This window comes from Haliea alexandrii, assembly GCF_003719295.1.
Lineage (GTDB): Bacteria > Pseudomonadota > Gammaproteobacteria > Pseudomonadales > Halieaceae > Haliea > Haliea alexandrii.
In genome coordinates, this window is sequence record NZ_RFLW01000001.1 from 1,553,854 (window position 1) to 1,608,459 (window position 54,606).

General features: G+C 62.4%; 58 protein-coding genes and 1 riboswitch (2 of these 59 cut by a window edge). Of the genes, 33 read left to right on the forward strand and 25 right to left on the reverse strand.

All coding sequences use genetic code 11. The features are described from left to right. On the reverse strand, positions 1–18 hold the start of the coding sequence (locus tag EGJ68_RS06990; RefSeq protein ID WP_123033730.1) for a 2-dehydropantoate 2-reductase. The gene continues 906 nt to the left of window position 1, outside the view; only the first 18 of its 924 coding nucleotides appear in the window; the start codon lies at positions 16–18; its stop codon lies off the left edge, out of view. Between the two features lie 85 nt (positions 19–103). On the opposite strand from EGJ68_RS06990, the gene EGJ68_RS06995 reads away from it, so the two are divergent. Then, positions 104–586 carry a YajQ family cyclic di-GMP-binding protein gene (locus EGJ68_RS06995; RefSeq protein WP_123033731.1) on the forward strand — a complete coding sequence of 161 codons (483 nt, stop codon included), beginning with the start codon at positions 104–106 and terminating at the stop codon, positions 584–586. A 41-nt stretch (positions 587–627) separates the two neighbouring features. Here the strand turns inward: EGJ68_RS06995 and EGJ68_RS07000 are convergent, their stop codons facing one another. The 4 genes from EGJ68_RS07000 to EGJ68_RS07015 are packed head-to-tail and all read right to left on the reverse strand — an operon-like array spanning position 628 to position 4,491. After that, positions 628–1,488 (reverse strand): choline/ethanolamine kinase family protein, encoded by an 861-nt coding sequence (locus tag EGJ68_RS07000; protein ID WP_123033732.1) that lies wholly within the window; start codon positions 1,486–1,488, stop codon positions 628–630. Next, on the reverse strand, positions 1,473–2,108 hold the full coding sequence (pnuC, locus tag EGJ68_RS07005) for a nicotinamide riboside transporter PnuC (protein ID WP_123033733.1): 636 nt from the start codon (positions 2,106–2,108) through the stop codon (positions 1,473–1,475). Before pnuC ends, EGJ68_RS07000 begins: the two co-directional genes overlap by 16 nt. Then, complete coding sequence (locus EGJ68_RS07010) at positions 2,105–2,362, reverse strand: YkoF family thiamine/hydroxymethylpyrimidine-binding protein (RefSeq protein WP_123033734.1); 258 nt, start codon at positions 2,360–2,362, stop codon at positions 2,105–2,107. The genes pnuC and EGJ68_RS07010 overlap by 4 nt, the downstream gene beginning before the upstream one ends. Before the next feature lie 20 nt (positions 2,363–2,382). Then, positions 2,383–4,491 carry a TonB-dependent receptor gene (locus tag EGJ68_RS07015; protein ID WP_123033735.1) on the reverse strand — a complete coding sequence of 703 codons (2,109 nt, stop codon included), beginning with the start codon at positions 4,489–4,491 and terminating at the stop codon, positions 2,383–2,385. Positions 4,492–4,541: 50 nt separating this feature from the next. Continuing rightward, positions 4,542–4,643: riboswitch (TPP riboswitch) on the reverse strand. Positions 4,644–4,786: 143 nt separating this feature from the next. Between EGJ68_RS07015 and EGJ68_RS07020 the strand changes: the two genes are divergently transcribed. The 8 genes from EGJ68_RS07020 (at position 4,787) to sat (ending at position 12,072) form a co-directional block, all read left to right on the forward strand. Next, complete coding sequence (locus EGJ68_RS07020) at positions 4,787–5,929, forward strand: GGDEF domain-containing protein (RefSeq protein WP_123033736.1); 1,143 nt, start codon at positions 4,787–4,789, stop codon at positions 5,927–5,929. A 21-nt stretch (positions 5,930–5,950) separates the two neighbouring features. Continuing rightward, positions 5,951–6,598, forward strand: coding sequence for a carbonate dehydratase (gene can, locus EGJ68_RS07025; protein WP_027950752.1), 648 nt, complete (start codon positions 5,951–5,953; stop codon positions 6,596–6,598). 74 nt (positions 6,599–6,672) lie between these two features. Next, the gene (locus tag EGJ68_RS07030) at positions 6,673–7,605 is read left to right on the forward strand and encodes an NAD-dependent epimerase/dehydratase family protein (RefSeq protein WP_199227945.1); all 933 of its coding nucleotides are present in this window, start codon (positions 6,673–6,675) and stop codon (positions 7,603–7,605) included. A 25-nt stretch (positions 7,606–7,630) separates the two neighbouring features. Continuing rightward, positions 7,631–7,807, forward strand: a complete 177-nt coding sequence (locus tag EGJ68_RS18095; protein WP_158283551.1) for a hypothetical protein — start codon at positions 7,631–7,633, stop codon at positions 7,805–7,807. Positions 7,808–7,904: 97 nt separating this feature from the next. Continuing rightward, positions 7,905–9,029: a DUF1214 domain-containing protein gene (locus EGJ68_RS07035; RefSeq protein ID WP_123033737.1), complete on the forward strand. Its 1,125-nt coding sequence runs from the start codon at positions 7,905–7,907 to the stop codon at positions 9,027–9,029. Next, the gene (locus EGJ68_RS07040; RefSeq protein WP_158283552.1) at positions 9,016–10,191 is read left to right on the forward strand and encodes a sulfotransferase family protein; all 1,176 of its coding nucleotides are present in this window, start codon (positions 9,016–9,018) and stop codon (positions 10,189–10,191) included. Before EGJ68_RS07035 ends, EGJ68_RS07040 begins: the two co-directional genes overlap by 14 nt. Positions 10,192–10,248: 57 nt before the next feature. Further along, a complete protein-coding gene (cysC, locus tag EGJ68_RS07045) occupies positions 10,249–10,866 on the forward strand; it encodes an adenylyl-sulfate kinase (protein WP_123033738.1) in 618 nt (205 codons plus the stop codon). Between the two features lie 24 nt (positions 10,867–10,890). Continuing rightward, positions 10,891–12,072: a sulfate adenylyltransferase gene (gene sat / locus EGJ68_RS07050; RefSeq protein WP_123033739.1), complete on the forward strand. Its 1,182-nt coding sequence runs from the start codon at positions 10,891–10,893 to the stop codon at positions 12,070–12,072. A 53-nt stretch (positions 12,073–12,125) separates the two neighbouring features. Here sat and EGJ68_RS07055 read toward each other — a convergent pair whose 3' ends face one another. Then, positions 12,126–12,566, reverse strand: a complete 441-nt coding sequence (locus EGJ68_RS07055) for a TlpA family protein disulfide reductase (RefSeq protein WP_233248701.1) — start codon at positions 12,564–12,566, stop codon at positions 12,126–12,128. 131 nt (positions 12,567–12,697) lie between these two features. Between EGJ68_RS07055 and arsC the strand changes: the two genes are divergently transcribed. The 4 genes from arsC to sppA are packed head-to-tail and all read left to right on the forward strand — an operon-like array spanning position 12,698 to position 15,895. After that, positions 12,698–13,048, forward strand: coding sequence for an arsenate reductase (glutaredoxin) (arsC, locus tag EGJ68_RS07060; protein WP_123033740.1), 351 nt, complete (start codon positions 12,698–12,700; stop codon positions 13,046–13,048). Beyond that, positions 13,048–13,665: an NAD(P)H:quinone oxidoreductase gene (wrbA, locus tag EGJ68_RS07065; protein ID WP_123033741.1), complete on the forward strand. Its 618-nt coding sequence runs from the start codon at positions 13,048–13,050 to the stop codon at positions 13,663–13,665. The genes arsC and wrbA overlap by 1 nt, the downstream gene beginning before the upstream one ends. After that, positions 13,662–14,054, forward strand: a complete 393-nt coding sequence (locus tag EGJ68_RS07070) for a DUF2069 domain-containing protein (protein ID WP_123033742.1) — start codon at positions 13,662–13,664, stop codon at positions 14,052–14,054. The genes wrbA and EGJ68_RS07070 overlap by 4 nt, the downstream gene beginning before the upstream one ends. Then, positions 14,051–15,895 (forward strand): signal peptide peptidase SppA, encoded by a 1,845-nt coding sequence (gene sppA / locus EGJ68_RS07075; protein WP_123033743.1) that lies wholly within the window; start codon positions 14,051–14,053, stop codon positions 15,893–15,895. The genes EGJ68_RS07070 and sppA overlap by 4 nt, the downstream gene beginning before the upstream one ends. A gap of 6 nt (positions 15,896–15,901) precedes the next feature. Here the strand turns inward: sppA and EGJ68_RS07080 are convergent, their stop codons facing one another. From EGJ68_RS07080 to EGJ68_RS07090, 3 genes are all read right to left on the reverse strand, one after another. Beyond that, positions 15,902–19,033 carry an efflux RND transporter permease subunit gene (locus EGJ68_RS07080; protein WP_123033744.1) on the reverse strand — a complete coding sequence of 1,044 codons (3,132 nt, stop codon included), beginning with the start codon at positions 19,031–19,033 and terminating at the stop codon, positions 15,902–15,904. Next, the gene (locus tag EGJ68_RS07085; RefSeq protein WP_158283553.1) at positions 19,030–20,298 is read right to left on the reverse strand and encodes an efflux RND transporter periplasmic adaptor subunit; all 1,269 of its coding nucleotides are present in this window, start codon (positions 20,296–20,298) and stop codon (positions 19,030–19,032) included. Before EGJ68_RS07085 ends, EGJ68_RS07080 begins: the two co-directional genes overlap by 4 nt. A 136-nt stretch (positions 20,299–20,434) precedes the next feature. Then, the gene (locus tag EGJ68_RS07090; protein WP_123033746.1) at positions 20,435–21,253 is read right to left on the reverse strand and encodes a mechanosensitive ion channel family protein; all 819 of its coding nucleotides are present in this window, start codon (positions 21,251–21,253) and stop codon (positions 20,435–20,437) included. A 179-nt stretch (positions 21,254–21,432) separates the two neighbouring features. Between EGJ68_RS07090 and EGJ68_RS07095 the strand changes: the two genes are divergently transcribed. The 5 genes from EGJ68_RS07095 to EGJ68_RS07115 are packed head-to-tail and all read left to right on the forward strand — an operon-like array spanning position 21,433 to position 25,394. Then, on the forward strand, positions 21,433–21,888 hold the full coding sequence (locus EGJ68_RS07095; RefSeq protein ID WP_123033747.1) for a MaoC family dehydratase: 456 nt from the start codon (positions 21,433–21,435) through the stop codon (positions 21,886–21,888). Positions 21,889–21,896: 8 nt separating this feature from the next. Further along, positions 21,897–22,595, forward strand: a complete 699-nt coding sequence (locus EGJ68_RS07100; RefSeq protein ID WP_123033748.1) for an NUDIX hydrolase — start codon at positions 21,897–21,899, stop codon at positions 22,593–22,595. Further along, positions 22,592–24,115, forward strand: a complete 1,524-nt coding sequence (locus EGJ68_RS07105; protein ID WP_123033749.1) for an FAD-dependent oxidoreductase — start codon at positions 22,592–22,594, stop codon at positions 24,113–24,115. The genes EGJ68_RS07100 and EGJ68_RS07105 overlap by 4 nt, the downstream gene beginning before the upstream one ends. Before the next feature lie 17 nt (positions 24,116–24,132). Continuing rightward, on the forward strand, positions 24,133–24,540 hold the full coding sequence (locus EGJ68_RS07110) for a c-type cytochrome (RefSeq protein ID WP_233248702.1): 408 nt from the start codon (positions 24,133–24,135) through the stop codon (positions 24,538–24,540). 2 nt (positions 24,541–24,542) lie between these two features. Continuing rightward, entirely contained in the window at positions 24,543–25,394 is an 852-nt protein-coding gene (locus EGJ68_RS07115; RefSeq protein WP_233248703.1) for an HpcH/HpaI aldolase/citrate lyase family protein, read from the forward strand. A gap of 19 nt (positions 25,395–25,413) precedes the next feature. Here EGJ68_RS07115 and EGJ68_RS07120 read toward each other — a convergent pair whose 3' ends face one another. Both EGJ68_RS07120 and EGJ68_RS07125 read right to left on the reverse strand, forming a co-directional pair. Beyond that, entirely contained in the window at positions 25,414–26,601 is a 1,188-nt protein-coding gene (locus EGJ68_RS07120; RefSeq protein ID WP_027948631.1) for a lipid-transfer protein, read from the reverse strand. Next, positions 26,601–27,050, reverse strand: a complete 450-nt coding sequence (locus EGJ68_RS07125) for a Zn-ribbon domain-containing OB-fold protein (protein ID WP_123033752.1) — start codon at positions 27,048–27,050, stop codon at positions 26,601–26,603. The genes EGJ68_RS07120 and EGJ68_RS07125 overlap by 1 nt, the downstream gene beginning before the upstream one ends. Before the next feature lie 216 nt (positions 27,051–27,266). Between EGJ68_RS07125 and EGJ68_RS07130 the strand changes: the two genes are divergently transcribed. Further along, the gene (locus EGJ68_RS07130) at positions 27,267–28,031 is read left to right on the forward strand and encodes an SDR family oxidoreductase (protein ID WP_123033753.1); all 765 of its coding nucleotides are present in this window, start codon (positions 27,267–27,269) and stop codon (positions 28,029–28,031) included. On the opposite strand, the gene EGJ68_RS07135 is transcribed toward EGJ68_RS07130, so the two are convergent. From EGJ68_RS07135 to EGJ68_RS07155, 5 genes are all read right to left on the reverse strand, one after another. Next, positions 28,022–28,630 carry a PqiC family protein gene (locus tag EGJ68_RS07135; RefSeq protein WP_123033754.1) on the reverse strand — a complete coding sequence of 203 codons (609 nt, stop codon included), beginning with the start codon at positions 28,628–28,630 and terminating at the stop codon, positions 28,022–28,024. The two genes, EGJ68_RS07130 and EGJ68_RS07135, sit on opposite strands and share 10 nt — an antisense overlap. Continuing rightward, positions 28,627–29,598, reverse strand: a complete 972-nt coding sequence (locus EGJ68_RS07140; RefSeq protein ID WP_123033755.1) for an MlaD family protein — start codon at positions 29,596–29,598, stop codon at positions 28,627–28,629. The genes EGJ68_RS07135 and EGJ68_RS07140 overlap by 4 nt, the downstream gene beginning before the upstream one ends. After that, a complete protein-coding gene (locus EGJ68_RS07145) occupies positions 29,598–30,374 on the reverse strand; it encodes an ABC transporter ATP-binding protein (RefSeq protein WP_199227946.1) in 777 nt (258 codons plus the stop codon). The genes EGJ68_RS07140 and EGJ68_RS07145 overlap by 1 nt, the downstream gene beginning before the upstream one ends. Then, entirely contained in the window at positions 30,374–31,507 is a 1,134-nt protein-coding gene (locus EGJ68_RS07150) for an MlaE family ABC transporter permease (protein ID WP_123033756.1), read from the reverse strand. The genes EGJ68_RS07145 and EGJ68_RS07150 overlap by 1 nt, the downstream gene beginning before the upstream one ends. Positions 31,508–31,586: 79 nt before the next feature. Continuing rightward, positions 31,587–32,111, reverse strand: a complete 525-nt coding sequence (locus tag EGJ68_RS07155; RefSeq protein WP_233248704.1) for a DUF3806 domain-containing protein — start codon at positions 32,109–32,111, stop codon at positions 31,587–31,589. 166 nt (positions 32,112–32,277) lie between these two features. On the opposite strand from EGJ68_RS07155, the gene dapA reads away from it, so the two are divergent. Genes dapA through EGJ68_RS07170 form a run of 3 tightly spaced genes read left to right on the forward strand, consistent with a single transcriptional unit; the run spans position 32,278 to position 35,009 of the window. Then, positions 32,278–33,150 carry a 4-hydroxy-tetrahydrodipicolinate synthase gene (dapA, locus tag EGJ68_RS07160; RefSeq protein WP_123033757.1) on the forward strand — a complete coding sequence of 291 codons (873 nt, stop codon included), beginning with the start codon at positions 32,278–32,280 and terminating at the stop codon, positions 33,148–33,150. 11 nt (positions 33,151–33,161) lie between these two features. Beyond that, on the forward strand, positions 33,162–34,205 hold the full coding sequence (bamC, locus tag EGJ68_RS07165; RefSeq protein ID WP_123034104.1) for an outer membrane protein assembly factor BamC: 1,044 nt from the start codon (positions 33,162–33,164) through the stop codon (positions 34,203–34,205). 9 nt (positions 34,206–34,214) lie between these two features. After that, entirely contained in the window at positions 34,215–35,009 is a 795-nt protein-coding gene (locus tag EGJ68_RS07170) for an MBL fold metallo-hydrolase (RefSeq protein ID WP_123033758.1), read from the forward strand. Here the strand turns inward: EGJ68_RS07170 and EGJ68_RS07175 are convergent. Further along, positions 34,971–35,462, reverse strand: a complete 492-nt coding sequence (locus EGJ68_RS07175) for a leucine-rich repeat domain-containing protein (protein WP_123033759.1) — start codon at positions 35,460–35,462, stop codon at positions 34,971–34,973. The two genes, EGJ68_RS07170 and EGJ68_RS07175, sit on opposite strands and share 39 nt — an antisense overlap. Before the next feature lie 218 nt (positions 35,463–35,680). Here EGJ68_RS07175 and EGJ68_RS07180 point away from each other — a divergent pair, with 218 nt between their 5' ends. The 3 genes from EGJ68_RS07180 to EGJ68_RS07190 are packed head-to-tail and all read left to right on the forward strand — an operon-like array spanning position 35,681 to position 38,661. Further along, a complete protein-coding gene (locus EGJ68_RS07180; protein WP_233248705.1) occupies positions 35,681–36,922 on the forward strand; it encodes a hypothetical protein in 1,242 nt (413 codons plus the stop codon). Positions 36,923–36,928: 6 nt separating this feature from the next. Continuing rightward, on the forward strand, positions 36,929–37,831 hold the full coding sequence (locus EGJ68_RS07185) for a hypothetical protein (RefSeq protein WP_123033761.1): 903 nt from the start codon (positions 36,929–36,931) through the stop codon (positions 37,829–37,831). Between the two features lie 5 nt (positions 37,832–37,836). After that, positions 37,837–38,661 carry a class I SAM-dependent methyltransferase gene (locus tag EGJ68_RS07190; protein ID WP_199227947.1) on the forward strand — a complete coding sequence of 275 codons (825 nt, stop codon included), beginning with the start codon at positions 37,837–37,839 and terminating at the stop codon, positions 38,659–38,661. 7 nt (positions 38,662–38,668) lie between these two features. Here EGJ68_RS07190 and EGJ68_RS07195 read toward each other — a convergent pair whose 3' ends face one another. Then, the gene (locus tag EGJ68_RS07195; protein WP_123033762.1) at positions 38,669–39,445 is read right to left on the reverse strand and encodes an SDR family NAD(P)-dependent oxidoreductase; all 777 of its coding nucleotides are present in this window, start codon (positions 39,443–39,445) and stop codon (positions 38,669–38,671) included. A gap of 101 nt (positions 39,446–39,546) precedes the next feature. Here EGJ68_RS07195 and EGJ68_RS07200 point away from each other — a divergent pair, with 101 nt between their 5' ends. Then, positions 39,547–40,302 carry an SDR family NAD(P)-dependent oxidoreductase gene (locus tag EGJ68_RS07200; RefSeq protein WP_123033763.1) on the forward strand — a complete coding sequence of 252 codons (756 nt, stop codon included), beginning with the start codon at positions 39,547–39,549 and terminating at the stop codon, positions 40,300–40,302. Here EGJ68_RS07200 and dapE read toward each other — a convergent pair. The 7 genes from dapE to map all read right to left on the reverse strand — a co-directional run bounded on the left by dapE (position 40,288) and on the right by map (position 48,265). Beyond that, the gene (gene dapE / locus EGJ68_RS07205; RefSeq protein WP_123033764.1) at positions 40,288–41,418 is read right to left on the reverse strand and encodes a succinyl-diaminopimelate desuccinylase; all 1,131 of its coding nucleotides are present in this window, start codon (positions 41,416–41,418) and stop codon (positions 40,288–40,290) included. The two genes, EGJ68_RS07200 and dapE, sit on opposite strands and share 15 nt — an antisense overlap. A gap of 15 nt (positions 41,419–41,433) precedes the next feature. Further along, positions 41,434–42,453, reverse strand: a complete 1,020-nt coding sequence (dapD, locus tag EGJ68_RS07210; RefSeq protein ID WP_123033765.1) for a 2,3,4,5-tetrahydropyridine-2,6-dicarboxylate N-succinyltransferase — start codon at positions 42,451–42,453, stop codon at positions 41,434–41,436. A gap of 41 nt (positions 42,454–42,494) precedes the next feature. After that, the gene (locus EGJ68_RS07215; protein ID WP_123033766.1) at positions 42,495–42,851 is read right to left on the reverse strand and encodes an ArsC family reductase; all 357 of its coding nucleotides are present in this window, start codon (positions 42,849–42,851) and stop codon (positions 42,495–42,497) included. A gap of 88 nt (positions 42,852–42,939) precedes the next feature. Further along, positions 42,940–43,596, reverse strand: a complete 657-nt coding sequence (gene nth / locus EGJ68_RS07220) for an endonuclease III (RefSeq protein WP_123033767.1) — start codon at positions 43,594–43,596, stop codon at positions 42,940–42,942. A gap of 3 nt (positions 43,597–43,599) precedes the next feature. Beyond that, a complete protein-coding gene (gene dapC, locus EGJ68_RS07225; RefSeq protein WP_123033768.1) occupies positions 43,600–44,790 on the reverse strand; it encodes a succinyldiaminopimelate transaminase in 1,191 nt (396 codons plus the stop codon). 6 nt (positions 44,791–44,796) lie between these two features. After that, entirely contained in the window at positions 44,797–47,505 is a 2,709-nt protein-coding gene (gene glnD, locus EGJ68_RS07230) for a [protein-PII] uridylyltransferase (RefSeq protein ID WP_123033769.1), read from the reverse strand. Beyond that, a complete protein-coding gene (map, locus tag EGJ68_RS07235) occupies positions 47,492–48,265 on the reverse strand; it encodes a type I methionyl aminopeptidase (protein ID WP_123033770.1) in 774 nt (257 codons plus the stop codon). The genes glnD and map overlap by 14 nt, the downstream gene beginning before the upstream one ends. Positions 48,266–48,667: 402 nt before the next feature. Between map and rpsB the strand changes: the two genes are divergently transcribed. The 7 genes from rpsB to ispC all read left to right on the forward strand — a co-directional run. Beyond that, positions 48,668–49,417 (forward strand): 30S ribosomal protein S2, encoded by a 750-nt coding sequence (rpsB, locus tag EGJ68_RS07240; RefSeq protein WP_123033771.1) that lies wholly within the window; start codon positions 48,668–48,670, stop codon positions 49,415–49,417. 113 nt (positions 49,418–49,530) lie between these two features. Then, positions 49,531–50,388, forward strand: a complete 858-nt coding sequence (gene tsf / locus EGJ68_RS07245; protein ID WP_123033772.1) for a translation elongation factor Ts — start codon at positions 49,531–49,533, stop codon at positions 50,386–50,388. 142 nt (positions 50,389–50,530) lie between these two features. Beyond that, positions 50,531–51,256, forward strand: a complete 726-nt coding sequence (gene pyrH / locus EGJ68_RS07250; protein ID WP_123033773.1) for a UMP kinase — start codon at positions 50,531–50,533, stop codon at positions 51,254–51,256. Positions 51,257–51,284: 28 nt separating this feature from the next. Further along, the gene (gene frr / locus EGJ68_RS07255; RefSeq protein WP_027948601.1) at positions 51,285–51,842 is read left to right on the forward strand and encodes a ribosome recycling factor; all 558 of its coding nucleotides are present in this window, start codon (positions 51,285–51,287) and stop codon (positions 51,840–51,842) included. Positions 51,843–51,855: 13 nt separating this feature from the next. After that, positions 51,856–52,626, forward strand: coding sequence for a polyprenyl diphosphate synthase (uppS, locus tag EGJ68_RS07260; RefSeq protein WP_123033774.1), 771 nt, complete (start codon positions 51,856–51,858; stop codon positions 52,624–52,626). Continuing rightward, positions 52,619–53,455, forward strand: coding sequence for a phosphatidate cytidylyltransferase (locus tag EGJ68_RS07265; RefSeq protein ID WP_123033775.1), 837 nt, complete (start codon positions 52,619–52,621; stop codon positions 53,453–53,455). Before uppS ends, EGJ68_RS07265 begins: the two co-directional genes overlap by 8 nt. An 11-nt stretch (positions 53,456–53,466) precedes the next feature. Next, positions 53,467–54,606: the 5' portion of a 1-deoxy-D-xylulose-5-phosphate reductoisomerase gene (gene ispC, locus EGJ68_RS07270; protein ID WP_199227980.1), read on the forward strand. The gene runs 63 nt beyond the window's last position; only the first 1,140 of its 1,203 coding nucleotides appear in the window; the start codon lies at positions 53,467–53,469; its stop codon lies beyond the right edge, outside the window.

Genomic DNA, 54,606 nt, shown 5'->3' on the forward strand with positions numbered 1-54,606 from the left:
CCAGTGGCGCTCGCGCATATTAGCGGTGTGCGGGGATTGCAATGCGGTGCCGGCCGATTACCATGTTGGTCCTGTCTTATCGCCTGAATTGGGGAAATGCACTATGCCATCTTTCGACGTTGTATCGGAAGTCGACCTGCACCAGTTGACCAACGCCGTGGATCAAGCCTCGCGCGTTGTTGCCAACCGCTTCGACTTCAAGGGTATCGATGCCGGTTTCGAACGCGACGGGCACACTGTCGCGCTGCATGCGGAGGTGGAATTCCAGCTGGCGCAGATGGAGGACATGTTGCGCAGTGCGTTGATCAAGTGCGACATCGACCCGCAAGCCATGGATGTGGGTGACGCGGTTGCCAGTGGCAAGGCGGTGCGACAGACCGTGACCTTGCGCAACGGGCTTGACAGCCAGCAGTGCAAATCCATCGTCAAGCAGCTGAAGGAAGCAAAGCTCAAGGTACAGGCACAAGTGCAGGGCGATCAGGTGCGGGTTACAGGCAAGAAACGTGACGACCTGCAGCAGGCCATTGCGCTGCTGCGTGAATGCGACATCGACCTCCCGCTGCAGTTCACCAACTTCCGCGATTGATGCGAGGCTGCTTCTGGCGCTGAATCGTCCGGCGCTGCCGCTCAGTGGGCCTCGGTAGCGTCGATGCACTGCGCAAGACGAGACTGTTTTTCCACCAGTGACGCGGCAGCAGGGTCGGTCGCAGTTTCGATGTGCCAGAGTAATTCCAGATAGCGGTAGCCGCACTCAAACAGATTCAGGCGTTGCCAGTCCGGCGCCGCAGGCGCGGTGTGCAGGTAGCCTGTCAGCAGCGCGTGGCGTGCCGGACCGTCGAGCTCATCGCCCGCGCACACCGCGGCGAGGTCGAACCATACGGGGCCGGTGGCGGCATATTCCCAGTCGATTGCCCACAGCTCACCGCCACTGATAACGCGGTTGGCGCGTAACAGGTCGTTGTGACAAAGCCCTTGCGGGCCCGTGTTTTCGAGCCGGTTGAGCAGCGGTCCTACGCGTGCCGCCAGTGCTTGCAGCTGCTGCCAGGTGCCGGGCTGTACAGAGCGCACGGCGCTGGCAGCAGCCTCGCAGCGCGCGGCCAGTGTCGGCCCTGGTGCGAGTTGCGGCAATGCGTGGATGCGACGCAGCAGGGCGCCCACTGTCGTCAGGTTCTCCGCAACGTTCGTATCAGGGCACAGGTAGTCGCACACGAGCACGCCGGCTTTGGTGTCGAGATGGCGCGGTGCGGGCGCGAGACCGGCACTGTGGGCCAGGGCCAGCGCCTGCCATTCGGTGCGCTGCCATGCGGGGTTTGCGGCCAGTTTTTTGCCCGCGAGCCGCAACGCAAACCGCCGGCTATCGCTGGCTATGAGATAGCTGTGATTGTTCAGGCCACAACCCAGTTGTCGCAGCGGGCGTGGCGCGGTGTGCAGATCCTCGACCCGCCATTCACGCCAGGTCTGCAGAGCCCGGTTCAGCCGCTCGTACATTGCAGTAGGTATTGCTTGCGCCACTGTCGGTAGCCGAAAACGACGATAACCAGATACACAGCGAACAGTGCGGCGGTGAGAAACAGCCCGCGCTCGAGATAGAGGTAAATGGAAACGCTGTCTATCACCAGCCAGTACAGCCAGTTCTCCAGCAGTTTTCTCGCCACCATCCACGTGGTGAGAATGCTGCCCCAGGTGGTAAATGAATCCACATAGGGCAACATCGCATCCGTGTGGCGTTCCAGAAGAAAGCCGCTGGTCGCGCTGGCAACCAGGATTGCGGCAACAGCCAGCAGGTGATGGCGCAGGGGCCATGTGCCGATGGGCAGTGGCTGCAGGGACGCCGCCGCTGGTGCGCTGGCGCCGCCACGCCACTGATACCAGCCGTAGAGTGCCATCGCCAGATAGTACACCTGCAACGCGGACTCCATCAGCAGCCCGACCTGCCAGAACAGCCACAGGAAAATGGCTGTGCTGGCGAAGGCTGCATACCAGCACCACAGGCTCTCGCGGACGGCCAGCAGCAGGTAGGCAATGCCCAGCGCCACAGCGGCTAGCTCCCACCCCGAAAGGTTGGCGGCAGCGGCGGTCAGCTGTGCGAGCCAGGCGTCGGTTGTCATGGCGACTGAATGGGTAGCAATCCGGGGATGAACTTGCAGACCAGGACCTGCTTGCCGAAGTCGCGATAACTCGTCTCCAGCGCCGCCTGCACAATACCGAAAACGTCACTGGCATCGCCGCTGATTTGCGTACTCATCGTGTTGGTCACGACGGCGGTATTGCCCGCCGCGGCCAGTTGCTGAATAAAGCGCTGGATGACGGGAATGTAGTCCTCCTGCAGCGGGTAGAGGCTGAGTTCTGCGGTAACGTCCATGGTGGGAATCCTCTCTGTTATCAGAACTGGTAGCTCGCGCTCACACCAACGCGACGTGGTTCACCGAACTGGTAGTAGGGTTCAACCGCATAGCCATTGCGGGGGTCGTTGCCGAAGGCGCCGAAGCCTCGCGTGGCGTAGTCCCGGTCGGCGAGGTTGCGGGCCCACAGCGCTACGTCCCAGTTGCCGGCGGCCCAGCCCAGGCGCAGGTGCACCAGCTCGTAGGCCGCTGAGCGCACGTCGTGACGGTCAGAGAAGTAGAAACTGTCGCGAGCCTCCACATCGATGCGCGCATAAGTGTGTTCCGTCAGCGCGAGGCGGCCTCCCAGCGCCGCCTGATAGCTCGGCGCATGGGCCTGCTCGCGACCCGCCAGGTTGGTGCCGTCGGCGTTGATATAGCGATCGAAGCTGGCGTCCAGGAGACCGAGGTTGGCGTAGAGCTCCAGCGACGCGTTTACCAACCAGTCGAGTTCGAGCTCCAGCCCATAGTTGTGCCCCCGGGCGGCGTTGTTGGTGTAGTCGAGAAACGCGGTGCTGCCGTCCTCTCGCGGCAAAGGCACGGAGCCTTTTACCTGCTGGTCGTTGCGGTCCATGTAGAACAGGGCCAATCGACTCCGCAAGTTGCCGTCGAGTACCTCGGCCTTATACCCGAGTTCGTAGTTGAGCAGTGTCTCTTCGTCAAAACGGCCGAGGCCGGCCAGCAGGGCCTCCTGTTCGGGGCTGGCTGTTGTGCCTGCGCTGGCGAGAACGACGGCATTTACGCCGTTGCCGCGGTAACCGCGCGAAATGCTGGCATACCACAGCGCGCCGTCAGCGGGCTGGTATTCGAGGGCCAGACGCGCGCCCCACAGGTTCTTTTCAACCTGTTCGTCAACGCCATTGCTATCGATGTAGTCCGTGCGGCGCTGCTCCAGGCGCAGGCCGCTGGACAGTGTCAGGCTGTCGCTGAGTCGGGTATCCAGCTGCCCGAACACGGCCGCTGTGTCGGTGTCGTAACGGCTGTTGAACGGCGCGTCGAGGTAGGTGTACTGGCGATCCAGGTCCTCGCGATCGCCCAGGTAATAGAGGCCGGCGACCCAGTCCGAACGGCCGTTAAACAGGCGTGACTGGTCGTTGGACAGTAACCTCAGTTGGCCGCTGACGCTGTCGCGCTCGCGCAGATAGCGGTCAAAAGAGCTGTACTCCAGTTCCGGCGCGATGCCCACAAAACTCCAGTCCTCGTCGAAGCTGTACTCGGTGTCGGTTGTGGCGACTGTCAGCTGCGCCTCGATATCCAGCGACGAGCGCGCGGCTTTCCAGTTGAGGCTGCCAGCGCTGGTCTCCTGCCGGTCGCGACCGGGCTCATCGGACAGCGTGCGACGCGTGTTATCCAGCGAGAACGCATCGTAGCCGTTGTCGATGTCGGCCAGCACAAGGCTCAGGTCGAGTGTGTCCGAATCCGAGGCCAGCCAGCGCAGGCGCGCACGCACGGTCGTCTCGTCGCGCTCATTGGTGTCGTCGCGTTGCAGGAAATCATTGCTGTAGTAGCCGTCGCTGCGGTATTGCTGCACAGCCACGCGGTACAGCAGCTGTTCACCCGCCAGCGGGCCGGTGCCGACAACACCCAGTGCCTGGGTATTGTAGTCGGCGACGGTGGCTTCCAGGCGCAACCCCGGGGTGGCCTCGGGCGCTGCGCTGCGAATATTCACCAGGCCGGCGAGGGCGTTGGCGCCATGCAACGTGCCCTGGGGGCCGCGCAATACCTCGACCTGGGCGATATCGAACAAAGTGCCGATGCCACCTAGCCCACTGACATCAATGCCGTCGATCAGCAATCCCACAGAGGGGTTTAGGGGTTCCTGAAACTGACTGCGCTCACCAATGCCGCGGATCTGGAAGTAGCGTGCGCGCGCGGCGCCGCTCGCATAGTTGAGGTTCGGAATGACATTGAGCACCTCCTCGAGATGCTGTGCAGCGCGCTCGCGCAAGCCGTCGCTGGTGAGCACGCTGGTCGACGTGGACTGGCTCAAAAGCGGTGTGTCGCGCCACTCAGCCGTGACCAAAACCTCGCTCAGTTCTTGCGACGTGGCCGTGGTAGCGGCGAGCAGGGTAGTGAGGAGCGTGGTGCCAAATGTGTAGGATGTCTTCATCGGGTTCTCCATTAAGAACAGCAAGAGAACCGGTTGGATATGCGGAATGAACAGGAGACGTGCACCTATCCCTACGCCGGTCCTAACCGGGTCAGGTTCAAAGGGTTTACCGCAAGCGGTATCTCAGGCCGAAGCCACCCCCAGGTTTGCAAGCATGCCCGCCGAATATTGGTAACAGATTGTTACATTGCAAGGCGGGCTGTGTTTGCAACGCGAGTATAGGCCGCTTACACTGATAAGCCAATAACTGTGTCCATTGCAGGCGTATTTTGCCCTGCTAACGGCGGGATCCCGAATGTCGGATGACTCTGTGTACGATGTGTTCCCTGGCGAAGAAATTGAAGCGGCACCAGCACCTGCCAGCCCTGCGGAAGTGCGCGAACAGCGCCGCTCCGAAACCATCCAGCTGAACCGCTGGCTGGTCGACCAGGCGAGGCAGATGCAACGCATGATGCTCGACGCGCCTGATCTCGGCGCACTGCTTGAAGTGCTGCTGGTCAGCATGCCCCGGCATTTCGGGTTCCGTATTGCGGAGCTCTGGCTCTATGACCCCGAGAGTGTGCTGGCGGGCCTTATGGTATCGGGTCATCGCTACGGTCATTACTTGCAGCTGCATCACGATGTGTTTGAAATGCAGGAGCTCTACGACATGGAGCCCGAGGTGATGCTGCTGGACGCCACCGATTCCCGCATGTTTGAGGTGTTGAAAACGGATCAGGGTATTCAGCATGCGCTGCTGGTGCCGCTGATGGATTCGGGCCGACTTCTGGGAAGTTATCACTGCGGTTTTGTCGATCACCCCATGGAAACTACGCCGGCGGATGGCGAGGTGGTAACCCATCTGGCCTCGGTGGTATCCCAGAGCTTCAAGAATGCAGTGAGTCGGCAGCAGATTTCCCGCCTGACCATGCTGGACCCGCTCACCCAGATCAGCAACCTGCGCGGCTTCGAGAAAGATATTGCACGCGAGATCGCCCGCGCCAGACGCGGCAACGAGGCCTTGTCCGTACTGATGCTGGAGGTCGATGAGTTTGAAGAGCTGTATCGGCACTACGGTGAGATCACGGGCCGTTTCGTGTTGAAAAAGGTCACCGAGCGCGTCTCATCAGGCCTGCGCGCCACCGACTACCTCGCCCGCCTGTCGGACTCTCGCCTGGCGGTGCTTCTGCCCGGTACCAGTGAGTCATCCTCCATCGATGTGGCAGAACGTATTCGCCGGGACATCGAAAATTTCCTGATAGATGATGGCCGTGGCGCGGTGCTTCAGGTTACGCTTAGCCTCGGTCTTGTCACGTGGGAGCCAGAGCAGTACCCCGCGGTTGACATGGCGCAGCTGGCGCGGCAAATGCAGAGTGCCAGCTCGAAAGCTGTGCAGAGCGCGGTCGCGGGTAATGGTAATCAACTCAAACTCGGCCGTCTCTCCACCCTGATGATTTGATCTTGGAGACCGGCTGTGCCCTTGAGGAGTATCGACGACCTTTTTGACAACAACCGTGCCTGGGCGCAGTCCGTAAAAACCTCTGATCCCGATTTTTTCGAGAAACTGGCGAACCAGCAAAGCCCGGAGTATCTGTGGATTGGCTGCTCGGACAGCCGCGTTCCGGCCAACCAGATTGTCGGCCTCCTGCCGGGCGAGGTGTTTGTTCATCGTAACGTCGCCAACATGGTGGTGCATACTGACTTCAATTGCCTCACCGTGTTGCAGTACGCCGTGGATGTGTTGCGGGTAAAACACGTTCTGGTGGTGGGGCACTACAATTGCGGCGGCGTGCGCGCCGCGTTCGAGAATCGCGACAACGGGCTTATCGACAACTGGCTGCGCAACATCAAGGACGTTCAGCAACGCCACCGTCGACGTATTGCGGCACTCGAGAGCGACGAAGAGCGGGTGAACCTTCTCTGCGAGCTCAACGTCATCAGCCAGGTTTCGAATGTGTGCCATACCACCATTGTGCAGAATGCCTGGGCGCGCAATCAGGCGCTGTCGGTGCACGGTTGGGTGTACAGCCTCAAGGACGGTCTCATCCAGGATCTACAATGTACGGTGACCGGCCCTGAACAGATATCCGAAGTGTACCGTGTACTGCCGGATCGCGAGGACTTTTGATCCCCCGAACGGGTGAGCCGTAGGGGGGCTCCGGCAGGCTAGACTGCCCCCTGAGCATCCACAGGAGGTAAGCCATGACAGCCCAGCCAGTAAATATTGCCGGCAGTAAAATCCTTATCACGGGCCCTACCGGGCAGGTGGCGGCACCGGTCATTGACGCCTGGGCCGGGCAAGCGGAACTGACCGCGCTGGCACGCTTCAGTGATCCCGCGCAACGCAGCGCGTTGGAGGAAAAGGGGGTTCGCTGCGTGGCGGCCGACCTCGCAGACCCCACGGCGCTGAAGGGCCTGGCCGACGACTTCGATTACGTTTTGAACTTTGCCGTGGTGAAAACCGACAGCTTTGATTACGACCTGGCCGCGAATGCGGAGGGCTTGGGGCGGTTGATGCTGCACTGCCGCAGCGTCAAGGCCTTCCTGCACCTGTCGTCAACTGCCGTGTACGAGTACGCCGGCCATGCACCGCGGGCCGAGGACGCGCCGCTGGGTGACAACCACCGCTCCATGTTCCCGACTTACAGCATCAGCAAGATCGCTGCGGAAACCGTGTGCCGTTTCGTGGCGCACCAGTTCGGCATTCCGGCAACGATCGCCCGGCTCAGCGTGCCCTACGGCAACAATGGCGGCTGGCCCTGGTACCACCTGCTGATGATGGAGCAGGGCGTTCCCATTGACGTGCATCCCGAGCGCCCAAATCTGTACAACCTCCTGCATACGGATGATTACATCGAAAAACTGCCGCTACTGCTCGGTGCTGCGAGCAACGAGGTGACCACCGTGAACTTTGGTGGCTCGCAGGCCGTCAGCATCGAGGACTGGTGTGCCTGGCTGACCGAGCTGACCGGGCTGGAGCCCGAGTTTCGCGACAGCCCCACCGCCTTCGGCAGCCTGGCGATCGACACCAGCCGTATGCATGACTTGATCGGTCCGACCCGCGTGGACTGGCGCGAAGGGGTGCGCAACATGGTCGCAACACTCTCGCCACACTTACTCAAGTCCGGCGCCTGAAGGCTGGCGGGGCAGGGGGCGGCGGGTGACGCAATTGTTGCTGCTGTTGGTGCTGGTGTTCAGCGCCGTCGCCCTTATGGTGGTGCTGGGTGAACGTTTTGCCCGGCCCATGCCGGCGGAGCGGGTGCGGCGCCTGCAGCGCTGGCTCTTGCCGTTGGTGGGGTTGATGTTACTGCTGTCTCTCGCCAGCCAGTACTGGTAGACGGGTCACCCTTCAGGGTGATGCGCGCGGGCGTAAAAAACTGCACACTGCCGCGTTCCGATAATAAGTCTGATGGTTGCCCCCGGGGAGGCTGATTATGTCGACGTCCGAACTCGAAGCATTGCGCAGTGGCCAGTTGTGGGAAGAATTCTGCGAAGGGCTGAAAAGTGCCGGCAAGGAGATTCTCGCCGCCGGTGTACCCGAGGATGACCTCAGTCGGGCGGAGGGTTACCGCTATCTCACGCGCCTGCTGCGCCTGAGCCTGGAGAAACATCTGGAGTTCAACGATCCAGCCTGCCCCCAGTTCTATTCCCTGTCCCACGAAACCGCCAAGATCGGCAATGACAATCCCGACAACTTCTACCAGAACTGTGCGGTGGATGGGCAGCGCAGCTATCGTATTACCGGTAACGCGGGCCAGGTGGAATACCTGAGCATGGAAACCAAGGCCGGCTCCTTCGCCGGTCAGGGTGATATGGCGCCCACCGGGCATGTCACTCTGGATGATCTGGAACTGGGCCCCAACGGCGAGTTCGAGCTGCTGGTCAGCGCCACGCCGCAAGCGGGAAACTGGTTGCCCATGACCGAGGCCTCAGACAATATCCTGGTGCGTCAGACCTTTCGCGACCGCGCGCGGGAGCCGAAGCTCGAGTTGCGTATTGAATGCCTGGATCAGCAGGATGCGCCGGTACTTGACCCCGTAGAGTTCGTCAGCCAGCTGCAGCGTGTGGTGCCCTTCGTCAACGGCACGGCCGGGCTGTTCCGCAACTGGATGCTGGGCTTCGCCGAGCACATCAACGCACTGCCGCCCAACGACCAGCAGATGTGCCTGCGTGCCGGGGGCGACCCTGCAATTTTCTATCACAACAGTTACTGGCAGCTGGCACCGGACGAGGCCTTGGTGATCGAGTTCATGCCACCCAGTGACTGTCGCACGTGGAACTTTCAGTTATCCAATTTCTGGATGGAGTCGCTGGATTACCGCTTCCAGCGCATCCACATCAACCGCAGCGGGGCGCGCTACGAGGCGGATGGCAGTGTGCGCATCGTGGTGGCGGCAGAAAACCCCGGCAGCGCCTTCCCCAACTGGCTGAGTACGGCTGGCCACCGTTGCGGCAGCATGCTGCTGCGCTATGTGGAAGCTTCCGATCATCCCCCGGTGCGCACACGCCTGGTTACGCTGGATACACTCAAGGCAGGAGAATTCAATGACCACACCTGAGCTGGCGCTGGATGCCGATGCACTGGTCGCCGCCGCGAAAGCGGTAGACGGGCTCGAGGATTTCGGGGACGACAGTTATCGCGAACCGCTGGAAAGGCTGTTGTGGTCGCTGGTGCACGAGGCGGACCTGAATCCGATCGGGCGCCCGGCAATGGCACAACGGATGCTCGATATTCTGTCTACCCGGCTGCGGGTACAGGAATGGCTGCGGCGACACCCGGAAATCCTCGATGAAGAGATCGTTGCGCCCCTGGTGATTGTCGGCTTGCCGCGTACTGGCACGACCATGCTGCACCGCACGATTGCGGCGGATAATCGTATGTATGCCCCCCTGTGGTACGAAACACGCTTTCCCTGTCCGGACCTCGACTGGGACTTCACCGCCGCCGGCGATCGCCGCATACGCGATGCCAAGGCCGAAGTAAAAATGATGGTCGACAGCAACCCGGACCTGCTCGCCGTGCACCCGCTGGATGCGATGGAGCCGGACGAAGACATCATGTTGCTGGAGCAGTCCTTCTACAGTTTCAATATTCAGGCGCTGGCACATGTGCCGAGTTTCGACGCCTGGATAGAAGCTCAGGACCACACCATCGGCTATGAATACCTGAAGCTCCTGCTGCAGTTCCTGCAGTGGCAGAAGAAACGCAGTGGTCAAAGTGGCGAGCGCTGGGCGCTGAAAGCACCGCATCACCTGCATTACATGGACCTGGTGTTTCGCATTTTCCCGGACGCCCGCGTGGTACAATCGCACCGCGATCCGGTCGAGACAATTCCCTCGCTGGCCAGCATGATCGCCAACGTGTGGAAGGTCTATTCCGACTCCGCGGACCCGGTGGAAGTGGGTCGGCAGTGGGCGCGCAAGTTTGCCAAGGGCATGCAGCATACGATCGACGTGCGCCGCGAGCTGGGCCCCGAACGCTTCCTCGACCTCTGGTTCAAGGACACGGTAAGCCAGCCGCTGGTGGAGATTGGTCGCGTGTATGATTTTCTCGGTATGGACCTGACGCCCCAGGCGAGTGTGGAAATGGCGCGCTGGCAGGATTCCAATCGACGTGAATTGCGCCCGGCCCACGCCTATACCCTGGACCAGTTCGGCCTCACCGAGGAAGGGCTCAAGGAACAATTCAAGGGCTATCGCGAAGCCTTTATCCTGAAGTAATACCACTTTCGCCGGGCGAGCGGCGAACAACACGCATCACTGCACGAGAGAGAACACATGGCAGAGCAAAAAGCGACAAACGTTCACTGGCACGAGGGTGACATCACCCGTGAGCACCGGGAAAAGCTGTTGGGCCACAAGGGGGCGACCCTCTGGTTTACCGGCCTGTCCGGCAGTGGCAAAAGCACGGTGGCGGTCGAGCTGGAAGGGCGCCTGAACGAGATGGGCGTACTCGCCTATCGTCTGGACGGTGATAACGTGCGCCTGGGTATCAACCGCAATCTCGGGTTCAGCGCTGACGACCGCACGGAAAACATCCGTCGCATCGGGGAAATTTCCAAGCTGTTTGTGGACTGCGGTATCGTCACACTGAGCAGCTTTATCAGCCCCTATGCCAGCGATCGCAATCAGGTGCGTGAACTGCACGAGGCGGCGGGCATGGATTTCATTGAAATCCACGTTGACTGTTCCCTGGAAGCGGCTGAAGCCCGCGATCCCAAGGGCCTGTACAAGAAAGCGCGCGCCGGTGAAATCAAGAACTTCACAGGCATTGATGACCCCTACGAGGCCCCGTTCAAGCCAGAGGTGCACCTGCACTCGGACCAGCAGACGCTGGCTGAAGAGGTGGATGCCATCATTGCCCTGCTGCGCGAGCGCGGCATCATCAAGTCCTGACCCTTACCCCGAACGGAGACAATCATGATCAAGCCACACGGCTCAGACGAGCTGCATGCCTTATACGTTGCCGATGACGCCCGTCGCGAGGCGCTGCTCAAGGAGGCCGAGCAACTGCCGTCGTTGCTGCTGAACTCCGCCGCCGCCGCTAACGCGGTCATGCTCGGCGCCGGCTATTTCAACCCGTTGAAGGGATACATGAACCTGACCGATAGCCTGAGCGTAGCGGAGAAGCTACAGACGTCTGAGGGTCTGTTCTGGCCTGTACCGATCGTCAACCTGACAGAGGCTACCGATATTCAGCCCGGCAGCCGCATCGCCCTGCGCGACCCCAACGTGGATGGCCACCCGGTGCTGGCGGTGATGCAGGTGGAGGCGGCTGAGCATGTCGCCGATGAGCAGATCGATTTTATCGCCGAGAAGGTGTTCCGCACGCTGGATCCCTCACACCCGGGCGTCGCCACCTTCAAGTCCCTGGGGCGCACGCTGCTTTCTGGGCCGATTGAGGTGCTCAACTTCTCCTACTTCCCCGGCGAGTTTCCTGACACGTTCCGCACCGCCGTCGAGATTCGTGCGGAAATTGCCTCGCGCGGTTGGAACAAGGTGGTGGCCTTCCAGACCCGCAATCCCATGCACCGTGCTCACGAAGAGCTTTGTCGCATGGCCATGGAAGACCTGGACGCGGACGGCATCCTCATTCACATGCTGTTGGGCAAGCTGAAGCCGGGCGATATTCCTGCGGATGTTCGCGACGCCTCCATTCGCAAAATGGTCGATGTGTATTTCCCCCCCAATACGGTGATGGTGACAGGCTACGGCTTTGACATGCTCTACGCGGGGCCACGCGAGGCAGTTTTGCATGCAGTCTTCCGCCAGAACTGCGGCTGCACGCACCTGATCGTCGGCCGTGACCACGCCGGGGTGGGTGACTATTACGGTGGTTTTGACGCGCAGACCATTTTTGATGAAGAGGTGCCTGCCGGCGCGCTGCAGCTGGAGATCTACAACGCGGATCACACGGCCTACAGCAAGAAGCTGGACCGGGTGGTGATGATGCGTGATGCGCCCGACCACAGTCCGGAGGACTTCGTGCTGCTGTCAGGCACCAAGGTACGTGAAATGCTCGGTAACGGCATTGCGCCACCGCCCGAGTTCTCACGTCCGGAAGTGGCGAAAATCCTTATGGACTACTACCAGAGCCTGTAAGCCTTGCCGGGTCGGCGCGCCGCAGTGCCGACCCGCCTTCCCGCTGGAGTCGCTCAGTCTGCTCCGTCTGCATGCACCGTCGCCGCAAGCAGGGACTCCAGCGTTTGTGGCCCGATCAGGGTATCCAGCAGTTCCCCCTCGGGATTGATGATCAGCGTGGTGGGCAGTACTGAGGGCCGATTCAGGCCGAGCAGTGCCGCCGGGTCCTCTGCCAGTGTTCTGAAACCGACCTGCAGTGTGTCCAGTTGTGTTTGCAGGTCTTCGCCGGTGGCGCCATCATAATTTACGCCCAGCACGGTGATTGCATCGTAGTCACTGTCCAGCGCGTTCAGTTCCGGTATCTCCTTGATGCAGGGTTTGCACCACTCGGCCCAGTAGTTGATCACAACCCACTGGCCGTGCAGGTCGCGCAGGAGGTCGGCATTGCTCTGGGGTGCGGATGGCTGGCACGCCGCCAGCGTCAGCAGTAGCAGGGTCAGGCAGGCGGTTCTCACGGGTGTTGCACTCCTCTCGTCGTTGATGGCGCGGGTTCATACCGGCGGACGCAGTATGCCATGATTGGATGGCGGCGCCGCGCCCATTCCTTTTGCTATAATGTACGCCGTTTTTCTCTGGGGAGTTTTCCGTGAGCGAGTTCCAGATTTACCATAATCCGCGCTGCTCCAAGTCGCGTGCAACGCTGGCCCTGCTGCACGCACACGGCGTCGAGCCCGAGGTGATTCCCTACCTGGAGCAGCCGCTGTCGGCAGCGGCGCTCAAGCGGTTGCTGAAAACGCTCGCCGTGCCCGCGAGCGGGTTGATCCGGCGCGGGGAACCTGAGTTCAAGACAGCGGGATTGCACGCTGCCAGTAGCGAGGCAGAACTGCTCGCTGCCATGGCGGCTCATCCCAAGCTGATGGAGCGGCCGGTAGTGGTGCGCGGTGAGCAGGCCGTGATTGGCCGGCCACCGGAGAATGTGCTGGCGCTGCTCGACTGATGGCGGAGCCCTATATTCTGGTGCTGTACTACAGTCGCCACGGTGCTACCGCAGCGATGGCATCGCAGGTCGCGCGCGGCGTGGAAACGGTAGCCGGGATGAGCGCGCGCCTGCGCACGGTGCCGGCAATTTCGGCGACCTGCGAGGCGGTTGAGGATGCGATCCCGGCCGATGGGCCCCTGTATTGTGAGCTCGATGAACTGGCGGCTTGCGCCGGCCTGGTGTTGGGCAGTCCCACACGCTTCGGCAATATGGCGGCACCGCTCAAGTATTTCCTCGATCAGAGCTCCGGCCTCTGGTTGAGCGGTGCACTTATCGACAAACCCGCTGCCGTATTCACCTCGACCTCAAGCCTGCACGGCGGCCAGGAGTCCACCCTGCTCAGTATGTTGTTACCCTTGTTGCACCACGGGATGGTGGCCGCCGGGCTGCCTTACAGCGAGCCGGGTCTGATGACGGCCTCTGCGGGCGGCACACCCTACGGGGCCTCCCACTGGGCCGGCCCCGATAATCAGAAGCGACTGGACCCGCAGGAAGCGGCGCTCTGTCGTGCCCTGGGCGCCCGCGTCGGTCGCCTCGCTCTGTCATTGGGCCAGTCCTCGGGAGACGCGTCATGAACAGCAGCACGCAACGTCGAGGTGCCAGCCTGTGGCTGTGGCGCCTCACTTGGTTGAGCTGGGGGGTACTCATCTGCCAGACAACCGGGTCTCTTGCCCTGACCCAGCCCCCGTGGATTATCTGGTTGGGCAGCCTGTTGCCCTTGACGCTGTTTGTCCACGGCATGCTGCGCGATCGCCTGCGCAGCTTTATCTGGTTGTGCTTTGTCTCCCTGCTCTACTTCATCGCGCTGGTGGAGCGCCTGTTTGCAACACCCTGGGCGCCGTTGCCCTGGATAGGTATGGTGGCGGTTGTGGCACTTTTCTGCAGCGCCATGTTTTACGTGCGTGCGCGTGCCCGTGAATGGCACGCTGCCACCCCTGCACCTGCTTCGGAGTCATCGCCATGAGCCGCCCTTCGCCAATACGCCGGTTTTTCTCCGCCCTCTGGCGTGGGTTGACCTGGTTTCGTCTGGCCCTCTCCAACCTGCTGTTTCTCGCTTTTCTTGTGCTCATTTACGTGCTGTATTTCAGCGGCGGGCCACCGCCCCAGCCGGAAAAAGCCGCTCTGCTGCTGAACCTGAGCGGCACGCTGGTGGAAGAGAAATCCGAGGTGAATCCGCTGCAGGCACTTGCTGGCGAGCCTTCCCCGGCGGATCGCGAGATCGCGCTGCGCGATGTGCTGGATGCGGTACACGAGGCGGCACAGGACCCAGCCATCACTGCGCTCGTCATGGAGCTCGACTTTCTGGTTTCGGCAGGTATCAGCAAGAGTATGGAGATTGCGGCAGCGATTGACGCGTTCAAGGCCAGCGGCAAGCCGGTGATCGCCCTCGGCGATTATTTCACGCAAGACCAGTATCTGCTGGCCAGCCAGGCAGATGAGGTGATTCTCCACCCCATGGGCGCGGTGCCGCTGGAGGGGTTCGCCAGCTACCGCAATCACTTCCGTGAGGCACTGGATAAAGCCCTGGTCTCCATGCATGTGTTTCATGCCGGCGAGCACAAGTCGATGGCCGAGCCCTTTCTGCGCGACGACATGTCACCGGCGGAGAAAGTCATCACGTCGGCCTGGTTGCAGGACCTGTGGGGGGAATATATCGGCGTAGTGGAGTCCCGGCGCAACCTCCCGGCTGGGAGTATTGACCGTTACATCAACCGCTACGCCGAGCGTATGGCGGCGGCCGGCGGTGATGCGGCACGTGTGGCCCAGGAGCAGGGCCTGGTTGACACCTTGCTGTCGCGGCCAGACGCCAACGATTACCTGGTGGAGCAGGTGGGTGCGGCGAATGAAGAAGGCTTTTACGAGGCCGTATTTTTCGAAGCCTATATTAATAGCAAGCGCCCCATGGGGCTGACGCCCATGATGGAAGACCGCGTAGCCGTGGTGACTGCCGAGGGCAATATCATGACCGGTGAGCAGCCCCCTGGCACCATCGGTGGCGACTCCCTGGCGCGCTTGCTGCGCCAGACTGCCGAACAGCCGGGGGTGAAGGCCCTGGTGATCCGGGTGAATACCGGCGGCGGCAGCGTGCTGGCGGCCGAGCGTATCCGGCAGGCCATTGGGCGCATTCGCGAAGCCGGCATGCCGGTGGTGATCTCCATGGGCGCCATTGCGGCATCGGGGGGCTACTATATTGCGGCGGAGGCGGATGAGATCTGGGCGACGCCCACCACTATCACCGGCAGCATCGGTGTCTTTGCCGCTTTTCCGACCTTCGAGCGTCTGCTGGATCGCCTGGGGGTGAATACCGACGGTGTCGGTACTACTGAGCTTGCGGGGTCGCTGCGCCTGGATCGACCACTGGACCCGCAGGTGGCGGCAACGCTGGCGACGGGGGTGAATTTCACCTACCGGGAGTTCCTCGACATCGTGGCCACTGGCCGTGGTTTGGCCGAGGAGGCCGTACAGGCTGCCGCCGGTGGCCGGGTGTGGAGTGCACCTGATGCACAGGCGTTGGGCCTGATCGATGAACTGGGTTCACTGCGCGAGGCGGTCGCGGCAGCGGCGGAGCTCGGCGGCCTGGACCGCAACAACCACGCGGTAGAGTACGTGCAACAACCCCTGTCACCCCGCGACATGCTGCTGCGACAGCTCGCCTCTCGGGTCGGTATGTCGGGCAGTTTGCCCTTCATGGATACGGGGTTACAGCAGTTGTTGCAGCCCGTGGCAACGGCGGCGCGTACACTCACTGAACTCAATGACCCCACGCATCGGTACATGCGCTGCCTGGGTTGTGCGGCGCCCTGATCGGATTTACTGCGCGGGCAGGGGGTCGTTTCCGGTGTCGGGCCTGCGCCAGTGCTTCAAGTCCAGCAGGATCATGTAAAGCGCGGGGACCAGCAACAGCGTAATCACCGTGGCAAACACGATGCCGAAGGCCAGTGACACCGCCATCGGCACGATTTCCTGTGCCTGGGCACTGCGCTCCAGCAGCATCGGTGCGAGGCCGAAAAACGTGGTCAGGGAGGTGAGCAGAATGGCGCGGAAGCGCTGCGAGCCCGACTCCACCACGGCGCGCAGAGGTTCCACGCCGCTCTTGATCGCATTGTTGATGTGGTCGACCAGAATCAGGCTGTCATTCACCACCACGCCGCTCAGGGCAATCACGCCCATCAGTGACATCATGCTCAGGGGGTAGCCCGTGAGCCAGTGTCCGACCACCGCGCCGATCACGCCAAACGGTATCACCCCCATGATGATCAATGGCTGCAGGTATGATCGCGTGGGAATAGCCAGCAAGGCATAGATGCCAAACAGGGCGAGACCAAAGCCGATCAGCATGCTGTTTACCATCTTGCTTTCCTCGTCAGCCATGCCGGCAACGGCATAGCTGAGTCCGGGGTACGTCTGCAGCAGGGTGGGCAATACGGACTTTTTGAGGTCGGCGACAATGCGCGCCGGCTCCACCAGGTCCTTGTTGGCCTCAGCAGTCACCTCGGCGGCACGCTGGTAATTGATGTGCGTGACCTTGCGCAGGCCCTGCTTGACCTCCATTGTGGCGACGGTCTGGAAGGGGATTGCCTGGCCATCCGGTGTGCGGATATACATTCCCTGCAGTGTGTCTACGGTTTCGCGGTCGGCCCGCGGGTAGCGCACCATCACCTTGACTTCGTCGAGGCCACGTTGCATACGCTGGGCCTCGGCGCCGTAGAACGCACTGCGCACCTGGTTCGCCACGGCGTAGCGCGACAGCCCCAGGGCCTCGCCTTCGGGCAGCAGTTCAATGTGGAACTCATCTGCCGTATCGCTGGCGCCATTGCGTACGTCATACACCCCGTCGTAGCGGTGGATAGCCGTTTCCAACTCTGCCGCCGCCGCGCGCAATGTGGTGAAATCCCGGTGCATGAGGTCAAAGGCGATGGCGGGCCCGAAGCCCGGACCATCGGCACTGCTGATGGACAGTACCTTGGTGCCGTGGAGCACGCCCACCGCCTCGCGCCAGCGCCGCTCCACCTCGCGAGTGGAAATGCTGCGCTGGTCTTCCTTGGTCAGTTCGATGTCCACGCCGCCGGTGGTGCGGCCGCTGCCGTAGGCGAACACATGATTGACCAGGTGTTCATTGCCCCCCGTTGCCTCGCGGTGTGCAGCTTCCACTGTGTCGAGCGCTGCCACGATATGCTCAATGGTCGCCAGTGTGCGCTCCTCGGGGCTACCCTCGGTCATTTCCAGCTGGACGGAAATGAACTCGCCGGGTACATCCGGGGCAATGACCGTGCGCACAATCCCGCCCGCGACCAGCCCGCTGCAGAGCACCAGCAGCGCCATGAAGGCGGCCAGGGTAACGTAGCGGTTGCGGATGCAGCGCTGCATCAGGGGGCTGTAACGGTGTTCGACAAAGCGCTTGAGGCCGTGATTGACCTGCTGTTGGCGCCGGTCGACCGCAAGCAGGAGGCGGTTGCGGGTGGGCGTGCTGTGCGCCAGGTGGGCCGGCAGAATCCACTTGGATTCCACCAGTGAGAACAACAGGCAGAGAATAACCACCCAGCCACAGGCTTCGGGGAATGCGGCAAACACTCCCTCCATGAACAGCGTGGGCGCGAACGCGACGATGGTGGTGAGTACGCCGAAGGTGGCGGGTACGGCAACCTTGTTCACGCCGTTGACCACACTCTGGATACTGTGTCCGTGACGTTCCTGTTCGGTGTAGGCACTTTCGCCCATGATGATGGCATCATCCACCACAATGCCCAGTACCAGTATGAAGCCGAACAGGCTGATCATGTTGAGACTGGCATGAATATACGGTGTGTTGATCAGTGCCATGGCGCCGAGGAAGCAGACGGGAATACCCAGCATGACCCAGAACGCGAGTTTGATTTCCAGAAACAGCGCCAGCACGATGAACACCAGCAGTGCGCCCATGGCCAGGTTTTTCAGCATCATGCCCAGGCGGCCTTCCAGGTAGAAGGTGATATCCGACCAGATGTCCAGACTGGCCGCCGCGGGCAGCTGCCCCTGCTTCTGCTCGACCCAGGCGCGTGTCGCTTTCGCTGTGTCGAGGATGTCCTGCTTGCCCATGGCAAACACCTGAATGCCAAGAGAGTAGCGGCCGTTGAAGCGTGCAAAGCCGCTGTCCTCGACGAAGCCGTCACGCACGGTTGCAATATCGCCGAGCAAGAGCCGGGTCCCGTCCGCGAAGCTGCGCAGCACAATGGATTCAAAATCCTGCTGCACGTAGGCCTGCCCTTGCGTACGCAGCAGGATATCGCCCTGTCGCGTGCGCAGGGAGCCGGCGGGCAGGTCCAGCGACGAACGCGCAATCACGTCGGCTACATCGCTCAGGGTCAGGTGGTATTCACGCAGCAGCGACTCGGAGATTTCGATCGAGACTTCGTAGTCGCGCGCGCCAACCACCTCCGCTGCAGATACCTCCGGCAGCGTCAGCAAGTCGCGGCGAATGTCCTCGGCCAGCGTTTTCATGCTGCGTTCATCCAGCTCACCGGAAAGCTGTAACTGCAGCGCGGGGAACTGCAGTTCGGGCTGGCTGATGATGGCTTTTTCGGCGTTGGCCGGAAAGTGCTGAATGGCGTCGATGCGGTTTTTAATGTCGCCCAGCAGGGCGTTCATGTCGATGCCTTCCTGGGGCTCCACCATCACCCGCGCGTGTGAATCCAGTGCGTCGGACTCGACCCGCTTGATGCCGTCCAGATCGTTGATGGCCTCCTCGATTTTCAACACAATGCCCTGTTCGACTTCCTCCGGCGAGGCGCCGGGATAGGACATGTTGATGAAGATCAGCTCAATGTCGAAGGAGGGGAAGATTGACCGCTGGATGTTGAAGGCAGAGCCGAGGCCGACCACCAGAATGATGGCCATAAGCAGGTTGGCGGCAACGGGGTTGTGCGCAAACCAGGCAATAACGCCACCTTGGCGATGGGTGCTCATGCGGAGGGTGTCTCACCGGCCACTGCAGTGGCGGCATCAGCGGCAACATCGCCAGCGGTGGCCTGGCGCCCATCGGCCTGGTTGCGCTGGCGCAGTTCGCGACTGCTGACGCGCGAGACCACACTGACTTCGGCACCGGTGAGCGCGCTGTCCAGTGTGGTGAGTATCACCTCGTCGCCATCCTCCAGACCGGCCGACACATAGACGAAATCACCGCCGGTGTTCAGGGTGGTCACCACACGGTTACGCACCAGGTTATTGTCGTCCACTACGGCCACGTTGTCGCCGGCGCGCATGACATAGCGGGGCAGGGCAACCAGTCCGGGCATGGGTCGGCCGGCAATATTCGCCGTCACGAAAGTACCGATACGCAGGGGCTGTGGCTCCGGGCTGCTCAGGCCGTAGGGGTCTTCAATACGCGCCACCACGTACAGGACCCTGGAGCGCTCGTCGAAGACACCCTCGCTGCGGTGTAGCGTGGCTGGCCAGTGGGTGACATCGCCGTTGACGTCGGTGTACAGGTCGATGGCAGCGCCGGCCTTGCCGGAGCCCACACCGGGCAAGTCGAGATAGGGCAGGCGTGTTTGCGGAATAGGCAGGCGCACTTCGGCGAGCGCTACCGAAAATACCTCTGTGAGTTGGGTGCCAGGCGTCACAAACTGCCCCACCTCCGCGTATTTGGCCCCGATCAGCGCCCTGTAAGGGGCGCGTACGATGGTTCTGTCAAGATCATCCTGTGCGGTTTGCAGGTCGGCGCGGGCCGCCAGCAGCTGCGCCTCAACCTGGGCCAGTTGTGGCTTGCGCAGGTAGAGATCACGCGCCTCGTCGCTGCGCTGGCTGCCCGCTGGCAGTTTTTCCCATTCTCGCCTGGCTACGTCGGCGCGACCACGCTCCTGCAGCTGCTCGCTTTCCGCGGAACGCAATGCCGCCTCGGCCCGCGCCAGACGCGCCTGGTAGTCTCGCGGGTCGATGCGCAGCAGCACATCTCCCTGATTGACGAAGCCGCCAACGTTGAAGGCCTCCGACACCGCCACAATACGTCCCTGCACTTCAGCCAGCAGGGTGGTTTGCTGCAGCGGAGACACAGTACCCTGCGCCTGCATGGGGATGCGGATGGTTTCCTTTTCAGCCACGACCACATCGACGGTAATGGGCACGTAAACCGGCTCGCTGATTTCGGTGTCTGGCCGCATCGTGTATAGCAGTGCGGTGATGAGGGCGGCTGCCAGCAATAGCACGCAGGCAACAACGAATTGACGCTTCACAGTGGCCACATGTTTTACCGTTCTGATGCTCTGGTTGCCCGCCACAGGCGAGCAGACCAGAGGGGACACGAAGCGGCCTTTATATCACATAGGCACCGCTGCAGGCTGTGAAATACTGTTAATACACTCGCTTGCGTTAATCTTGCTGCGGCGTGTGTACGTCCATCTGTGGGAACGGGATGGTGATACCGGCGTCGTCGAACTTCAGCTTTACTGCTTCCGTGGTATCCCAGAGAACTGCCCAGTAGTCCTCCGACTTTACCCAGGGGCGCACCAGGAAGTTCACGCTGGAGTCGGCCAGTTCGCCGACCACGATAGTGGGAGCCGGGTCGCTCAGCACACGCTCGTCCGCTGCAATGATGTCTTCCAGCAACTGCTTGGCCTTGCGCAGGTCATCGCCGTAGGAAACGCCAAACACCAGATCGACCCGGCGCGTGGGGCGTGCAGAGAAGTTGGTGATGTTGTTGCCCAGCACTGCGCTGTTGGGCACGATAATTTCCTTGTTGTCCGGCGTGGTGAGCGTGGTGGTGAAAATGCTGATGTTCTCCACCGTGCCCATGGCACCACCCGCCTCTACAAAATTTCCTTTGGTGAAGGGACGAAAGATGATCAGCAGCACCCCGGCCGCCAGGTTGGCGAGAGACCCTTGCAGGGAAAGGCCGATGGCGAGGCCCGCCGCACCGAGCAGAGCGACCATCGATGTGGTATCAATGCCCAGCTTGCTGAGCGCCGCGATAATGACGAACAGCAACAGAATCCAGTGCAGGATGGCGGTGAGAAACTTGACCAGCACTTCATCCATGCGCCGTGCAACCATGAATTTTTCAACCCAGCGCGAAACGGCAGCCACCACGATACGGCCGACATAAAATATCGCGATGGCGAAAATGATGCGCGTGCCCCAGGGGATAACGTAGAGCTGAAGCAGCTCGTTCGGGTCGAGATTCTCAAGCATGTTCTGGCCTCCTGTGTGTGAGTGCCTTCAATATACCGCAATACCGCCGACCCTGCAGGAGGGCTGGCCCCTGGGTGTGTGGCTCCTGCGTGGTGGGAAACGTTAAACCACGGCCGCTGTCGACCCTCGCTGCGGGTGTTATAGTCATCGCTACACGTTTTTGTCACAGGAACAGCCGCATGACCACAGTTTTTGAAAATCCCGCCGCCTTGCTGGGCACCGAAGGAACAGCGCTGGGCTGTAGCGATTGGCTACAGATCGAACAACAGCGTATTGACCTGTTTGCCGAGGCAACCGGTGACCACCAGTGGATTCACGTCGATCCCGAGCGCGCGGCCACGGGCCCTTTTGGCAAGACCATCGCCCACGGCTATCTTACGTTGTCGCTGGCGAACCTGTTTCTGCCACAGCTGTTGCAAGTGAACAAGGTATCCATGGGCGTGAATTACGGCTGTGACAAGGTGCGCTTTCCGGCGCCGGTACCCGTCGGCAGCCGGGTGCGGGGGTGCGGTGAAATTCTTGCTGCGGAGGAGGTGAAGGGCGGTGTGCAGGTCGTGGTGAGAGTGACCATCGAGGTGGAAGGCAGTGATCGTCCCGCCTGCGTTATCGACACCATCAGCCGCTTCTTTCCTTGAGTCGCAGCATGTTGGAGATGGGGACTGGTGAGGTGCCGATCGTACCCTCAGCGACTGTGGTACCTGTGCGCGACGGCCCAACCGGACTTGAGGTGCTGTTGCTGCAGCGCAACGTGGCTCTGAAGCACATGGGTGGGGAGTGGGTGTTCCCTGGCGGTCGTATTGATCCGGAAGACTACCGGGTGCCGGGTGACCACGACCAGGCCGCCCTGGCGGCGGCGATGCGGGAAACGCAGGAGGAAGCGGGCGTGTGCATACGACCCGAGCAGCTGCACTTCCTGTCGCACTGGACCACACCTGAAGGTGCCCGCCGTCGCTACAGCACCTGGTTCTTTCTTGCCGTGTTGCCCGCCGATCAGGACATTACGGTGGACGGTGGCGAAATCTCCGCACACCGCTGGGTGCGTCCCGAAGACGCTTTTGCAGAGATACGGGATACCACCAGCCCGTTTCGCCTGATGCCCCCCACGTTTGTCAGCCTTGTCGATCTGGCTGATTTCTCCGACTGTGTTTCCGCGCAGCACGCGCTGCGTCAGCGCAGGCCACGGCGCTACGCACCGCGCATGATCATGTTGGAGGGCGGTGTGTGCTTCCTGTACGAGGACGATGCGGGATACGAGAGCGTGTCGGAATCGGTGAGTGGTCCGCGCCATCGCACCTACATGATAGACAACCAGCTGGAGTACATCCGCGAGGTGGCTGAATGAGTGCATCACGCTGGCGTCGCCGCGAACTGCTTGCCGGCCTGGCTGCGGGTTCGGCGGGCTTGCTGGCATCAGGGCCCGCTGCAGCGCTGAGCCCGCGTGAGGCGGGCAGCTGGGACGAGACCACGGATGTACTGGTAGCGGGCTCCGGCTCGGCGGCCTGTAGTGCCGCCATTGAGGCACGGCGTACGGGCGCGCGGGTGCTCCTCATCGAAGCGTTGCCGAAATTCGGCGGGTCTTCGGCCATGTCAGGGGGCGTAGTGTACGCCGGTGGCGGCACCGCCCTGCAGAAGGCAGCGGGCTTTGAGGACAGCGTGGAAGAGATGTACCGCTTTATCGCCGGCAACAGCGGCCGCCACCCCCAGCTGGCGAAGATACAGCTTTACTGTGAAGAGAGCGTGGCGCATTTCGATTGGCTGGTCGCGATGGGAGTGCCCTATAACGACCGCTTCACTGCGGTGAAGGAACTCACCCTGGGCGATGAGTCGTTGTACTACTCCGGAAACGAGCTGGCCTGGCCAGCGCGGGAGAATGCGCGTCCGGTGCCTCGCGGCCACGTGCCCGGCACGCCGGGCATGACCGGTGGCCGCACCCTGATGGAGGCGCTGCTGGCGCAGACGGTGGCGGCTGGTGTGACCATGCGTGCGGGCGTCGCCGGTCAGCGCCTGATTGTGGAATCCGACGGCCGCGTGGCCGGCATGCAGGTGGTTGCGAGCGGTGAAACACGCAATATTCGGGCTTTGCGTGGCGTGGTGCTCGCCTGCGGTGGCTTCATTCACAATCGTGACATGGTGCAGCGCCACGCCCCCGCCCTGTTCGACTGTTCGGCGCCCTGGGGCAATGCGGGGGACCTGGGGCAGGGCATTGTGATGGGCGCCGGCGTGGGTGGCGAAACCCTGCACATGCACGAGGGATTTGCCATCACGCCCATTTACCCCCCGGAGTCCACGCTGGCGGGTATTGTGGTCAACGCCAACGCACAGCGTTTTGTCCCGGAGGACAGTTACTACGGCGTGTTGGGGGATGCTATCGCCTACCAGCAGGAGGGGCGGGCCTGGCTCATCACTGACGCCAGCAGCAGTTTCAACTACCCCCAGGATAACTTCCTGCCGGTCGCTGAAGCACCCACCATCGGCGATCTTGCGGCGCGCACCGACTTCCCCCAAGGGGCTTTGCAGCATACCGTGGCCTACTATAACCGCTTTGCCGATATCGGCCGGGATCCGCTGTTCCACAAACAGGCGCAGTATCTGCGCCCATTGGACCAGCCACCGTTCAAGGCCTGGGACCTGTCGGTCAAGCGCGCCTTCTTTACCGCCCATACCTTCGGTGGCCTGCATACGGATATCGACGGGCGTGTGATCAGTGGCTTCGGTGGGCCCATACCGGGTTTGTACGCGGCCGGGCGCACCACGGCGGGCCTGCCGGTGGCACCCTACATCGCCAGTGGCCTGTCGGTGGGTGACTGCACGTTCTTCGGCCGTCGCGCCGGTATTGCGGCAGCCAGTGAGGTAACCGTATGAGGTGCGCCGCTTTACTCGTGCTTCTACTATCTACGCTCATGGCGCAGGCGCAGGCGCCATCTGAGCCGGCGGCGATGCCGGAGGGTGACGCCGAGCGCGGTCGACTGGTGTTTGGCCAGTGCCGCACCTGCCATTACCCCGAACCGGAGGTCGGCCATAACAACGGCCCCAGCCTGTACCGTATTTTCGGCCAGGTGGCCGGCAAGCAACCCGGCTTCGACTACTATTCGGAAACCTTCCGCAATGCCGAGTTCGTGTGGACGCCACAGTTGCTCTACCTTTGGCTGGCGGATCCGTTGGCCATGTTCCCCGGCACCACGATGATGGCGCGCGGCATACCCGACCCCCAGCAGCGTGCGGATCTTGTCGCTTACCTGAAGCGCGCCTCCGTGCGCCCACCCATAGAGGAGCAGCGACAGGAATGAAAATGACCCCACGCTCGGCGCTGTATATGCCCGCATCCAATTTGCGCGCTATGGACAAGGCGCGCGGTTTGCTCGCCGATGCCATTGTATTTGACCTCGAAGACGCCGTGGCACCCGATGCCAAAAGCTCGGCGCGTGCCCAGGTGATTGCGCAACTCGCGGCCGGCGGCTACGGCGCCCGGCAGTTGGTGGTGCGCTGCAATGACCTGTCAACGCCCTGGGGCCGCGATGATCTGCAGGCGCTGGCGGCGGCGCCGGGACTGGGCACGGTTTGCCTGCCCAAGGTGGAATCCACCGCACAAATCGAGAGCGTTCGCCGCTTGCTCGACGAATGCGGGCGCAGTGACATGGTGATCTGGGCGATGATCGAGACGCCGGCGGGTGTTGCCAACGTGGAGCAGATTGCGGCGTGCGAACGCGTGGCGGCCCTGCTGATGGGTACCACCGACCTTTGCGCGGAGCTGCGTCTGCCAGCGGACGAGGCACGCCGCGGCTTGTCCTATGCGCTGCAGCGTTGCGTGTTGGCGGCGCGGCTGGCGGGCGTGATGGTACTCGACGGTGTCTACCTGGATATCGGCAATGACGTTGGACTACAGGCGGTGTGTGAGCAGGGGCGGGCACTCGGCTTCGATGGCAAGACCCTCATTCACCCGGGCCAGATAGACACGGCCAACGCCGTGTTCGGGCCAACGCCGGCGGCGGTAGAACACGCCCGTCGGCTACTGCAACTGTGGCAGGAAACCGCAGAGGCTGGCGCCGCCGTCGCCGTACTCGATGGCAAGCTGATTGAAGTGATGCACGTGGATGAAGCGCGTCGCGTGCTGGCAACAGCCGAGCATATTGCCCGGCTGTAACCGCAGCGACGCTGGCTCTTCAGCGCTTGATAATGACCGAGCTGCCGTGGCCGAACAGGCCCTGGTTGGCGGTAATGCCCACTTTGGCACCGTCTACCTGCCGGTCACCACATTCGCCGCGCAGCTGCCAGGTGAGCTCACACACCTGGGCCAGTGCCTGGGCGGGTACCGCCTCACCGAAACAGGCCAGGCCGCCGGAGGGGTTCACCGGTATCTTGCCACCCACGGCGGTGTCGCCACGGCGCAGCAGTTGTGCGGCTTCACCGCGCGGCGCCAATTGCAGGTCTTCAATCCAGTCCAGCTCCAGTGCCGTTGACAGGTCGTAGACTTCTGCAACATCAACGTCCTCGGGGCCGATACCGGCTTCTTCGTAGGCTTTCACCGGCAGCGCTGCACGGAAGCTGTGGGCGTCGATGCCTGCAGCCGCTGCGGAGTCGGTCGCGATATCCGGCATTTCCACCACCGCGCTGGCAAAGCTCGGCGTGACAGTGGAAATGGCCGCAATGCGCGGCGCGTCGGCTTTGCCAATACGGCGCGCGTAGTCGGCGCTGCATATGATCAGTGCGGCGCCGCCATCGCTGGTGGCGCAGATGTCCATCAGGCGCAACGGGTCCGCCACCATGGCAGAAGCCGCGACATCTTCCGCCGTAAAGCACTTGCGGTAGCGGGCGCGCGGATTCTTGCTGCCGATGAGCGAGTTCTTCACCTTGACTGCCGCGAAATCTTCCAGCGTGTCGCCGTAGAGGTCCATGCGGCGTCGCGCGTACAGGGCGAAATAGGTTGGATTGGTGATGCCGAGGTAAAAGCGCACCCAGTCCGGATCTTCTGGCCGGTAGCCACCGGCGGGGGCGAGGAAACCCTTGGGCGTAGTGTCCGCGCCGATCACCAGGGCGACATCACAGGCGCCTGCGAGAATCTTGTTGCGCGCGGCGGCCAGCGCCTGCGAGCCGGACGCACAGGCGGCGTAGGAGGTATTCACCTCGCAGCCCTGCCAGCCTAATGCCTGGGCGAAGGTGGCACCTGCGACATAGCCCGGATAACCGCAGCGTACTGTGGCACCGCCGGAAACGAAGCCTACGTCCTGCCAGGGGATGCCGGCATCCGCCAGCGCCTCGCGGGCGGCGGCGACGCCGTACTCAACGAAGTTGTGTCCCCACTTGCCCCAGGGGTGCATGCCGGCACCAATTATGGCGATATCATTGCTCATCAGTGCTGCTCCCCCTGTTCTGCCAGCGGCCGCCATTTCCAGGTCATCTTGATGTCATCATCGGTTTCATGCAGCGGCTCGAGCACCAGTTCCATTGCCATACCCACCTTGAGATCGCCGACGTTGACGCCGGTGACAACCTGGCCCAGCACCGTCATCTGCTCATCCTCGAGCGTGACAGCGGCGATGGTATAGGGCTCGAAGGGTTCAGCGGCCACAAAAGGCGCCGGCGGCTTGTAGCAGGCGTTGGTGTAGCTCCACACCCGGCCCGTCCTGCTCAGCTCCACTTCACGAAACTCGGTGCTGTCGCAGCCCGGGTTCTTGCAGTAGCGCTGCTGTTTGGGGAAAAAATAGGTGCTGCAGGCACAGCACTGCGTGCCTATAAGCCGGGGCTTGTCATCCATCGTGAACCAGCCTTCAATGGCCGGTGCCAGGGGTTTCTCATTCATGGGCATACTCCGCCGAATCGCGGCCTGCAGGGTACTACCCGGCGCCTGTTGCAGGCAACCGGGCGGCCGGGGTAGGGGGCTTCACCCTCAGGTTGCTCTCCCCCGGTTCAGTAAGTTGTGCCTTGGGGCAAAGCATTGCGTGACCCTGAGCAAACAAGGCGCAGCACGCGCGACAATAGCGCACCTATCAAACAACCAGAACCAGGGAGTACCAGCATGAAAAAACGCTATGCCATGACCGGCGGCGCCACAGGTATCGGTGCTGCGCTGCGTGAGCAGCTGTGTGCGGCGGGTCACGAAGTGATTTCGATCGACATCAAGGAGGGCGACATCATTGCCGACCTGTCCACGCAGGAGGGCCGTGATACTGCGCTGGCCGCTTTGCGTGAGCGCGCGGCTGACGGCCTGGACGGGTTTATTCCCTGCGCCGGTCTGCCGCCGGTAGCACCGCCGCGCATCATTGCTGCCGTGAATTATTTCGCGGCCGTTGCCATGGCCACGGGCGTGCAGGATCTGGTGGGCAAGCGGCGCGGTACAGTGCTGCTGGTGAGCTCCAACTCTGCCCCCATGACCGAGACCTCACACCCGTTGGCCCAGGCATTCCTGGCCGGGGATGAGCCGGCAGCGCTGGACGTAGCGCAGGCGGAAGCGGGCCAGACGGTGTACTCTGCCTCCAAGCACGCGCTGACGGTGTGGATGCGGCGCAATGTGGTGGCGTGGGCCAAAACCGGCGTACGCCTGAACGCCGTTGCCCCCGGTATTACCGATACCCCCCTGACGCAGCAGGTGTTTGCCGATCAAGAGCTGGGGAGCGTGATGCGTGATTTCAGCGCCATGGTGCCCTGGGGCCAAACCGCGCAGCCGGCGCAAATCGCCAATGTGATGCGCTTTATGCTCAGCGAAGAGGCGGATTTCGTCTGCGGCTCCGTGTTCTTTGTCGATGGTGGCTCGGACGCCATGCTGCGCAGCGATCAGTTCTGATCGCGCGCAGCCCCTTCCATCTGTGTGCGAATCACGCCGGCTATTTCGTCGCTGAGGCGCTGCAGTAGTTCGCTGTAGGCCGCTGCGGTGTCGGCGGCCTGCCAGTCGGGCCCTGCGAGCGACGTCACCAGGCGGCTGATGCGCTGAGTGACCTCGCTGTCTGGCCCCTCGCCGCGGCGGGTCACTCGCCACTCCGCCACCAGCTCAGCCTCGTTGCCTCCGGCGTTCAAACCCAACAGCCATACCTGCACGGCGTACTCGGGAATATCATTGCGCGCCCACGGGTGCGGGCGAATGTTCTGCGTGCCCAGCGCTGCGGACAGGTTGAGTCCCAACACGCGCTGGATACCATCTTCCAGCGGTTCGGCCCAGCGTTCGTAGCGGGCAACATGCAACCGGTTGCCGTCTTCGCTGTAGACCATGCCAGTGCGGTTCAGATACTCCGGTATGGTGATCGGCCCCACGCCCAGCGAGGGCGCCTGGCCCGACGCCGGTGCCTCAGCCTTGCTGTTGAGCAGGTAATACTGGTGCTGCGGGGAACTGCCACAGGCCACCAGGAAGAGGGTAGCGGCGATGCCGAAGAGCTTTATCGGGGTCATTGGCTGTTCTCGCTTTTGCCTCGGAGCAGTGACTCGGGTTGCTCCTCCAGTGTTTTTGCCAACATCTGCAGAGCCCTGCCGGCCAGCGCAAGTTCGCGCAATGCTTCGTTGAGGCGATAGGTGGTGGCGGAGTCGGCGGATACCAGCCCGTCGATTTCTCCCATGGTGCCCTCGAAACGCTCCGTTGCGCTGCGCAGCACGTTCATATTGTCTTCCAGCAGCGAAGTTAGCTTGGGTAGCGCATTCTTGGCTTCGCTCACCAGCGCATTGGAATTGTCCAGCACGCGGTCGATGCCGGGGCCGGCAGTGGACAGTGTGCTTTCCACTTGCGCTGTGAGCGAGCGGAGGCTCGCCAGTGTTTGCCCGATATCGGCCGGCAATTGCTGGAAAGGAGCCTGTTGCACAAAGGCGTTTACGTTGGTCGCGATGCTCTGCAGGTCTGCCGCCATCTGGGCAATATCCAATCCCTCGATCTGGCTCACAATCCGCTCCAGTTCGGTCGGTATCGTCGGAATCTGCGTGTATTCCGTGTCGATGGCGGGGAGTGCCACGGGCGTTGCCGGGTGGAAATCGAGCTGCACATAGAGCAGACCGGTGAGCAGGCTTTGCAGGTTCAGCTGGGCGCGCAGGCCGCGCCCGATGAGGTCGTCGATCAGTGCCACGGAGGGCTGCTCGGTCATCTGTATGCTTTCGCCCGACAGGTCGGCCTCTACCTGCATGATTAACTTGGCCGTGTTGCTGTCCAGCAGCAGGTTGATGCCGGTCACCTGTCCGATTTCAACGCCGCGCAAGGTGACCGGGGCCCCCACGCTCAATCCCTTGACGGAACTGTCGAAGACCATCACTACACGGGTGCGATCACTGCCGAGGCCTGAACCCAGTACGAACAACAGGGTCGCCAGGACGATAAGCAAAGCGCCGATGATAAAGCCGCCAATGGCGACACTGTGTGCTCTTTCGTCGGACATTATTCGGCCTCTCCCGCGGCGGCGCTGCGTGTCAGGAATTGTCGCACCACGGCCTCCTCGCTCTGTTCACGTAGCTGTTTTGGATCACCATAGCCGATCATCGTGCGTGTGCTGGCATCAAGATAAACACTGTTGTTGGCGATGGCGAAAATACTCGGCAATTCGTGGGTGACCATCACCACAGTGGCGCCAATCGATTCGGTCAGTTGCAGGATCAGGTCATCCAGCAGCCGCGAACTGATCGGGTCCAGCCCCGCCGAAGGCTCGTCGAAGAACAGGATCTGGGGGTCCAGTGCGATCGCGCGCGCCAGGGCCGCCCGTTTGTTCATGCCGCCGCTGATTTCCGCGGGGTAGTAGCTTTCAAAGCCACCCAGGCCGACCAGTGACAACTTGTAGCGTACCACGTCCTTGATCTGCGTCGCCGTGTAGTCGGTATAGAGCTGCAGCGGCAAGCCCACGTTTTGTTCCAGTGTCATGGCGCCGAACAGGCCCCCCGACTGGTAGGTGATGCCCCAGCTGCGGCGCATGACATCGCGCGCGCTTGCACTGGCACGCGTGAAGCTGGTGCCGGAAAACAGGATTTCGCCCGCCGCCGGCTCAAGTAGCCCCAGCATGTGTTTCAGCAGCGTGCTCTTGCCACAGCCGCTGCCGCCCATGATCACAAAGATATCGCCGCGGTAGACCGGGAAGCTGAGTTCGCGCTGAATGACATTGCTGCCAAACGCCATGGTGAGATCGCGTACCTCGATATGCACTTCGCGCTCGGCGGCCGCCATCAGATACCCAGGTGCTGGAACAGGATGTTGATGGAGGCGTCAGCGACAATCAGGTAGACGAGCGCCGTGACCACGGCTTCTGTTGCCGCCCTGCCAACTCCGGCGGAATTGCGCCCTGACTGGATGCCGGAACGGCATCCGGCAATGGCGATCAGCACGGCGAAGACCACACTTTTCAGCAGGCCTACACCGATGTGAGCGAGGCTCACGGCGAGTCCGGCCTGGCTGGTGTATTGCAGCATGGAAATTCCCATGCCGCCGGCCACGATGCCACCGCCGACGATGCCCAGCAGGTTGGCGTAGATGGTCAGCAATGGCATGGTAACCAGCAGCGCCAGTACTCGCGGCACCACCAGGAATTCGATCGGCGAGACGCCCAGCGTGCGCACGGCATCGATCTCCTCGTTGGCCTGCATGGTGCCCAGCTGGGCCGCATAGGCGGCGCCGGTGCGTCCGGCCATGACGATGGCAGTCATCAGCGGGCCCATTTCGCGCAGCAGGCCGATGGTGACCAGGTCGGCCACGTAAATGCCGGCGCCGAATTGCTGCAGTTGCACCGCGCCCAGATAACCGAGAATCATGCCCACTAGCACGCTGGTCAGGCTGATGATGGCAAAGGCATCGGGACCGGATTGGTAACAGAAGGTGCGGAAATCCGCGAAACGGGTATTGGCCTTGCCCGCTATGAGCGCGCCGAGCGCTATGCAGATGTCACCGAAGAAAGCCAGTGACTCGCGCAGATCATCCAGTAACTCACGCAAGGCTTTCGATGGGCTGCGCAGCTGCCACCAGGGCAGAGAGGCCGCCTCTTTGCGGTTGTGGGCCGGCACGGAGGTCGCGATTGACAGCAAGCGCCTTGCGTTCTCGGGTAATGCCTCGGTATTCAGCGTGATGCCGCGCTCCGTACAGTAGCTTGCACATCGCAGGAGAAAGGACATCAGTAACGTGTTCCAGTCGCCCAGTTCAGTGCAGTCGAGACGCAGCTCGTCGGCGTCTACAGCAGCGAGCTGTGCCCTGAGCTGTGGAAAGGCGGGAACCACATCGGCGTCTACCCAGCTGCCGTAGAGACTGAGGGTGGCAGATGTCGGTGAGCTGTCGGTGTGCAACTCGAAGCCGGCGGGCGGCTGGTTCATACCCGGGGGCATCCTGCTGGAACGGCAGTCCATGCTAAACCCAATCCCCTGCTATGGCCAGCCAGCCGCGGCGGGCACTTCACTGGAAAGGCAGCTTGGGCCGCGCCTGTTCAACCACGGTCTTGGCATCTGCGTAAATGGCCGCCACCGGTTTCTCGTTACCCACCTGCTGGCGGCGTGAGATCATGGTCACCGGAAACAGGTAGGTGTCGGTCTGGGCATCGTGCAGGGCCCGACTGCGCCCGCTGTCGTCGTCGTACATGACCCAGTCCAGCCCCAGTTCACTGGCCAGCAGGTCGCCCAGCACAACACCCATGGCCTGCAGCGTGCTAACGTCCTCGGCCCTGACGATGCCGCGGTCAAGCAGTCGCTGCAGCAGGCGGACGTCGCGGTCCGGATCGCCGCTGATGGCTTGCCCGAGCGCGCGCCGGGCGAGCTCGTCGATGCTGGCGCGCTGCTGCGCCATGAATGAGAGGGTGAGCTTGGACGGTGGGCTGACCGTGACCGGCTGCTGGGCGCTGGCTGGCAGTGCCATTCCTGCCAGTGCGGCTGGCAGCAGGAGGATCGCGGTGAGAAACCACTGGGCGGGGCTGGAAGGTCTCATGGTATACTCCGTGGCTCGTTTTGGCGCAGAATCGTGCGGCGCGCCCGCGATGCATTTTAGCGTATCGCGGTTGTCTTCGTGTTGCATGCATGGATAATTGCGCTCTTCTTTATTCCGGCGTTCAGCGGCAGTGTCCGGCGCCCGGCACATTTCTGGAGATGTTCCCATGATTACCGGCAGTATTGTCGCGCTTGTGACGCCAATGCACCCGGACGGCAGTCTCGACTGGGGTAGCCTGGAGCGCTTGCTGGACATGCATATTGCGGCGGGCACCAGTGCCATCGGCGCCGTTGGCACAACGGGAGAGAGCGCGACGCTGAGTGTTCCGGAGCACCTTGAGGTGATTCGTCATTGTGTGCGCTACGTTGACGGTCGCATTCCCGTGGTCGCGGGAACCGGTGCCAATTCCACCCGCGAGGCAATCGAGTTGACCAGCGTGGCTGCCCGTAACGGGGCGGATGCCTGCCTGTTGGTCACACCCTACTATAATCGCCCGACGCAACGGGGTCTGTACGAACATTTCAAGGCGGTGGCCGCCGCGGTCACCATCCCCCAGATCCTCTATAACGTGCCCGGTCGTACGGCGGTGGATATGGACAACGACACCGTTGTGCGCCTGTCGGAGCTGGACAACATCGTCGGCATCAAGGATGCCACCGGCGATTTGTCGCGGGTACCCGACTTCAAGGCGCGCTGCCCGGAGGATTTCGCCATCTATTCCGGCGATGACCCCACCGCTATGGAACTGATGCTCGCGGGTGGGCACGGCAATGTGTCGGTGACCGCGAACATTGCGCCGCGGCCGCTGGCCGAGCTCTGTCGCCTGGCCATGGCCGGTGAACGCAGCGAGGCGGCACGCATCAACGAGCGCTTGTCCGGCCTCAACCGCGCGTTGTTTCTCGAGGCGAACCCGATACCGGTAAAGTGGGCCATGCAGCAGCGTGGCTTGATTGAGGCGGGTATTCGTTTACCCTTGACGCCTCTGGATGAGCGCTACCATGCGCAGGTCCTTGCAGCTCTGGAGGCAGCGGGAATTTGATGGCGGAATGTATGAAGCTGGTATTGCGCACGGCGCTGCTCGGTCTGTTGCTGGGCCTCGCGGGCTGCAGCTATCTGTTCGGTGACGAGGGCATGTTCCCCGACACGTCGGACGACTACAAGAACGCACGTGAGCAAGCGCCCATTCAGGTGCCGGAGGGCAAAGAGACGGCACAACTGGAGGAAATCTACCCCATCCCTCCGGTGCAGGACGAGGCGCTGCTGGAGGGTGAATTCGAGGTGCCTCGCCCCACGCCCCTGGTGGCAGGGGCCGGGGAGGATGTGGTGCGTATCCAGTCGCTCGGGGACGAGAGCTGGGCCCTGATCGCGGTCGCACCAGGTCAACTCTGGCCACAGGTGCGCAGCTTTCTCACGTCTGCCGGCATTGGCGTGGGGCGTGTGGATGCGCAGGCGGGACTGATTGAAACCGGCTGGCTGGAGCTGGAAGGACAGACCATGGCCTCGCGTTTCCGCTTCCGCATCGAGCAGGGCGTGCAGCGTGGCAGCAGTGAATTACACGTGTTGCAGATGCACCAGGCGGGGGATGTCACGGCGTGGCCTGCGCTATCCGACGATACGGCCCAGGAGCAGGAAATGCTGCGTGCCGTCTCGCAATTCATTGCCAACAGCGCCGATTCCGCGCCGGTTTCGATGCTCGCAGACCGCGCCATGAGTGCCGAGGGCAAGCTGACGCTGGAAGATGCACCGGGTGGCGGCAGTATGCTGCGTCTGGGGCTGCCCTTCACCCGGGCGTGGGCCTCGGTGGGCAAGGCCCTTGAGGACTCGCGCTTCGAAATCACCGATCGCGACCGGAGCGAGGGCCTCTACTATGCGCGTTTCCTCGGTGAGGCGGCAGACGAAGACGGCGGCTGGTTCTCCTGGATGTTCTCCGATGAGGACGAGAACCCGATGATCGGGCGCGATTTCCTGGTCAGGGTCGAAGCAGCGGGAGACAAGGCAGTCACGATTGGCATTGCCCCGGTAGCCGGTGCGTCGCCATTGGAGAAACGCGATCAGCAGGCGCTGCTGACGCTACTCAAGGGCAATATCAACTGAGGCGCTGACATGCTGCGTTTTGCATCTCTGGGCAGCGGCAGCAAGGGCAACGCGACGGTCGTTTCTGGCGGCACGACAACAGTGCTGATCGATTGCGGGTTCTCAGTGCGCGAGACCCGCCGTCGCCTGGCGCTCCTCGGCCTCGCACCCGAGGATCTCAGCGCGATTCTGGTGACCCATGAGCACAGCGATCATAGCGCGGGGGTGAGTCGCCTGGCGCGGCAGTGGAACATCCCGGTCTACCTCACCCATGGCACGCTGCGCAGCGGCCGTCTGGAGGGATGCCCGCAGGTCACCTGTTTCAACAGTGAAGAGCGCCTGCAAATAGGCGACCTGTCCATAGAGCCTGTTGCCGTGCCCCACGATGCACGCGAACCTTGTCAGTACCGGCTGGCGCACGCGGGGCGCTCGCTGGGGGTGCTCACCGACCTGGGTAGCATTACCAGCCATGTGGTCGAACGCTTTCGCGGCTGCGATGCGCTGGTACTCGAATTCAACCACGATCTGGACATGCTCTGGGCTGGGAGTTATCCGCCGTCCCTGAAACAGCGCGTGGCCAGTGACTGGGGGCACCTGAATAATCACCAGGCCGCCGAGTTATTGCGTCAGTTAGGCACCGAGACGCTGCAGCACCTCGTGGTTGCGCACATCAGTGAACAGAATAACTGTCCGCAGCGTGCCGCTGCCGCGCTGGAGACCGTGATGGGTGCCGGCGACCAGCGTGTGGTGTTCGCTGCGCAGAATGCCGGTTTCGACTGGCTGACCCTAGCGGCAGTGCCGGGGCAGGGTGAGGCGCTCCAGTGATATCCAGCTGTCCGGCCCCGGGCAACGCAGTGCGCTGTTGCCATTGAGGTTGACCACCGCCAGTTCCGGCAGTCGGTAGAGCGGCCCGGCATCTTCTATCTGGTTGTCGTCAAGCATGACGCTGCGCAGCGCCAGCAGCACGGCCAGCTCCCGGATGTCGCTGATGGCGTTGCCCCCGAGATTGAGCCAGCTCAGGCTGGAAAAGCTGCCCAGGCCTGCAACACTGCGCACGCCCGCGCCACTGCAGTCCAGTGTCTGTAGTTCACCCATGCTGCTGATCTTGTTGTCGTTGATTGCCTGCTCCAGGCAGCCGCGCAGCGCGGGGTCTTCAATGCGGAAATCCGTCAGCAGGGGACGTGGGCTGTAGACCACGCGCTCGTTCACACTGACGTCGTATTGCTGGCAGCCTGCCAGTACACTCAGGGTTATACAGATGAGCCATCGGCAGGGCATGCGGTATCTTCCTCTTGGTGGTGCTCAGTGTGCGCCGGGATCGCACATGGATTCAAGTACCACAGCACCCTATAATGGTAGCGGCTTGGGTGAAAAGAATCGAGTGGGCTATGACGGCAAGGACGGGTGAATCCGCGGGCGTGACCGGCGGCACAGCGACAGATCACAGAACAATCAGTATATCTCAGCGCGGTAACCTTAAGGCGCTGGAGAGTGCCTTGCGCAAGCAGTGGCGCCTCGGCCAGAACATTGTTCTCTGCTGGAGTGCGGACGAGCGTGGCATTCTGGTGATTTTTGTGCCGCACTACTTCCTCGGTAATTTCTGCGCCCGTCCAGGCGTCGACGGTGCGCAAGACAACGAAGCGTTTGTGCGCGAACTGATTTCCGGCAGCCGCTGCAAGCCGCGCGAGGAGTTTTTCGACATCGCCAACCGGCTGGATATTGCCCCCGGTTTCATTCGCCTGGATACGCCACTGGCCGATGATCCGGCGGTGGTCAGCGCAGTCGAGCAGCTGATCAAACGTTACGGCCTGAGTTATGTCAGCGATCGCGCGGTGCTGCTTTTCGACATTGCCGAGTTCTCGCTGTTCACGCCCTTTGAGCAGGCCAGTCAGTTGAACAGCCTGTCCTATTCGCTGAATTCCGCCTACAACAAGCTGTTGGCCAAAGGCATAGAGGTGCATTTCTCCCGTACCACCACTGGCGATGGATACTACGTATGGAACCGTGCACTCGGGGCGCAGGCCAATTGCGACCTGTTTTTCTTCCTGCTGCTGGTGGTGGCGGATAACGCCGTGGCGCGTCGCGCATCACACGGCAACACGGTGCCGGTCATTCGTGTGGCCTATCACGTTGGCAGCCACTACGAGCTGTATCAGGCTGAGGGCGTGAACCCCACCGTGCACAGCTATATCGTCGGCGATGTCACGATAGAGCTGGCGCGGATGGCGGAAAAGGCGCAACCCCAGCAAATCCTGGTCGGGCATTTCGAAACCGCGTCGCAATGTGCGCCAGAGCCTGCGACGGAGCCCGCTGCGCCGGTGTCCGCGCCGGGTTTCATCGAGCAGTGTAACGAAGGCCTGAGCGCGCTGCAGGGTATACAGTTTGCCGGCAAAACAGTGGAGCGCCTGCACTGCGGATTGTCCCGCGTCGGTGGCGGCGACGAGCGGCGCGCCGTGCAGCGCCTGTTGATTACCGATAAGCATGGCCTGTCGCGGCATGCCTATAACCTCGAGTTCACGCTTGAATTCGAGGACCGCACCCTCACTCTCGGTCTGCCCGAGAGTGCCCTGCCGGATGACTCGCGCACGGCAAAGCCGGACACACCCATGGGCTCCGCGCACCGTGCCGCGGTGGCGCCTGGTCTCACCGTGGATGAGCCCACGTTGCAGGAGCAGGTTGAAGAGCTGGCCTCTTTGCTACAGGATCGTTTCGAGCGTGAACCGCAGGAGAGCAACTGAGCCAGCATGATAATTCCCGCTGACAACCCCCGCCGCGATATCACCGGCCAGGTGGAATTGAGCGATGTGGCCGCGGTGATGGCGGAAGTGGGCGCCATATTAGAGGCACACTGGCCGGGTGGAGACTGGTCCGCACTGGATGTGCTGAGCGCGCTGTTTAGTCAGCTCTATACCGGCGAGCACCCGGAGTATCACGGTTGTGATGCCGGCTACCACGACACTGAGCACGTGCTGGATGTCACGTTGGCTATGGCGCGGCTGATGGCGGGGCGCGAAAAGCGCTGGCCCGGCCCCTGGGCGTTTGATGCCGATCTCGCACTGGCCGGGATTGCCAGCGCGCTGTTTCACGACGCCGGTTACCTTCGTCGCCGTGGGGACCGCCGTAACAGCTCCGGTGCTGCGTACACGCGTACCCATGTTCGTCGCGGAGCGGCATTGGTTCGCGCACAGTTTCCGCGGGTAGGGCTGACGGGCATGGCACCCGTATGCGCCCGGCTGGTTCACTTCACCAACTGCTATCGCAAGCCGGAGCATCTGACCGTGCGCAGTCGGCAGGAGAGGCAACTGGGCGCATTGCTGGGCACCGCAGACTTGCTGGCACAGCTGGCGGCACCCGATTACCTGGAGAAATGTCGCCACGCACTGTACGACGAGTTTGTCGCCAGCGGCATGGCGGCGCCAGAGCATGCAGTCCAGCCGGAGCCCTGCCACTACCGCTCGCGTGACGACCTGATTCGGCGCACCCCCGGTTTTGTTCACGGCGTGGCAGGGTCGCGCCTGGAGCGGGACTTTGCCGGCGCCTATCACTACGCAAGCAGCTACTTTGATGGCGACAATCCCTACCTGGAGTCCATCGCGGCCAACTGCGCGCGGCTTGACCAGTGGCTGGCGCCCCGCCCGCCCGCCTGAACAGCGTGCCTCTGCAACCTGATTCTGCGAGCGACGTTATCGGCGTAGCCGCTGCCGATGCCGCGTTGCATGAGCAGGCCTCGGCGCTGGCGCAAGATCTGGGTTTGCCCTGGGTCGAGACAACAGCCGCCGCGTATAGCGCTGGTTTGCAGGCGGTGCTCTGGTTGGGCGCGGAGGGAGTCTCCCTGCAAGCCGTGTCTCGGCGGGGCCATGCACCGGGGCCGATTACCGTTGACTTTGGCGGCGCAACCATGCGTCATCGGCGGCGCGGGGGCCAGAACGAACTGCTGGGCAAGGCGGTGGGGGTGGGCAAGAAGTCCGCACTGGCCGTGCTCGACGCAACGGCTGGCCTGGGGCGTGACAGCTTCGTGCTCGCCGACCTCGGTTGCTCGGTAACACTCGCCGAGCGTGAACCCGTGGTGCTCGCGCTGCTGGCTGATGGCCTGGAGCGCGCGCGGCGTGCCGATGACAGCTGGCTCAACGCAGTGCTTGGTCGCATGCGTCTGCATCGCGGGGAGGCAGCCACTGTGCCGGCGGTTGCATTCGCCGGGCTGGATGTGATCTATCTCGACCCGATGTTCCCTGAGCGGGATAAATCTGCGGCGGTGAAAAAGGACATGGCGCTGTTCCAGGCGCTGTTTGCCGACCACAACACGACCGGCGACGCAGTGGCACTGTTTGCGTGGGCGCTGCAGCAGGACGTCGCCCGGGTCGTTGTCAAGCGGCCCGTACGGGCCGTTAGCCTTGCCGGGCGGCAGCCCTCACATGCGATTGTCGGCAAAGCGGTGCGTTACGATGTGTATGTGCTGCGTAGCCTGGGGCCTGCATGACCGAGCCTCAGTGGCGCGCGGCGATACGAAACAGCCGCCGGGTGAACACCGATTGCAGAAAGGGGTCCAGCAGGCGGTAAAGGCGGCCTGACAAATACACGGGTTTACCGCGCTCTGCCGCTTTCAGGCCTTCTCTGACCACCACTTCCGCCGGGTACCAGACAAACTCGGGCATGCCGTCTTTCATGTCCTGCAGGCCCGCTGTGCTGTGAAAATCGGTATGTGTGTAGCCGGGGCACAGGGCGCACACCTGTACACCACTGCCATGCAGCGTGAGGGAAAGATCCTCCGACAGCGCGATCAGGTAAGCCTTGCTGGGGCCGTAGTTGCAGCCGCCTGCACGCGGTATGCGGCCAGCCACGGAAGCAATATTGATTACGCGTCCAAAACCGCGCTCGCGCATGGCGGGTATGAACAGGTGGCAGAGCTTCGCCACGGACAGCATCATCAGCTGGAAAAACGCCTCGTGATCTGCCCAGTCGCGGTCCTGGAGCAAATCGGAGCCGGCGACCCCCGCGTTGTTGATCAGGTAGTCGACTTCCACACCTTGTGCACTGAGGCTGTCGTACAGTGCCTGGGGCGCCGCGGGGTCCGACAGATCCGCCGCTTCTACCCGCGTGTCGCAGCGATGTGTGCTGGCCAGCTCAGCGGCAAGGGCCTGCAGCTTTTCCTTGCGTCGCGCCACGAGCACGAGGTTGTAGCCCTGTGCTGCCAGCTGCCGGGCGAACTCCTCGCCGAGCCCCGCGGATGCTCCGGTAATCAACGCTGTGCGCTTGCGTGTCATGGGTTTTCTCCTCAAGATGTGATGCCCTGCCGCAGGCATGGTACGACACCTCGCGTGCGCTGTCTGCGCGCGGTACATCTGCTGGAACAAGGCCAGAACTTATGCATAACACAGGAATTGCGCTGGTGACCGGCGCCTCGTCCGGGCTGGGCGCGGAATACTGCCGTCAGCTCGCCGGCCGCTGCAAGACGATCATCGCCGTCGGGCGTCGCGGCGAGCAGCTGCAGGCCCTGCGTGCCGAGCTCGAGAAGCAAACCCGCCTATACCCGGTGGTTGCTGACCTCGCCACGGTAGAGGGCGTAACGCGCACCGTAGAGGCCCTGCGGCAGCAGGGACCGGTGGATCTGCTGGTCAACAATGCCGGCTTCTCGACTCTGGGTGACTTTGTCGACAGTTCGCTGGAGGTGGAGTTGCAAATGGTGCGCCTGCAGGTTGACGCCCCCCTGGAACTGGTTCGTGCCGCGCTGCCCTTCATGCGTGAGCAGGGCAGTGGTGCGATCATCAATGTCGCGTCCGTCGGCGCCTATCTTGAGCTGCAGAAAACCGCCGTGTATGGCGGCTGCAAGGCATTTCTCCTGGCGTTCTCCAGGTCCCTGCAGGCCGAGGTGGCAGCGCACGGTATTCGCGTGCAGTGCCTCTGCCCCGGGCTGACACGTACAGAAATACACGATACGCCGCATTTTGCCGGTTTTGACAAGACGCGTTTTCCTGAGGCCCTGTGGATGGAGGCTGATGCCGTCGTGGCCGAGAGCCTCGCCGCGCTGGAAGGTGACGAGGTGGCCGTGATTCCCGGTGCGATGAATCGGGAGATGGTGCGCGCTAACCTGCAGCAGCAGCTGCAGCTACTGGAGCAGTAGTCGCTCCAGCACACCCTGATACAGGCGGGCCAGCTGCGGCAGGTCTGCCGCGATCACGCATTCGTTGCGTTTGTGGATGGTCGCGTTCACCGGGCCGAGCTCGACGACCTGAGCACCGGTCGGGGCAATGAATCGCCCGTCCGAAGTGCCACCGGCGGTAGACAGCTCCGTTTCCAGACCGGTGACATCGCGAATGCTGTCCACAACCGCCTGCACAAGATTGCCGGCAGGGGTCAGGAACGGCTCGCCGCTCAGGTGCCAGTCGATGCTGTAGTCGAGCTTGTGGGCGCGTAGCAGGTTCTCGGTGCGCTGCTGCAGGTCGTCGGCAGTGACTTCGGTAGAAAAGCGGAAGTTGAAGACCACCTGCAATTCACCGGGAATCACGTTGGTCGCGCCTGTACCGCTGGCAATATTGGATATTTGCAGGGAGGTGGCGGGGAAAAAGGCATTGCCCTGGTCCCACACCTGGCAGGTGAGTGCATGCAGGGCAGGTAATGCGCGGTGAATCGGGTTGTCTGCCAGTTGCGGGTAGGCGATGTGGCCCTGAATGCCGCGCACAGTGAGTACCGCACCGAGAGAGCCGCGCCTGCCGTTCTTGACCACATCCCCCAGCTGCGCACTGCTTGACGGTTCGCCGACCACGCACCAGTCGATGTGCTCGCCCTGTTGCTGCAGGTGCTCAATGACTTTCACCGTGCCGTTGTGTGCAGGCCCCTCTTCGTCGGCGGTGATCAGAAACCCGATTCGGCCGCTGTGCTCCGGATTGCCGGCAACGAAGTCCTCGCAGGCCACGAGCATGGCTGCGAGGCTGCCTTTCATGTCGGCGGCGCCGCGTCCATAGAGCATCCCGTCGCGCAGGGTGGGCTCAAAAGGCGGGCTGTCCCAGCCGGATTCCGGGCCGGTGGGCACCACGTCGGTGTGACCGGCGAAGACCAGCAGTGGTCCACTCTCGCCCCGCACCGCCCAGAAGTTTTCCACCTCACCAAAGCGCAGGCGGGTGCAGGTAAAGCCCAGTTGCTGCAGCCGCTCCATCATCAAGGCCTGGCAGCCGGCATCCTCGGGCGTAACCGACTGGCGGCGAATCAGTTCGCAGGTCAAAGCCAGCGTGCGTTCCATAGTGTTGCCCCGGGGCTAGTTGTGCGCGTGCAGTTCAGCGTTGAGCTCGATCGCCGAGCGATTGGTCAGGCACTCCACGGCACCATTGGCGGAGTTGCGGCGGAATAACAAACCGGATTTGCCCGCCAGTTCGCGGGCCTTGACCGTTTCGACAGCCTGTCCGGTGGCATCCAGTACGACAACCTTGGTGCCCGCGGTGACGAACAGGCCGGCCTCTACCGTGCAGCGGTCGCCGAGCGGAATGCCAATACCGGCATTGGCGCCAATCAGGCACTCGCTCCCTACGGATATGATGATATTGCCGCCGCCCGACAGCGTGCCCATGGTGGAGCAACCGCCGCCCAGATCGGACCCGCTACCGACCATGACGCCGGCAGATATGCGGCCCTCAATCATGCCGGGGCCGTCTGTACCCGCGTTAAAGTTGACGAAGCCTTCGTGCATGATGGTGGTGCCTTCGCCGAGGTAGGCGCCGAGTCGCACGCGGGCGGTGTGCGCGATGCGCACGCCCTTCGGCACCACGTAGTTGGTCATTTTTGGAAACTTGTCAACGCAGCTGACTTCCAGCGTGTCCCCGCGCAGGCGGGCGGCGAGCTGCCGGGCGGGCAGCTCGCTGATGTCAATGGCACCTTCGCTGGTCCAGGCGACGTTGGGCAGTATCGCAAACAGCCCCTGCAGGTTGGTGCCGTGCGGCTTGACCAGTCGGTGCGATAGCAGATGCAGCTTGAGGTAGGCTTCCGGAACCGTGGTTGGTGCCGCGTCTTCACGCAGGATGACAGCCACGGCCGGCGCGTGGCTGCTGGCAAGGTGCGCGGCAATCTGCGCCTGTTCCGTCTCGCCGGCGCCAGCCAGTGCAGCCTCCAGTGCCAGCAGCTGCTCGCGCTCAAGCGTGGTGGTGTTGTCGCTTATGCCCAAAGCCGTCACCAGCTCGTCGGAGGGTGATAGCACCGGGTTGGGAAAGAAAACCTCCAACCAGTCGCCGTTGCTGTTTCGGGTGCCCAAGCCAAGGCCGAGAGCGTATGCCGCATGCTTCATAAAACGTGTTTCCTGACGGGCCCGCCTGTGGCGGGGTGGGTTCAAAGAGTGTGCCGCAGCAGCAGCGCTTCCCAGGCCGGTGCCGAAAAACCGCAGTGGCGCTCGTGGCCAATATCCAGCAGAGGCCGCTTGATCAGCGTCGGTTGTTCCAGTATTGCGGTCAGGGCAAGGGTGTCATTCATCTGTTCCCGCGCTGCCGGTGCCAGTGCCTTCCAGCTGGTGCTGCGGCGATTGATCAGGGTTTCCCAGCCGAGCTCCTGCAGCCACGCCCGTACCTGTTCCGGTGTCAGGCCATCGCTGCGCACATCGTGGAATCGGTATTCGATCGCATGTTGCTCCAGCCAGCGGCGAGCCTTCTTTACGGTGTCACAATTACTGATGCCGTAGACGGTGATCATGGCTGTTTCTCTGGCGTTGGTCGGGGAGCGCAAGGATAGCAAAAAATAACCGGTGAGACAGGCTCGTTCGCTGTCGTCGAATGCCTGTTCAGGCTTTCTGCGTGCGTTTCGGGTGTTTGCGCCCGGGATAACAGGTACGGCAGATGTCGCAGACGCGGCCATCGCATCCTCGTGCACTGCAGTACTCGCGACCGTAGAAAATAATCTGCAGGTGCAGGCGATTCCAGCTGCTCTTCGGGAATAGCCGTTTCAGGTCGCGCTCCGTCTGCACCACACTCTTGCCGCTGGTAAGCCCCCAGCGCTGCGCGAGACGGTGGATGTGTGTGTCGACCGGGAAAGCCGGCACACCGAAAGCCTGCGACATGACCACGCTGGCAGTTTTATGCCCCACACCCGGCAGGCGTTCCAGGGCCTCCATGTCAGCCGGTACCACGCCTTTGTGTTCTGCCAGCAGGATTTCGCTGAGACGCTTGATGGCGGCGGATTTCTGTGGCGACAGGCCGCAGGGGCGGATAATGGCTTTGATCTGCTCGACCTCGAGTCGCGCCATGGCCTGCGGGGTGTCGGCGAGGGCAAACAGTGCAGGGGTGACCTGGTTGACGCGTTCGTCGGTGCACTGGGCGCTGAGCAATACAGCGATCAGAAGTGTAAAGGGATCGCGGTGGTCCAGTGGAATGGGGGGCTCGGGGTAGAGTGCCTGCAGGCGCTGTTGAATAAACGCGACGCGTTGTGCTTTGGGTAGCATGGCCTACAGCTGCTCAATCACGCGCACCATGCGCTCAGCCGCCTCCACGCAATCCTCCAGAGAGGCCACCAGCGCCATGCGTACACGCCTGCTGCCCGGGTTGCCGGCGGCCGTCTCGCGGGCAAGGAAGCTGCCAGGTACAACGGTAACATGGGCTTGCTGATAGAGCTGCCGGGCAAACTCGGTATCGGCCACCGGTGTTTCCGGCCACAGGTAGAAACCCGCGTCTGGGCGTTCCATCTGCAGATGACCCTGAAGAATAGGCAGTACGGCGTCGAACTTCTGCCGGTATTGCGCGCGGTTCGCACGCACGTGCTCCTCGTCGTTCCAGGCCGCCACGCTTGCGTGCTGGTGATGCAGTGGCATGGCACAGCCGTGGTAGGTGCGGTAACGCAGGAATTCGGCGAGTACCGTCGCATCCCCGGCGACAAAGCCAGAGCGCAGCCCGGGCAGATTGGAGCGCTTGCTCAGGCTGTGAAACACCACACAGCGCTTAAACCGGTCGTTGCCCATCAGGGCACAGGCCTGCAACAGGCCCGGAGGCGGGTTGGCTTCGTCGCTGTAGATTTCCGAGTAGCATTCGTCGCTGGCGATGATGAAATCGTGGTGCTCTGCCAGTGCCACCAGCGTTTGCAGCTGTTCGATACTCATGACTGCACCGCTGGGGTTGCCGGGCGTGCAGATATACAACAGTTGGCAGCGTTCCCACACGCTTGCCGGTACGGCGGCAAAGTCCGGCAGATGGCCACTGCTGGCGGTAGCGTTGACAAACTCGGGCTGCGCCCCGGCCAGTAGTGCCGCGCCTTCGTAGATCTGGTAGAACGGGTTGGGGCTGACAACGGCGGCCCCCGGACCTGCGGTGACCACCGCCTGGGCGAAGGCAAAGAGAGCCTCGCGGGTGCCGTTTACGGGCAACACCTCGCACTCGGCGTTGACGCTCTGCAGGTGGAAACGTCGCTGTAGCCAGTCGGCGATGGTCTCGCGCAGCACCGCTTCGCCACGGGTGGCGGGGTAGTTGGCCAGCAGGGGCAGGTTCGCTGCCAGCGTTTCAAGCACAAAAGGCGGGGAGGCATGGCGCGGCTCGCCAATCGACAGCGCAATGTGCGCCTGGCTGCTGGCCGGCTTGAGGTCGGCGAACAGCGCACGCAGCTTCTCGAAGGGGTAGGGGTGCAACGCGTCAAGCAGGACATTCATGGGCCGTTACTGATCCTCGAGTTGATCGTCAAGCTGCACCTTGATTGCCGCCTGGATGGCCTTGCAGAGCGCGTCATCATTCAGTGGCCGCTGTTCGGCGTCAGTGATGAAGAACACGTCTTCAACCCGTTCGCCAAGGGTCTGAATTTTCGCCGCCTGCAGCTCCACATCGTGCTCGACGAAGATACGGCCGATACGCGCCAGCAGGCCTGGACGGTCGCGGGATGACACTTCTAGCACGGTCACCTGCTTTATCTCGTCGAGAAACATGCTGGTTTCGGTGGGCACCGGGAAGGACTTTATCTGCCGTGGTGTCAGGCGCTGTATGTTCGGCGCGTGGTCAAAGTCGGCGACGGCCAGAGAGCGGGTGAGTTGATCGCGAATGTGTCGCAGGCGTGCGCTTTCATCGGCAATCGGGCTGCCATCGGAATTGAGCACGAAGAAAGTGTCCAGGCTCATGCCGTCGCGCGCGTTGTAGATGCGCGCATCGTGCACGCTGAGTTCCAGCTGCTCCAGTTCCGCGCAGACGCGTGAAAACAGCTGCGCATGGCTGCGCGCATGAATGAATATCTGCGTGGCGTTGGCAACGCTGGAATCCGAGCTGTTGCGAATCAGCACCAGCGGCTGGTCCCGTTCGTAGTGGCCGGCAATAGCCTCCGTATGCCAGGCGATATCCTCGGGTTTTTCGCGCAGGAAGTAATCTTCCCCCTGTTCCCGCCACAGGTCGTCGAGTTCTTCCATGGTGAAGCCGCGGTACTCCAGCAGGTCCGCGGCTGCCTTGCGCGTCTGGTCAATCCACACCTGTTTATCGACCGGGTTTTCCAGGCCCCGGCGCAGTGCGCGGCGCGTGCCTGTATACAGCTGGCGCAGCAGGCTGCCGCGCCAGGCGTTCCAGAGTGTGGGGTTGGTGGCGTTGATGTCGGCCACCGTCAGCGTGAACAGATAGTCCAGCCGGTTCAGGTCCCCCACGTGGTGGGCAAATTGTTGAATGATCTCCGGGTCGGATATGTCCTTGCGCTGGGAAACCGCCGACATGGTCAGGTGATTGCGCACCAGCCACACCACCAGGTCGGCGTCGTCTTCGCTTAGCCCGTGTTCTGCACAGAAACGCGCGGCGTCGACCGCGCCGAGCTCGGAGTGGTCTCCGCCGCGGCCCTTGCCAATGTCGTGATAGAGGCCCGCGATATAAAGTAGTTCTATCTTGGGCAAGCGTCGCGCGACCCGGCTGCTGACCGGGAAACGTTCATCGAACTCCGGCTTCTGGAAGCGCCGCATGTACTGGATGACCTCCAGAGTATGGGCGTCCACGGTGTAGGTGTGGAACAGGTCGTGCTGCATCTGGCCCACGATTCTGCCGAATTCAGGCAGGTAGTTGCCAAGAATGCCGTAACGGGTCATGCCGCGCAGCAGGCGGGTCATGTTGTGGGGCGAGCGCAGGATTTCCAGAAAGCTGGCGCGGTTCTCCGGGTCTTCGCGAAAAGCGCTGTTGACCAGGTGCCGGTGCTCCCGGATCAGGCGGATGGTGGCCGTGCCGACGCCGATGATGCCGGGCTCGCGGCCAGCGAGTACGAACACCTCCAGCAACGCATTGGGCTGGCTGCTGAACAGGTCGCCGCGCAGCGACTCGATGTAGCCATTGCGTACCTGAAAACGCTCGTTGAGTATGCGCACTTCGTCCAGCTGGTCGGCCCGCAAAATGGCGTGGTCGAAGTTCTGGACCAGCAATTCATTCAGCTCGCCCAGTGCCAGGGCCCAGCGGTAGTAGGTCTGCATGAACTGCTCGACCGCGAGTTTCTTGCCGTCCTTGAAGCCCCACAGCTCCGCCAGGGCGCGCTGGTGGTCGAACAACAGCCGGTCTTCCTCGCGCCCGGCGACCATGTGCAGGGCGTAGCGCACCTGCCACATAAAGTCGCGACCGTGCAACAGCATGCGGCGCTCGTCCGGGGTGAGGAACTCGCCCGTATCCATGTTCTCCAGCGAGTCCACGCCAAAGTGGCGCTCGGCTATCCAGGCGATGATCTGGAGGTCGCGCAGGCCGCCCGGCGAGCTCTTGACGTTCGGCTCCAGGTTGTACTCGGTGTCGGCAAATTTGGCATGGCGGGCCCGCTGTTCTTCCAGCTTGGCGCGGAAAAAGTCGGCACTTGGCCACATCTGGTCCGGTCCGGTACGGGCGCGCACGGCGTCCATGAGCGCCTGCGGCCCGCGAATGACCCGCGTCTCCATCAGGTTGGTGAGGATGGTGATGTCCTTGCGCGCCTTGTTGCAGCACTCGCTGACCGTGCGCACACTGTGGCCGATGTTCAGTCCCAGGTCCCACAGCTGGGTGACAAAAGCTTCCAGCTGTGCGTGGCAGGGTTCGCTGTCCTCGCCGAGCAGCACGAGAATGTCGATATCCGAGTGGGGGTGCAGTTCCCCGCGGCCATAGCCGCCCACGGCGACCAGGGCGGGCTCCACGCCCGACCAGTCGCGACTGTCCCACAGCGTGCCCAGTAGCACGTCCATGAACCAGGAGCGCAGGTGCAGCAGTTCGGCAACACGGGTGCCGGCATTGAATTGTGAGTCCAGATAGTCGGCCGCGGTTTTCAGCGCCTGCTTGCCGGCTTGCAGCGTGTCACCGGAGGCGATGGCGCTGGCAAAAGCAGCGCGATCAAACAGCTCCTTCGGCAGCTCCGGGCTCTTTACGTGGGTGGCGTCGGCAGCCTCAGAAATTTTCATCGGAGCGCCGCGTGAAGATTTCGCAGCCGTCCGCCGTCACACCCAGGGTGTGCTCCCACTGGGCCGAAAGCCGCCCATCGCGGGTGGTGACGGTCCAGCCGTCCTTGGCGTTGAGTTTGGTGTGGCGGCGGCCCGCATTGATCATGGGCTCGATGGTGAAGGTCATACCTTCTTCCAGCACCAGGCCTGTGCCGGGTTTGCCGTAGTGCAACACCTGAGGATCCTCGTGGAACACCTTGCCGATGCCGTGTCCGCAGTACTCACGCACGACCGAGTAGTAGTTTTTTTCGGCATGCTCTTGAATGACAGCACCGATATCGCCCAGGGTGGTGCCCGGGCGCACCAGGTCCAGCGCCTTGTACAGGCACTCCTGGGTCACCTGTATCAGGCGCTGGGCGTGGGGTGCGACCTCGCCCACCTCAACCATGATACTGGTGTCGCCGTGGTAGCCATCCTTGATTACGGTGACATCGATGTTGACGATATCGCCCGATTTCAGTTTCTTGGTATCCGAAGGGATGCCATGGCACACCACCTCGTTGATCGATGTGCAGATCGAGCGTGGGAAGCCGTGGTAGTCCAGCGGAGCGGGAATGGCATGCTGAACGCCCGTAATATAGTCGTGGCATATCCGATCCAGTTCACCGGTGGTGATGCCGGGCTCAACCCGGGGTCGGATCATCTCGAGAACGTCGGCAGCCAGGCGTCCGGCTACGCGCATTTTCTCGATTTCGTCTGCTGTCTTGATAGAAACTGCCATGCATTACCTGTCATTAAGCCTGATGGGCGGTTGTCAGTGGGCGCTGCCACGGCAGCGGGGCGTTGTGGGTATTCTACAGGATTCGCAGGACCTGTGAGTAACCTCATGCCTGCAGCGCGCGCCAACCTCCTCCGGGCCTGCCTCCTCCCGGTGCCAGGCCGCGTGAACACTGGTGTACGGCCCCGGGGCGAGGTGCCCGGGGCCCGCCAATTCGGCTTCCCTGCGGGGCGTGACTGTGGTATAAAGCGCGCCTTCGTCGGAAGCGGGCCCGGAGCGGGGCTGCCTCGAGGAAGAAAACCTAACGTCGCACACATATCGACACCTGCGTCAGGGTGCCGGCCTCGGTCGGTTTGGCGCACGGGATATGTGGAGGCTTAACCCGATACAAGAAAGGTATTTATTATGTCGCAAGTAAGCATGCGCGACCTGCTGCAGGCAGGCGCACACTTTGGTCACCAGACCCGTTACTGGAACCCCAAGATGGATCGTTTCATCTTCGGTGCCCGCAACAAAATCCATATTATCAACCTCGAGCACACGGTGCCCGCCTTCAACGAGGCGCTCGGCCTGGTTCAGCGTCTGGCCTCAAACAAGAACAAGATCCTCTTCGTGGGCACCAAGCGTGCAGCGGGCAAGATCATCAAGGAGCAGGCAGACCGTGCCGGTATGCCCTATGTCAGCCACCGTTGGTTGGGTGGCATGCTCACCAACTACAAGACCATTCGCGCGTCAATCAAGCGTCTGCGCGAGCTGGAAGCCCAGCAGGCGGACGGCACGTTTGCCAAGCTGACGAAGAAGGAAGCGCTGATGCGCAGCCGCGACATGGAAAAGCTTGAGCGCAGCATCGGCGGTATCAAGGATATGGGTGGCCTGCCCGACGCGCTGTTTGTGATCGACGTCGACCACGAGCGCATCGCCATTACCGAAGCCAACAAGCTGGGTATTCCGGTCATTGGCGTTGTTGACACCAACAGCAACCCCGACGGCGTGGACTACGTGATCCCGGGCAACGACGACGCGATCCGTGCGATCAAACTGTACGTTTCGGCCGTGGCCGACGCCTGCCTTGCGGGCAAGGCAGATGGTGGTGACCAGAATGTTGTGCGCGACGAGTTCGTCGAAGTCGCCGCCGCCGAGCCAGCGGCTCAGTAAGCCTCGCAATCCGGGGTGGCCGTCGCGGTCAACCCCGGATTATCCCGGCCTCCCCGGCGGAGGCACTTTTCAGTAATTCACGGCCCCCAGTGGGCTGTAGCAGGAGGAAACCCATGTCTGCAGCATTGGTCAAGGAACTACGTGAGCGCACCGGTCTGGGCTTGCTTGAGTGCAAGAAAGCGCTCGCAGCCGCCGACGGTGACGTTGAAAAAGCAATTGAAGAACTGCGCAAGTCCAGTGGCATGAAAGCGGCCAAGAAAGCGGGTCGCACCGCCGCGGATGGTGTGGTGTCCACGCGTATCGCCGAAGATGGCAGTTACGGCGTGATTGTTGAAGTGAACAGCGAAACCGACTTTGTGGCGCGCGACGAAAACTTCCTCGGCTTCGTCAGCCGGGTTGTGAATGCAGCCTTTGAGAGCCGCGAAACCGACGTGGCCGCCTTGATGGCTGGCGACCTGGAGGCAGCTCGCGAGTCGCTGGTTCAGAAAATCGGTGAAAACATCAGCGTGCGTCGTGTCACCCTCGTAACAGCTGATGCTGGCGTAGTTGGCGCGTATGTGCATGGCAACAATCGCATCGCGGTACTGGTAGAGCTCAAGGGTGGCGACCAGGACCTGGCGAAAGATGTTGCGATGCACGTGGCGGCGGTGAATCCTCAGGTGGTCTCTGCTGAGGACATGCCGGCCGAAGTGATCGAGAAGGAGCGCGAGATTTACACGGTGCAGGCGCAGGACTCCGGCAAGCCGGCAGAGATTGTCGAGAAGATGATCGGTGGGCGCATCAAGAAATTCCTGGCCGAAAACAGCCTGATCGAGCAGGCGTTCGTCAAGGACCCTGATATCACGGTAGGCAAGCTGGTATCGGCGGCAGGCGCGTCAGTCGCGTCGTTTGTTCGCTTCGAAGTGGGTGAAGGTATCGAGAAAGAGCAGGTCGACTTCGCAGCCGAGGTCGCTGCCCAGCTCAAGGGCTGAGGCTCGTCAGGTCAATGAAAACGGGGCTTCGGCCCCGTTTTTTATGGGCAGGGCAGAAGGTCCGGCGGGACTTTCTCCGGCGCGGCACTAGGGTGCGGCGGGTTTGTCCTGTATTATGCGCTCAGTTCGGGAGACAAGCGTTATGCCACAGGCTTCAGGCGACAAAAAGTATAAACGGATACTGCTAAAACTCAGTGGCGAGGCCCTGACCGGTAGCGAGAAGTTCGGGATCGATCCCCGCATCCTCGACCAGTTGGCGCTGGAAATCGGGCAGCTGGTGGGTATTGGTGTGCAGGTGGGCATCGTCGTCGGCGGGGGCAACCTGTTCCGGGGCGCGGCGCTGCAGTCTGCAGGGCTCGACCGGGTAACCGGTGACCACATGGGTATGCTGGCAACCGTGATGAACGCGCTGGCCCTGCGTGATGCGCTGGAGCGGTCGAATATTGCGACACAGGTCATGTCTTCCATCCCCATGAGCGGCGTTGTCGATCACTACGACCGGCGCAAGGCCATTCGTGCCCTGAGTAACGGCGATGTGGTCATATTCTGTGCCGGCACGGGGAATCCGTTCTTCACCACCGATTCCGCTGCCTGCCTGCGGGGCATTGAAGTGGATGCCCAGCTGGTAATGAAAGCGACCAAGGTGGATGGCGTATATTCTGCAGACCCGATGAAAGTCAGCGATGCCGTGAAGTACCAGGTGCTGAGTTACGACGAGGTACTGGACAAGAAACTGGAAGTGATGGATCTCACGGCGATTTGCCTGTGCCGCGATCACAGCATGCCTGTGCGCGTCTTCAAAATGGAAGATCGCGGTGCGCTGCTCAGTATCGTGCGCGGTGGCCAGGAAGGGACCCTGATCCAGTAGCCCTATTGCAGCGCAAGGAGATTCAAAGGTGATTGAAGATATCAAAGCCGAAGCCCACGAGCGGATGGAAAAAAGTGTCGAGGCGTTGGTGCATCATTTCAACAAAATCCGCACCGGTCGGGCCCACCCCAGTATTCTCGACGGTATCCGCGTCGAATACTACGGCTCCGAATCCCCCCTGAACCAGGTAGCGAATATCAGCGTGGAAGACGCGCGCACGCTCATGGTGACGGCATGGGATCGCTCCCTCACCCCGAAAATAGAGCGCGCCATTCTCAAGTCGGACCTCGGGCTCAATCCCTCCACTGCCGGTGAGGTGATTCGGATTCCCATGCCAATGCTCACCGAGGAGACGCGCAAGGGCTTCACCCGCCAGGCGCGCGCGGAAGCAGAGGCCGCACGTGTTTCGGTGCGTAATGCCCGCCGTGATGCCATGAGCATGCTGAAAGAGCTGGTCAAGGAGAAGGACATCAGTGAGGACGACGAGCGCCGCGGTCAGGAAGTGGTGCAGAAACTGACCGACAGCTTCACGGACCGCATTGAGAAAATGCTGGCGGAGAAAGAAGCTGACCTGATGGAAATTTGAGTCCGCCGGCCGCATGCCCAGCCGCGAATCACCAGGCCAGCCGGAACACCCCCCGGTCCCGCGTCATGTCGCCATTATCATGGATGGCAATAACCGCTGGGCACGACGCCAGTCTCTACCCGGTGCCGCGGGGCATCGCGCGGGTGTCGAGGCCGTCCGCGGTGTGTTGCGTTCCTGTCAGCAGCATGGCATTGAAGTGCTCACCCTGTTTGCCTTCAGCAGCGAAAACTGGGGGCGTCCTCGCCCCGAAGTGCGGGCCTTGCTCGCGCTGCTCTCGCGGTATCTACGCAATGAGGTCCGCGACCTGCACAAGGACGGTGTGCGCTTGCGCTTCATGGGTGAGCGGCGCCGTTTCAGTGAGCGGTTGCAGCGCCTGATGGCAAACGCCGAGTTCCTCACCCGAGACAATACGGTAGCCACGGTCGTGCTCGCCGTTGACTATGGCGGCCGCTGGGATATTACCCAGGCATCCCGGCAGCTTGCGGCGCGAGTGCAAGCGGGCGCAATGACGGTGGAAGATATCGACGAGTCGTCGCTGTCGCGTGCCATGGCGCTGGGCGACCTGCCGGCCCCCGACCTGTGTATCCGCACGGGAGGCGATGCGCGCATCAGCAATTTCATGTTGTGGCAGTTTGCCTACAGCGAGCTGTATTTCACGACTACGTTGTGGCCCGATTTTGGTGAGCTGGAGTTCGCCCGCGCACTGTCCGACTACGCCCGGCGCGAGCGCCGCTTTGGCTTGCGTGAGTCCGATGCGCTGGCCTCCGGAGCACAGGATGCTTAAACAACGGGTAGTTACTGCGCTGGCCATGGCGGGCCTCTTTCTGGCCGCGGTCCTGTTCCTGCCGTTGTTCTGGCTGGCGTGTCTGCTCGCGGCCGTGGTTTGTCTCGGTGGCTGGGAGTGGGCGCGTCTCGCCGGCTGGCAGGCGCCCCTGTCGCGCGCTGTGTATGTCGTGGTACTTGGCCTGTTGCTGGCTGCGTTGTTCATTTACGCGGAGCTGGGGTTGGCGCCTCAGCGGGAGCAGGTGCAGCCGGTGCTGGGTATAGCCTGTCTGTGGTGGTCGTTTTCCCTGCTGTGGGTCAAGAGCTACCCGGCCAGCGCGGTCCTGTGGCGCAGCCGCGTGATGCGCAGCCTCATGGGCCTGCTGATTCTCGCCTGTGCCTGGCTGGCGGCGGTGTACCTGTTGGCCTTTCCACGCGGCGGCTTGTTGCTGGTCGCCATGGTGGTCATTGTGGCGGTTACAGATATAGGTGCGTATTTTGCTGGCACCCGCTTTGGTCGCCACAAGCTTGTCGTGCATGTCAGCCCCGCCAAGACCTGGGAAGGTTTCTGGGGCGGGGTGGCCTGTGCAACGCTGCTGGCGGTTGCACTGTGGTCACTGTTGCCGGCGCGTATGGCGCACATTTCCCTCGGTGCGGTGATTGCCGTGGTCGTGACCACGGCGCTGGCGTCTGTCGTTGGTGACCTGACGGTCAGCATGGTGAAGCGTGAAAGCGGCGTGAAAGACAGCGGTTCACTGCTGCCGGGGCACGGCGGGTTGCTCGATCGCCTGGACAGCCTGTGCAGTGCAGCCCCGGTATTTGCCCTCGGCCTTCTGCTGGCGGGGTGGTAGCCGTGGCGGGGGTGCAGCAGGTAGCAGTGCTGGGAAGCACGGGGTCAATCGGAGTCAGTACGCTGGACGTGATTGCGCGCCATCCGCAGCGGTTTCGCGCCTGGGCGCTGGCCGCAAACCGGTCGGTCGACACACTCGCCGCACAGTGCCGTGTGTTTCAACCGCGCTATGCCGTGATGATGGACCCGGACGCGGCCGATACCCTGCGGGCAGTGCTTGAAGGGGAATGCGATACCGAGGTGCTGGCAGGCCCCGAGGGCTTGCAACAGGTGGCCTCTCACGCCGAGGTCGATGCCGTGATGGCGGCGATCGTGGGTGCGGCGGGGTTGCCATCGACCCTGGCAGCCGCGGAGGCGGGCAAGCGCCTGCTGCTGGCGAACAAGGAATCTCTGGTCATGGCCGGGCACTTGCTGATGGCGGCCGCGCGCAAGGCGGGTGCCGTTATTCTGCCCATAGACAGCGAGCACAATGCCATTTTCCAATGCCTGCCGGCAGCACAGGCTGGCGCCCCCGGATTGGAGGGAGTCAGCAAGATTCTCCTCACGGCTTCCGGCGGGCCTTTTCGCAGCTGGTCGGCTGAGGCCATCGCGGCCGCGACGCCGGCGCAGGCCTGCGCCCATCCCAACTGGTCCATGGGCCGGAAGATTTCGGTGGACTCCGCAACCCTCATGAACAAAGGGCTGGAGTTGATCGAAGCCTGCTGGCTGTTTGATGTCGCACCTTCCCGGGTCGACATTGTGGTGCACCCCGAGAGCATTGTGCACTCGCTGGTGCAGTATGTAGACGGGTCCGTGCTGGCGCAGCTCGGTAACCCCGATATGCGCACACCCATCGCCTACGGGCTCGGCTGGCCGCAGCGAATCGATGCGGGGGTCGCGCCGCTCGACCTGGTGGCACTTTCCAGGCTGCACTTTGAGGCCCCCGATGAAGCCCGTTTCCCGTGCTTGCGGCTGGCGCGAGAGGCGGCCGCTGCCAGTGGCACCGCCATGGCGGTGTGCAATGCGGCAAATGAAATTGCGGTGGAGGCGTTTCTGGCGGGGGGTATCGGCTTCGCTGCTATTCCCGAGGTGATCGAGGCAACGCTCGCTGCCGTTTCCCCTGTTGAACCCACATCGCTCAACGTGGTCGAAGCAGCGGACCGGGATGCCCGC

Excerpts from the sequence above, each read along its gene's own strand:
- EGJ68_RS06995 (WP_123033731.1), top strand. The coding sequence starts at position 104 with ATGCCATCTTTCGACGTTGTATCGGAAGTCGACCTGCACCAGTTGACC.
- EGJ68_RS07000 (WP_123033732.1), bottom strand. The coding sequence starts at position 1,488 with ATGTACGAGCGGCTGAACCGGGCTCTGCAGACCTGGCGTGAATGGCGG.
- pnuC (WP_123033733.1), bottom strand. The coding sequence starts at position 2,108 with ATGACAACCGACGCCTGGCTCGCACAGCTGACCGCCGCTGCCGCCAAC.
- EGJ68_RS07010 (WP_123033734.1), bottom strand. The coding sequence starts at position 2,362 with ATGGACGTTACCGCAGAACTCAGCCTCTACCCGCTGCAGGAGGACTAC.
- EGJ68_RS07015 (WP_123033735.1), bottom strand. The coding sequence starts at position 4,491 with ATGAAGACATCCTACACATTTGGCACCACGCTCCTCACTACCCTGCTC.
- EGJ68_RS07020 (WP_123033736.1), top strand. The coding sequence starts at position 4,787 with ATGTCGGATGACTCTGTGTACGATGTGTTCCCTGGCGAAGAAATTGAA.
- EGJ68_RS07030 (WP_199227945.1), top strand. The coding sequence starts at position 6,673 with ATGACAGCCCAGCCAGTAAATATTGCCGGCAGTAAAATCCTTATCACG.
- EGJ68_RS07035 (WP_123033737.1), top strand. The coding sequence starts at position 7,905 with ATGTCGACGTCCGAACTCGAAGCATTGCGCAGTGGCCAGTTGTGGGAA.
- EGJ68_RS07040 (WP_158283552.1), top strand. The coding sequence starts at position 9,016 with ATGACCACACCTGAGCTGGCGCTGGATGCCGATGCACTGGTCGCCGCC.
- cysC (WP_123033738.1), top strand. The coding sequence starts at position 10,249 with ATGGCAGAGCAAAAAGCGACAAACGTTCACTGGCACGAGGGTGACATC.
- sat (WP_123033739.1), top strand. The coding sequence starts at position 10,891 with ATGATCAAGCCACACGGCTCAGACGAGCTGCATGCCTTATACGTTGCC.
- wrbA (WP_123033741.1), top strand. The coding sequence starts at position 13,048 with ATGGCGGAGCCCTATATTCTGGTGCTGTACTACAGTCGCCACGGTGCT.
- EGJ68_RS07070 (WP_123033742.1), top strand. The coding sequence starts at position 13,662 with ATGAACAGCAGCACGCAACGTCGAGGTGCCAGCCTGTGGCTGTGGCGC.
- sppA (WP_123033743.1), top strand. The coding sequence starts at position 14,051 with ATGAGCCGCCCTTCGCCAATACGCCGGTTTTTCTCCGCCCTCTGGCGT.
- EGJ68_RS07080 (WP_123033744.1), bottom strand. The coding sequence starts at position 19,033 with ATGAGCACCCATCGCCAAGGTGGCGTTATTGCCTGGTTTGCGCACAAC.
- EGJ68_RS07090 (WP_123033746.1), bottom strand. The coding sequence starts at position 21,253 with ATGCTTGAGAATCTCGACCCGAACGAGCTGCTTCAGCTCTACGTTATC.
- EGJ68_RS07095 (WP_123033747.1), top strand. The coding sequence starts at position 21,433 with ATGACCACAGTTTTTGAAAATCCCGCCGCCTTGCTGGGCACCGAAGGA.
- EGJ68_RS07100 (WP_123033748.1), top strand. The coding sequence starts at position 21,897 with ATGTTGGAGATGGGGACTGGTGAGGTGCCGATCGTACCCTCAGCGACT.
- EGJ68_RS07105 (WP_123033749.1), top strand. The coding sequence starts at position 22,592 with ATGAGTGCATCACGCTGGCGTCGCCGCGAACTGCTTGCCGGCCTGGCT.
- EGJ68_RS07115 (WP_233248703.1), top strand. The coding sequence starts at position 24,543 with ATGACCCCACGCTCGGCGCTGTATATGCCCGCATCCAATTTGCGCGCT.
- EGJ68_RS07120 (WP_027948631.1), bottom strand. The coding sequence starts at position 26,601 with ATGAGCAATGATATCGCCATAATTGGTGCCGGCATGCACCCCTGGGGC.
- EGJ68_RS07125 (WP_123033752.1), bottom strand. The coding sequence starts at position 27,050 with ATGAATGAGAAACCCCTGGCACCGGCCATTGAAGGCTGGTTCACGATG.
- EGJ68_RS07130 (WP_123033753.1), top strand. The coding sequence starts at position 27,267 with ATGAAAAAACGCTATGCCATGACCGGCGGCGCCACAGGTATCGGTGCT.
- EGJ68_RS07135 (WP_123033754.1), bottom strand. The coding sequence starts at position 28,630 with ATGACCCCGATAAAGCTCTTCGGCATCGCCGCTACCCTCTTCCTGGTG.
- EGJ68_RS07140 (WP_123033755.1), bottom strand. The coding sequence starts at position 29,598 with ATGTCCGACGAAAGAGCACACAGTGTCGCCATTGGCGGCTTTATCATC.
- EGJ68_RS07145 (WP_199227946.1), bottom strand. The coding sequence starts at position 30,374 with ATGGCGGCCGCCGAGCGCGAAGTGCATATCGAGGTACGCGATCTCACC.
- EGJ68_RS07150 (WP_123033756.1), bottom strand. The coding sequence starts at position 31,507 with ATGAACCAGCCGCCCGCCGGCTTCGAGTTGCACACCGACAGCTCACCG.
- EGJ68_RS07155 (WP_233248704.1), bottom strand. The coding sequence starts at position 32,111 with ATGAGACCTTCCAGCCCCGCCCAGTGGTTTCTCACCGCGATCCTCCTG.
- dapA (WP_123033757.1), top strand. The coding sequence starts at position 32,278 with ATGATTACCGGCAGTATTGTCGCGCTTGTGACGCCAATGCACCCGGAC.
- bamC (WP_123034104.1), top strand. The coding sequence starts at position 33,162 with ATGAAGCTGGTATTGCGCACGGCGCTGCTCGGTCTGTTGCTGGGCCTC.
- EGJ68_RS07170 (WP_123033758.1), top strand. The coding sequence starts at position 34,215 with ATGCTGCGTTTTGCATCTCTGGGCAGCGGCAGCAAGGGCAACGCGACG.
- EGJ68_RS07175 (WP_123033759.1), bottom strand. The coding sequence starts at position 35,462 with ATGCCCTGCCGATGGCTCATCTGTATAACCCTGAGTGTACTGGCAGGC.
- EGJ68_RS07185 (WP_123033761.1), top strand. The coding sequence starts at position 36,929 with ATGATAATTCCCGCTGACAACCCCCGCCGCGATATCACCGGCCAGGTG.
- EGJ68_RS07195 (WP_123033762.1), bottom strand. The coding sequence starts at position 39,445 with ATGACACGCAAGCGCACAGCGTTGATTACCGGAGCATCCGCGGGGCTC.
- EGJ68_RS07200 (WP_123033763.1), top strand. The coding sequence starts at position 39,547 with ATGCATAACACAGGAATTGCGCTGGTGACCGGCGCCTCGTCCGGGCTG.
- dapE (WP_123033764.1), bottom strand. The coding sequence starts at position 41,418 with ATGGAACGCACGCTGGCTTTGACCTGCGAACTGATTCGCCGCCAGTCG.
- dapD (WP_123033765.1), bottom strand. The coding sequence starts at position 42,453 with ATGAAGCATGCGGCATACGCTCTCGGCCTTGGCTTGGGCACCCGAAAC.
- EGJ68_RS07215 (WP_123033766.1), bottom strand. The coding sequence starts at position 42,851 with ATGATCACCGTCTACGGCATCAGTAATTGTGACACCGTAAAGAAGGCT.
- nth (WP_123033767.1), bottom strand. The coding sequence starts at position 43,596 with ATGCTACCCAAAGCACAACGCGTCGCGTTTATTCAACAGCGCCTGCAG.
- dapC (WP_123033768.1), bottom strand. The coding sequence starts at position 44,790 with ATGAATGTCCTGCTTGACGCGTTGCACCCCTACCCCTTCGAGAAGCTG.
- glnD (WP_123033769.1), bottom strand. The coding sequence starts at position 47,505 with ATGAAAATTTCTGAGGCTGCCGACGCCACCCACGTAAAGAGCCCGGAG.
- map (WP_123033770.1), bottom strand. The coding sequence starts at position 48,265 with ATGGCAGTTTCTATCAAGACAGCAGACGAAATCGAGAAAATGCGCGTA.
- rpsB (WP_123033771.1), top strand. The coding sequence starts at position 48,668 with ATGTCGCAAGTAAGCATGCGCGACCTGCTGCAGGCAGGCGCACACTTT.
- tsf (WP_123033772.1), top strand. The coding sequence starts at position 49,531 with ATGTCTGCAGCATTGGTCAAGGAACTACGTGAGCGCACCGGTCTGGGC.
- pyrH (WP_123033773.1), top strand. The coding sequence starts at position 50,531 with ATGCCACAGGCTTCAGGCGACAAAAAGTATAAACGGATACTGCTAAAA.
- uppS (WP_123033774.1), top strand. The coding sequence starts at position 51,856 with ATGCCCAGCCGCGAATCACCAGGCCAGCCGGAACACCCCCCGGTCCCG.
- EGJ68_RS07265 (WP_123033775.1), top strand. The coding sequence starts at position 52,619 with ATGCTTAAACAACGGGTAGTTACTGCGCTGGCCATGGCGGGCCTCTTT.